General features: G+C 31.8%; 43 protein-coding genes, 1 other RNA gene and 1 pseudogene (2 of these 45 running past the window's edge). 4 read left to right on the forward strand and 41 right to left on the reverse strand.

Annotation, left to right across the window (positions count from 1 at the left end):
* Positions 1 to 700, forward strand: partial view of an ABC transporter permease gene (locus RBU59_RS09735; protein WP_308147686.1) — the 3' portion only. Its footprint begins 35 nt before the window's first position; the window shows 700 of its 735 coding nt (coding positions 36–735); its start codon lies beyond the left edge, outside the window; its stop codon occupies positions 698 to 700.
* A gap of 306 nt (positions 701 to 1,006) precedes the next feature.
* On the opposite strand, the gene RBU59_RS09740 is transcribed toward RBU59_RS09735, so the two are convergent.
* The 24 genes and pseudogenes from RBU59_RS09740 to RBU59_RS09855 form a co-directional block, all read right to left on the reverse strand.
* Positions 1,007 to 1,798: a glycosyltransferase family 2 protein gene (locus tag RBU59_RS09740; protein WP_308147687.1), complete on the reverse strand. Its 792-nt coding sequence runs from the start codon at positions 1,796 to 1,798 to the stop codon at positions 1,007 to 1,009.
* Positions 1,799 to 2,587, reverse strand: a complete 789-nt coding sequence (locus RBU59_RS09745) for a sugar phosphate isomerase/epimerase family protein (RefSeq protein WP_308147688.1) — start codon at positions 2,585 to 2,587, stop codon at positions 1,799 to 1,801.
* Positions 2,584 to 3,507, reverse strand: coding sequence for an NAD(P)-dependent oxidoreductase (locus RBU59_RS09750; protein ID WP_308147689.1), 924 nt, complete (start codon positions 3,505 to 3,507; stop codon positions 2,584 to 2,586). The genes RBU59_RS09745 and RBU59_RS09750 overlap by 4 nt, the downstream gene beginning before the upstream one ends.
* 27 nt (positions 3,508 to 3,534) lie before the next feature.
* Positions 3,535 to 3,861 (reverse strand): EamA family transporter, encoded by a 327-nt coding sequence (locus RBU59_RS09755; protein WP_308147690.1) that lies wholly within the window; start codon positions 3,859 to 3,861, stop codon positions 3,535 to 3,537.
* A complete protein-coding gene (locus tag RBU59_RS09760; RefSeq protein ID WP_308147691.1) occupies positions 3,862 to 4,200 on the reverse strand; it encodes an EamA family transporter in 339 nt (112 codons plus the stop codon).
* Between the two features lie 6 nt (positions 4,201 to 4,206).
* Positions 4,207 to 5,148 carry a glycosyltransferase gene (locus RBU59_RS09765; RefSeq protein ID WP_308147692.1) on the reverse strand — a complete coding sequence of 314 codons (942 nt, stop codon included), beginning with the start codon at positions 5,146 to 5,148 and terminating at the stop codon, positions 4,207 to 4,209.
* Complete coding sequence (locus tag RBU59_RS09770; protein WP_308147693.1) at positions 5,138 to 6,265, reverse strand: FAD-dependent oxidoreductase; 1,128 nt, start codon at positions 6,263 to 6,265, stop codon at positions 5,138 to 5,140. The genes RBU59_RS09765 and RBU59_RS09770 overlap by 11 nt, the downstream gene beginning before the upstream one ends.
* An 85-nt stretch (positions 6,266 to 6,350) precedes the next feature.
* A complete protein-coding gene (locus tag RBU59_RS09775; RefSeq protein ID WP_308147694.1) occupies positions 6,351 to 8,432 on the reverse strand; it encodes a hypothetical protein in 2,082 nt (693 codons plus the stop codon).
* 220 nt (positions 8,433 to 8,652) lie between these two features.
* Positions 8,653 to 11,367: a polysaccharide pyruvyl transferase family protein gene (locus RBU59_RS09780; protein WP_308147695.1), complete on the reverse strand. Its 2,715-nt coding sequence runs from the start codon at positions 11,365 to 11,367 to the stop codon at positions 8,653 to 8,655.
* Between the two features lie 114 nt (positions 11,368 to 11,481).
* The gene (locus tag RBU59_RS09785; protein ID WP_308148564.1) at positions 11,482 to 12,738 is read right to left on the reverse strand and encodes a glycosyltransferase; all 1,257 of its coding nucleotides are present in this window, start codon (positions 12,736 to 12,738) and stop codon (positions 11,482 to 11,484) included.
* Entirely contained in the window at positions 12,738 to 13,904 is a 1,167-nt protein-coding gene (gene glf, locus RBU59_RS09790) for a UDP-galactopyranose mutase (RefSeq protein WP_308147696.1), read from the reverse strand. The genes RBU59_RS09785 and glf overlap by 1 nt, the downstream gene beginning before the upstream one ends.
* A complete protein-coding gene (locus RBU59_RS09795) occupies positions 13,897 to 14,820 on the reverse strand; it encodes an NAD-dependent epimerase/dehydratase family protein (RefSeq protein WP_308147697.1) in 924 nt (307 codons plus the stop codon). Before RBU59_RS09795 ends, glf begins: the two co-directional genes overlap by 8 nt.
* Positions 14,821 to 14,890: 70 nt before the next feature.
* Positions 14,891 to 15,943: a CDP-glucose 4,6-dehydratase gene (rfbG, locus tag RBU59_RS09800; RefSeq protein WP_308148565.1), complete on the reverse strand. Its 1,053-nt coding sequence runs from the start codon at positions 15,941 to 15,943 to the stop codon at positions 14,891 to 14,893.
* Complete coding sequence (gene rfbF / locus RBU59_RS09805) at positions 15,943 to 16,722, reverse strand: glucose-1-phosphate cytidylyltransferase (protein ID WP_308147698.1); 780 nt, start codon at positions 16,720 to 16,722, stop codon at positions 15,943 to 15,945. The genes rfbG and rfbF overlap by 1 nt, the downstream gene beginning before the upstream one ends.
* 18 nt (positions 16,723 to 16,740) lie before the next feature.
* Complete coding sequence (locus RBU59_RS09810) at positions 16,741 to 17,772, reverse strand: glycosyltransferase family 2 protein (RefSeq protein ID WP_308147699.1); 1,032 nt, start codon at positions 17,770 to 17,772, stop codon at positions 16,741 to 16,743.
* Positions 17,773 to 17,790: 18 nt separating this feature from the next.
* Positions 17,791 to 19,665 carry a DUF4422 domain-containing protein gene (locus RBU59_RS09815; RefSeq protein WP_308147700.1) on the reverse strand — a complete coding sequence of 625 codons (1,875 nt, stop codon included), beginning with the start codon at positions 19,663 to 19,665 and terminating at the stop codon, positions 17,791 to 17,793.
* A 24-nt stretch (positions 19,666 to 19,689) separates the two neighbouring features.
* Positions 19,690 to 20,724 carry a glycosyltransferase family 2 protein gene (locus tag RBU59_RS09820; protein ID WP_308147701.1) on the reverse strand — a complete coding sequence of 345 codons (1,035 nt, stop codon included), beginning with the start codon at positions 20,722 to 20,724 and terminating at the stop codon, positions 19,690 to 19,692.
* Positions 20,725 to 20,752: 28 nt separating this feature from the next.
* Positions 20,753 to 21,934, reverse strand: a complete 1,182-nt coding sequence (locus RBU59_RS28645; protein ID WP_308148566.1) for an acyltransferase family protein — start codon at positions 21,932 to 21,934, stop codon at positions 20,753 to 20,755.
* A pseudogene (locus RBU59_RS28650) lies at positions 21,923 to 22,642 on the reverse strand (ABC transporter ATP-binding protein); the annotation flags it as partial. The gene RBU59_RS28645 and the pseudogene RBU59_RS28650, both read right to left, overlap by 12 nt.
* Positions 22,643 to 22,659: 17 nt before the next feature.
* Complete coding sequence (locus RBU59_RS09835; protein WP_308147702.1) at positions 22,660 to 23,448, reverse strand: ABC transporter permease; 789 nt, start codon at positions 23,446 to 23,448, stop codon at positions 22,660 to 22,662.
* Between the two features lie 200 nt (positions 23,449 to 23,648).
* Positions 23,649 to 24,593, reverse strand: coding sequence for a glycosyltransferase (locus RBU59_RS09840; RefSeq protein ID WP_308147703.1), 945 nt, complete (start codon positions 24,591 to 24,593; stop codon positions 23,649 to 23,651).
* A gap of 15 nt (positions 24,594 to 24,608) precedes the next feature.
* Entirely contained in the window at positions 24,609 to 25,358 is a 750-nt protein-coding gene (locus RBU59_RS09845) for a glycosyltransferase family 2 protein (protein WP_308147704.1), read from the reverse strand.
* A gap of 130 nt (positions 25,359 to 25,488) precedes the next feature.
* A complete protein-coding gene (locus RBU59_RS09850) occupies positions 25,489 to 26,280 on the reverse strand; it encodes an NAD-dependent epimerase/dehydratase family protein (RefSeq protein ID WP_308147705.1) in 792 nt (263 codons plus the stop codon).
* Positions 26,281 to 26,442: 162 nt separating this feature from the next.
* Positions 26,443 to 27,042: a sugar transferase gene (locus tag RBU59_RS09855; protein WP_308147706.1), complete on the reverse strand. Its 600-nt coding sequence runs from the start codon at positions 27,040 to 27,042 to the stop codon at positions 26,443 to 26,445.
* Positions 27,043 to 27,309: 267 nt separating this feature from the next.
* On the opposite strand from RBU59_RS09855, the gene RBU59_RS09860 reads away from it, so the two are divergent.
* Complete coding sequence (locus RBU59_RS09860; protein ID WP_308147707.1) at positions 27,310 to 29,130, forward strand: O-antigen ligase family protein; 1,821 nt, start codon at positions 27,310 to 27,312, stop codon at positions 29,128 to 29,130.
* A 52-nt stretch (positions 29,131 to 29,182) separates the two neighbouring features.
* Entirely contained in the window at positions 29,183 to 29,509 is a 327-nt protein-coding gene (locus RBU59_RS09865) for a cupin domain-containing protein (RefSeq protein WP_308147708.1), read from the forward strand.
* A gap of 199 nt (positions 29,510 to 29,708) precedes the next feature.
* Here the strand turns inward: RBU59_RS09865 and RBU59_RS09870 are convergent, their stop codons facing one another.
* The 7 genes from RBU59_RS09870 to RBU59_RS09900 all read right to left on the reverse strand — a co-directional run bounded on the left by RBU59_RS09870 (position 29,709) and on the right by RBU59_RS09900 (position 43,100).
* A complete protein-coding gene (locus RBU59_RS09870) occupies positions 29,709 to 30,446 on the reverse strand; it encodes an ABC transporter ATP-binding protein (RefSeq protein WP_308147709.1) in 738 nt (245 codons plus the stop codon).
* Between the two features lie 83 nt (positions 30,447 to 30,529).
* Positions 30,530 to 31,306: an ABC transporter permease gene (locus RBU59_RS09875; RefSeq protein ID WP_308147710.1), complete on the reverse strand. Its 777-nt coding sequence runs from the start codon at positions 31,304 to 31,306 to the stop codon at positions 30,530 to 30,532.
* A 146-nt stretch (positions 31,307 to 31,452) separates the two neighbouring features.
* Positions 31,453 to 33,681: a polysaccharide pyruvyl transferase family protein gene (locus RBU59_RS09880; RefSeq protein ID WP_308147711.1), complete on the reverse strand. Its 2,229-nt coding sequence runs from the start codon at positions 33,679 to 33,681 to the stop codon at positions 31,453 to 31,455.
* Position 33,682: 1 nt separating this feature from the next.
* Positions 33,683 to 36,622 (reverse strand): bifunctional glycosyltransferase/CDP-glycerol:glycerophosphate glycerophosphotransferase, encoded by a 2,940-nt coding sequence (locus tag RBU59_RS09885; RefSeq protein ID WP_308147712.1) that lies wholly within the window; start codon positions 36,620 to 36,622, stop codon positions 33,683 to 33,685.
* A gap of 170 nt (positions 36,623 to 36,792) precedes the next feature.
* Entirely contained in the window at positions 36,793 to 39,444 is a 2,652-nt protein-coding gene (locus tag RBU59_RS09890) for an Ig-like domain-containing protein (protein ID WP_308147713.1), read from the reverse strand.
* An 879-nt stretch (positions 39,445 to 40,323) separates the two neighbouring features.
* On the reverse strand, positions 40,324 to 41,808 hold the full coding sequence (gene thrC, locus RBU59_RS09895) for a threonine synthase (RefSeq protein WP_308147714.1): 1,485 nt from the start codon (positions 41,806 to 41,808) through the stop codon (positions 40,324 to 40,326).
* Positions 41,809 to 41,984: 176 nt separating this feature from the next.
* Positions 41,985 to 43,100, reverse strand: coding sequence for a cell wall hydrolase (locus RBU59_RS09900; protein WP_308147715.1), 1,116 nt, complete (start codon positions 43,098 to 43,100; stop codon positions 41,985 to 41,987).
* Positions 43,101 to 43,733: 633 nt separating this feature from the next.
* On the opposite strand from RBU59_RS09900, the gene RBU59_RS09905 reads away from it, so the two are divergent.
* Entirely contained in the window at positions 43,734 to 44,525 is a 792-nt protein-coding gene (locus RBU59_RS09905) for a hypothetical protein (RefSeq protein WP_308147716.1), read from the forward strand.
* Positions 44,526 to 44,686: 161 nt separating this feature from the next.
* Here the strand turns inward: RBU59_RS09905 and RBU59_RS09910 are convergent, their stop codons facing one another.
* The 10 genes from RBU59_RS09910 to dnaG all read right to left on the reverse strand — a co-directional run.
* Positions 44,687 to 45,601, reverse strand: a complete 915-nt coding sequence (locus tag RBU59_RS09910) for an ABC transporter permease (RefSeq protein WP_308147717.1) — start codon at positions 45,599 to 45,601, stop codon at positions 44,687 to 44,689.
* A gap of 119 nt (positions 45,602 to 45,720) precedes the next feature.
* Positions 45,721 to 46,644 carry an ABC transporter ATP-binding protein gene (locus RBU59_RS09915; protein WP_308147718.1) on the reverse strand — a complete coding sequence of 308 codons (924 nt, stop codon included), beginning with the start codon at positions 46,642 to 46,644 and terminating at the stop codon, positions 45,721 to 45,723.
* The gene (locus RBU59_RS09920; protein WP_308147719.1) at positions 46,631 to 49,339 is read right to left on the reverse strand and encodes a hypothetical protein; all 2,709 of its coding nucleotides are present in this window, start codon (positions 49,337 to 49,339) and stop codon (positions 46,631 to 46,633) included. Before RBU59_RS09920 ends, RBU59_RS09915 begins: the two co-directional genes overlap by 14 nt.
* Positions 49,336 to 50,556 carry a sensor histidine kinase gene (locus RBU59_RS09925; RefSeq protein WP_308147720.1) on the reverse strand — a complete coding sequence of 407 codons (1,221 nt, stop codon included), beginning with the start codon at positions 50,554 to 50,556 and terminating at the stop codon, positions 49,336 to 49,338. Before RBU59_RS09925 ends, RBU59_RS09920 begins: the two co-directional genes overlap by 4 nt.
* Positions 50,546 to 51,247: a response regulator transcription factor gene (locus RBU59_RS09930; protein WP_308147721.1), complete on the reverse strand. Its 702-nt coding sequence runs from the start codon at positions 51,245 to 51,247 to the stop codon at positions 50,546 to 50,548. Before RBU59_RS09930 ends, RBU59_RS09925 begins: the two co-directional genes overlap by 11 nt.
* Positions 51,248 to 51,847: 600 nt before the next feature.
* An RNA gene (gene rnpB / locus RBU59_RS09935) (RNase P RNA component class A) lies at positions 51,848 to 52,214 on the reverse strand.
* A gap of 98 nt (positions 52,215 to 52,312) precedes the next feature.
* Positions 52,313 to 53,965 (reverse strand): nucleoside kinase, encoded by a 1,653-nt coding sequence (locus RBU59_RS09940; RefSeq protein ID WP_308148567.1) that lies wholly within the window; start codon positions 53,963 to 53,965, stop codon positions 52,313 to 52,315.
* Between the two features lie 22 nt (positions 53,966 to 53,987).
* Positions 53,988 to 54,686: a tRNA (adenine(22)-N(1))-methyltransferase gene (locus RBU59_RS09945; RefSeq protein WP_308147722.1), complete on the reverse strand. Its 699-nt coding sequence runs from the start codon at positions 54,684 to 54,686 to the stop codon at positions 53,988 to 53,990.
* 34 nt (positions 54,687 to 54,720) lie between these two features.
* A complete protein-coding gene (gene rpoD / locus RBU59_RS09950) occupies positions 54,721 to 55,812 on the reverse strand; it encodes an RNA polymerase sigma factor RpoD (RefSeq protein WP_308147723.1) in 1,092 nt (363 codons plus the stop codon).
* Between the two features lie 144 nt (positions 55,813 to 55,956).
* Positions 55,957 to 57,671: the 3' portion of a DNA primase gene (gene dnaG / locus RBU59_RS09955; RefSeq protein ID WP_308147724.1), read on the reverse strand. Its footprint extends 73 nt past the window's final position; the window shows 1,715 of its 1,788 coding nt (coding positions 74–1,788); its start codon lies off the right edge, out of view; the stop codon is at positions 55,957 to 55,959.

Genomic DNA, 57,671 nt, shown 5'->3' on the forward strand with positions numbered 1-57,671 from the left:
ACTTCATCATAGTCCGGTCTGGCTTGCCTTTTTTATACTTCCCATTCTGCCTGCCGTAATGGGAACTTTTAATTATCAGCAGAATGTGGATATCCTTAAGGATCAGTGGTACAGCCTGTGGACCCAGCACACTCTTTTCACCTGTTATTTTTTCCTGCCTGCCATAATTGGCGTCTATTGTTCTTATCTATGCCGCCTGGAACATATGAACCATAACTGGAATACGGTTATGACGGCTCCTGTGTCTGTCCACTATCTCTATATTGCTAAGCTTACTGTTGCTTCCGTTATGGTACTTCTAACACAGGTTTGGATTGGTCTGCTGTTTGTAATTTCCGGAAAACTCTGTCGGTTAACTTCGCCTATTCCAAAGGAACTTGCGATTTGGCTCCTATGTGGTACCGTCAGCGGTATTGTAATCTGCGCCGTCCAGCTCTGTGTCTCACTTGTAATCCGCAGCTTCGCCGTTCCGGTCGGCATCGCGATGATCGGCGGGGTAGCCGGACTGGCAGCTTTTGCAAAGGGATATGGTGTCTGGTTTCCATATTCCCTGCTAAGCCTCGGGATGCGCGCTAATCAGCCCGGCGGCCCAATGCAGTGTAGTACAGGACAATTTGTCATAAACAGTCTGCTCTATCTGGCTGTCTGTATCTGTTTTAGCGTGGTTTGGTTGAAGAAACGCGATGTGGTGGCGGGTTGATTTGGTAAATCAACCCGTTCATATGATAAGGCGTTTGACCGTAGATTTTGGTTTTAAATATACAATAGCATTATGCTCTACCGAATTTACTTGATCTGTTAATTTTATTTTTTATAAAAATAATAAATTCACCACTATTCTCCTCACACTCTATAAAAATTATCAACATATAGGTAATAAATAGTTATACCCTCATATATAGAATTTATCATTTCTATTTTTTACTATGGCCTATTACTATACATTCCTAATTTTGATTAACTAATCCAATTGATTAATTTTATTTTCCTTTCCAATCTATATATATTATGGACTATATTTATGAAAGGCATTATTGAATAATATTTTTATCAACAACATGTTTCCTTTTATTGGGCTAATCTTTGTCGGAGTTTTTTCTTTTTTGGGATAGAACCGGCTTACTGGTACTTCACATGCTTTCATCTTTAATTGAGATGCTCTAACAGATAGATATGCCAATAATTCATATGTTACAAAAATATCACGAAATGGCTGCACATTAGGATGTTCAAGATATCGTTTTGAATGAGCCCTATATGCATTAGTTGTATCAGTAAAAACTTTTCCTGCAGTTAGAGATATAATAGGGGCATGTATTAACCGAACAGAAATCAATCTTAACAAAGGTGTATTTATCGCTTTCCCACCTTTAATAAACCGTGATCCTTGTACAAAATCATAACCTGAATCCAACTTTTCAATGAATTTAGTAACATCCTCAATACTATCTTTATTATTTCCGTCAATAGTAACAACTCCTTCATAACCCCTATGTAAGGCCCACCATATGCCCATTCTTAACTGAGCGCCTTGTTTTCCATCATCCTTTTTTACTAATAAAGTATTTACCCCTAATGCTATTAATTGATCTTTATTTGTACTACCATCTGTAGAATCACCATCGCATATAATGATATCAATACTTTTATCTATACCATACTTTTTTGCTCTCAGAAGTTCTTTTTTTATTCTTTCTCCCTCATTAATGATAGGAATGCATAAACAGTATTTCGTCTTTTTAGGTTCAAATTCTATGCATTTAAATCTTGGCACACCTTCTAATCCCTCATAAATCATTTACCTGATCACCTCTTTTACATAATTTATTGTATCCATTACAATATTTATATCCTTAGGATTCTTCATTTCTATAGAAACATAATGGCTATAGTTATATTTTTTTAATAGATTATTTAGTTGTAAATGCATTTCACGCTTTTCAATTCTTTCTAGATAAGGTTCACTAATATGTATATGATTTATAAAATTAATATCTAGCAAAATATCTTCTAACGACTCATTATTCCATATAACAGTTCCTAAGTCCAAGTTTAACAAAAGACCTTTGGAATTTATTTTTTTAATAAAATCAAATGTTTCTTTTGTACTATTCATAAAATTAGTATTGTAAATTTCCGGATTTGGTTCTAATGCAATTACTACTCCTGAATCATATGCTATCTTCCCTAAGTTATAAAAAAACTCTAAAGCAATACTCATTTGATCATTACTATTAATTGTACGATTTTTTGGTGAGCCAAACACTAAATTGGTGCATCCAATTGCTGCAGCATAATCCACTGCTTTTTTTGTATAATCAATTAATATATTTCTCTCTTCCTTTGTTCCAAAGATTCTTTCGTTTCTGCCATACCAAATTGATTGCATAGATGAGACATTTAGATTATATTTCTCTTTTATATGTTTAATTTTTTCAAGAGCAATCTTCGTATTATCATACGGATTTTCAGCAACTAATCTTGATGGCGCTATTTCTATTGCTTGATAGTTAGATTTATTCAAATATTCGTATATAGTTTCATCTTGCGTATTATCCCAAGCTATATTAGAAATAGATAGCATCATATATTTTCCTCCACAAAGAGTTTAATATCTTCTAGTACTTTTTCTTTTGAAAATATATATCCGGTTTTTCCCCTAAAAAGAGCTTCGTATTTAGTCTTAAAATCATAATTGGGAATTATACTGCTGATTTGATTTACGAAATTATTTCCGGTAATATATTTATATATCTCATTGATTGATACTGGCTCAGTTGCTAAATTAAGACTTTTAATATTTTCTTTCAATGCTATAGAAATATGCTCCCATAAAAAATTCAAATTATAAAATTGAAATTTACCTCTGCTGTCAGTAAAATTAAGAGCGGAAAACCCTATCTTTTCAAAATAATCTTTTAAGATTATACATTCTTCATTAGATAGATCTTTACATTTAAAAAAACCATTATTTTGATTAATATAATAATTATCAATCACTGAATTAATACTACGAAGTTCATTATACTTCTCTTCTTTTAACAAATTAGGAATTTTATGAATCATATCGTAAATAAAATTCTTTTTTATGTTATCTCCAAATAACCCTGGAAGCCTAATTATCAATGAGTTTTCATATTCATTCTCAATCCATTTTTCTAAATAAAAACGATTTAACCCATAAGGTTGTAAATTTTTTATATCTATCACTGTATCTTCATCCACATTAACTGGCATTTTATATACATCAATTGTTGAAATTAAAACTACCTTTTTTGCTCTTATTTTTTTTATGTTTTCAAATGCTTCCTCAACCAACTTATAATCTTGATCCGGATATTGATTAGCTAAATATTTTTCAGCTCTTACACCAGAATAAATAAGTAAATCAGGCTGAGTGTCATAAGCAGATTCTATATTTTTTGAATTATATAAATATGTAAAATTATTTTTTTGAGCGATATTTGATCCAACAAATCCTGTATACCCCACTAAACTTGTTATCATTTAATTCCTCCATATTTAATTTTCTAATCACATTACAATACACAACGCTCCAATGATAATTAAAAATATACCTGTTATCTTCTTTTTACTAATTCTCTCACCTAACTTTTTAAATGATATAAACATTGTCCAAATATATGTTATTGATGTTAATGGAAGTACAATTGAATAATCCATAAATCTTAATATGTATATATTGATCAAGGCTGACAATAAATAAAGTATTGCTCCAAAATAAAAATATCTGCAACTTAGAAGCATTATTAAACTTTCCGATGATGATGCTCTTTTTAAGCAATATCCAGCTAATGCACCTATAAAAGTCATAATAATTAATAATATAAAATTTACCATCTATTCATCGCCTCCAACAATAAAGAAAACCCCACAAATAATAACTATAATCCCTAATAGTTTAGCAGGATGAATTGATTCATTTAATATAACTACTCCAAAAAAAATACTAATTACATAATTAAGGCTAAGAATAGGTTGTAAGACAGAAAGGCTTCCATATCTATAGGCTATTATCATAATTATTGCCCCGATACCATATAATACAAATCCAATTAACAAAAAAAGCATACCATATTTTGATGATAGTTTCCATAATAACTGTCCTAAGCAGACACATATGGAAGAAATTATCATCAATAAAATTCCATATTTATTCTTTTTTATTGATTCAATCATTTTTCGCTACCTATTAATTTTTTCAATGGATTCTATCGTATATTTTTGTTTTTTAAATATTAAGTCAAGAATTATAGACAGATACTTTATAATAATTGCAGAGATTGCAAATATACCAAAAAAAGCAAATGATAAAAACAACATGGTCGTTGTCCAACCTTCAACTGGCTTTACATTTCCTAAAAAAACTAATGACGTATAAAGTGCTGTCCCAACAGTTACAAGCATCATAATAATTGTCAGTATAATAGCAAATTTATAAGCAGCATCAGTAAACAAGATAATTGAATTGATTGCTGTTTCTTTTCTGCTTTCTTTAAGTAACTCATTATACTTAATATTATCTATGTTTTGATTTGAATATAAAATTGTATCTGTTTTTAATCCACAGTTTGCATAAAAAGCTTTTCTATATGGTATCGTTCTACTCATAGAATGAACTCTGTTAATAGCTCTTCTTGACAATATCCTGAATGTTTCGGTTCTAATTTTATAATTAGTTTTAGAAAATTTGTTATACACTGAATAGAATATTTTTGAAGTATTACTTTTTATGACTTTCGGTGCAACACTGACAATATCATATCCCTCTAGTGATCGTCTATATATATGCATTATGGTATCAATCGGATAATCTATAATATTGCTATCAAATTCAAATATGAAATCACCGATTGCTAAATCTATTCCTGCGTTCATAGCCATTTCTAGACCTTGATAAAAACTCAAATTAATAATACTAAGCGCACCATTAATATTACAGGCAATACTTTTAACTCCTTGTAAACTATTGTCAGTAGAATGATCATTAACACAGATAATTTCATATTTTTCAAAATTATCATCTAGTATTTTAGAGATACTTTGTATGAATTTTCCTATATGCTTTTCATTATTATGTAAATATATTACAGCCGAAATAAAATTTTTCTCTTTATTAGTTAGCATTATTTATCACCTCGTCTAAGTCATATACTGTATTTATTTTTCCTGAAAGTACGCTGATAAAAGTCGGATAGGATGAAAATTGCTTTATTACCGTTGGCCTAGAATCATCTATTTCTGACGCCTTTAATATAGGCTTCATTGAAAATAGAGAATGAGAATATTCAAATCTATATTCTTCTTTAATATATTTCTTTGCCATATTTGACATATATGTCCATGCTGATTGTGGTTTCGCTGGGCAAATATTACAATTTCCTAATTGATGAGTAGAACAATGCCCTCCACTTATTTTTTGACATTCAAAGGTTGGAACCAAATCGTAACTTGTATCATGAGGTGTAAAGGTTACAGATGTTAATGAATGATAACCAGTTTTACCAAATGGCATAATAGAGAAAAAAGGTCCATCCATTACTGTTATACCTACATCTTTAAGTTTATCATTTACTTTACACAATATAATCTCACATAATTCATACTTTATTTTAAATGGATCAAATCCTAACATTTTAGTTATTTGATTTGTAGATGCATATGTAGCATTTAAAAGAAAGTCTGTGGTATAAGTCTCACCATTGCACAATTCTATTTCATAATTTGATCCTGTTTGTAATATTTTTTTTATTCTTGCACCATAAACAATTTTAACATTAGAGTAGGAACTAATTTTATCAAGCAAATAATTTTTTAAAATTTGTGCATCATATGTATACTCTCTTGTTAAAAAAGCACCATCACACATTCCAGGATTAAAATAATTATTGGGGCTGACTTCATCGCAACGGATATTTGCAGCTTTACAAAAGCTTAAAAATTGTTCAGCATTTGTCCATGAAAAATTAGAGGATGTTGCATATACTTGCTCAAAATCCTTTAAAACACAAAAGTCATAATCTTTTAAAAAACGTTCAAAATAATGTGCAGATTTGATAGCTGTAGAAAAAGATCGTGGATAGTGATATCCCATATGTACTCTTGCCTGATTAATATATGTTGCTCTTGAAAAAGGCTTATTATCATATTCTAAAACCAGAACATTATCACCCTTCTTTCCACATAATTCTGCAGAATATAGGCCATAAAGTCCTGCTCCAATAATAATTTTATCGCAAACCATTTTATCCTCCTAGTAATTTAAATATTTATCATTGATGTAATTCTTTAACAAATAAAAAATTCCATTAAAATAATACTTTTATCATTTATTTATCTACTACATTAAAACTTAATAGTTTATTATCCACTTGTATAATCGATTCGTCTAAAATTAAATATGTCCATTGTTCAGAAATAAATTGAACATCAGTAATTCTTGTACTTATTCCATTAGTTGTTGTAATTAATTTACCTTTTAGCCCTAAAAATGTATTGTCATTACCTGCAATCAGAATCACTTTTCCGTCATTACTTATCCCCCTTGTCCAATTTGAATCACTTAAATCATACGGAGTAAATGTATATCCTTTTGGTAGTAAAATTTTAGAAAGATCTATATCATCTTCCCATAGATTTTTATATGTGTTATTTTTAAATTCAAATTGTCCTGTAATAATCTTACTAATAAGATAATTTGGTAATTCTATTTTGACGATAGATTTTCCATTTATTTTATATGGTTCATCTACTTTATTAGCATTGAAATCAAAATCGTAATTTGCAAAACCATTTTTTTTCGATACTTCATCCAGATTCGATAAATCCTCCGGTATTATGTGCACAAAGAATGTCTGTGTAATTTTTTTATTTGTAATAAAATATATATTAGAATTGTAATATAAAATCTCTATATTGTTATTATTATATAATATCACTCCATCATTCATAGCATCAAGCATATTTAAGTTTTTATAAGCTGATATATCTTTACTCATATAATCTGAAGTCAGACATATACATATACCTAGTATAAAAACGAATATATTCTTCTTGTTTAAGCATTTATTTACTATTAATTTGTTTAGAATATATCTTAATAAACATACCATTATAGAAACATCTAATGCTATAAGTAAAATATTAAATGGTAAATACCATAAGATTACACATAACCATTCATGAACAAATGTATGCGGTTTGGCAAGTATATACCATGAAAAAGGTGCTAATATGGAAATAATAGTACATAAGGTAAAAGCAATATGCTTATTATTATAAACTTTTTTATTTTTATAAAAAATAAAATATGTTATCATTATAAGAATTGCTGAAATTATTATTAATTGGCCTTCAGTGACTTTAAATATGCCTTTTAATGATATTGCCTCAAAAGATAACATATCATTAATTAGTTGAGTAACTGGATATTCTGTTGATTTATTTATCAAACTACTAGTTGATTGACTATCACCTAAAATTCTATAAATTATAGGTGAAAAAAATAAATTAATAGCATCTTTCAAACTATAATTTTTATTTAACATTATTATTTTAATTACGCAAGTAAATGCAAATGAACTTATTGCCCCTGCTACCGGAAATAGAAATAACTTAAAGCATTTCTTTAAATTATATTTATTTTTAATAGCAAAATAAAAATAGGGAATCATCATACTAATCATTATAGTAGTAATAAATTCAAAATAAAGTAGTTGTTTTAAAAAACAACTTATAAATGCAACTAAAAAAGTTATGTTAAAATATTTTTTTGATAAAGTAAAATTTTTGCTATTTAATATAATTATTGATGACACCATTGGTAAGAACATACTTCCTGCCATCCAATAAAGATTTGTACCAAAAGCAATAAGATTTGAACAGCAAAAGCTTAAAATAAACAGCGTACTTATAGATACAGTTAAAGACACTTCTTTCCTAATCCATAATAATATTATTGTAAGCATAATGGATAAATATATTGCATTAATTAACTTTATTAATTTTATTACAATAATTTTATTACTATTAAAAAGATCATCGATGAAGTTATATATAAACCTATGTGCTGTTATATTTGAAAAATAAGTTACATATTGGTCTTGTTTGTATGTTTCGTTATTAATATATTTATTATAAATTTCTTCTTTTGATCCAGTTGATCCATCATCAAATTTCAACTCTGGATGTATAGCTTTAAGAAACAAACTTTCATTTATAAAATGATTATTATACATTATATCTGAAATCATAATACCTTCCGAAAAAGAGTCTATTTCCTTAATCCCAGAATATGTACTATACAATGTAAAATTAATATATAATGCCGGCACTAATATCAGCATTGATAATAAAATAAATATAAATTGCGTATTCAATTTAATAAAAAAACTTTTAATCTTTTCTCTCATTAGTTTAAATCCCCTTTAGTTCTAAATTTAAAATACTCCGCTTGTATAATAAACAGGATATCTTAAAATCAAATTCACTGAAAATTATTTCATAACCAGCTAACAGTTGGCTTTTTATCATCATTTCATAATTTATTTTTTTGATATCTCTTCCATTTTATAGTTTACTTAATTGAAAATGATTTAATAATTGTACTTCCTGTAAACCCCAGTTAGTCAATTAATGCTTTATGCGATATACGATTTTTTTTATCCTATTTCTAATTCCTAACTCATCTACTTTCTTTTTTAAAATTTTAACCTCCTCATATAACTTTTCAAATTCTGCTGCACTTTTTAAAATTTCTGTACTAAATTCACTAATTTTTTGGTCATGATTATTTAATATATTATCATGGCAACTTATCACGTCTTCATGCCTAAATACTGCCTCTCCCTGCCAATATACGGCATCCTCATGCCTTTTAATTGATTCTTCATGCCGATTAACAGCTTCTTCATGTCTAAATACTGCTTCGCCCTGCCAATACACTGCATCCTCATGTCTTTTTATTGATTCTTCATGTCGATTCACGGCTTCTTCATGTCTTTTTATTGATTCTTCATGTCGATTTACGGCTTCTTCATGTCTAAATATAGCTTCTTTTTGCCAGTATACTTCTCCATCGTGCCTTTTAATTGATTCTTCATGTCGATTAATTGTATCTTGAATGTTTTTAATATTAAAAGAATTTTTAAATAAATGCTCATTCATTTTATCTAACATAATGTCAGATGACTTTATGTTAGATTTCTTTTTTGATAGTAAAGCACTTTTTAACCAATTAAATGATCTATCTTTTTCTTTATTTAAAATTTTATCAATTTCATTATAATTTATTTCAATTTCTAGTAAATCTCTGATATTATCCACATCAGAAACCAATCTATCTTGAAGATTTAACGTGGTTAGTAAATCTACAAATCGTGCTACACCTCTATTTTCATTTTTAATAACTATAAACTGTTTTCTAAAAATAATAGCAAAACACATACCATGAAAAGAATCAGTTATTACAAATTTACAATTTATTATATTCTTAATCCAATCCTCCACATATGCATTTTTATAGATATTAATATCCCATTCTTTATAGATATCATCTGTAAATGCATCCGATATAACATTTAGCTCCATGTCTAATGTTTTCTGTGCATAGTTCAATATCTCTTGTTTTGTTCTTGAATTATCTAATATATATACCCCAATAAATGAATCTGGAACAATCATATCTGATTTTAGTGCCAGCTCTTCAAAATATTCACGATCACATAAGAATACCGGATCTAAAACCCATTCCGCAGAGATATTAAATTTATTTTTACAAATTTCAACACCACTTAATTCTCTTACTGAAGTATAATCAAATTCTTTTAAATAATATGATGCTTCGTATCTGTCATATTCATTGCCTGTCCAATCATCTTTTCCAAAAGATGTTGCATAAGATATTTTCTTCTTATCACTCCTAACGAAATCTAAATAGCATATTTTTCCAAAGCATTCATATAAATCTCTATGCCATAGTTGATCAGATCCAATTACCACTGTATCAAACCGATTGTTTATTTCAAACATTTCCTCTTTAGAATTATATAAGAAACATAAAGAATATTCAGGATATGGTTTTGTTTTAAATAATATAGGCAATTCATTTGGCTTCCATACTACATCACGCGGCCTTTCTACCATTTGAACTTCCAAACCCATATTAGATATAACCTTATAAAGGGCATAATAAGTTAACTCAGAGCCATAATTTCTTTCACTCCAAATACCTATAATCCCAACATCAAATTTATTATCTATAGCATAATCAACTGCTTTATTAAAAGTATATTTCTTTATAAGATCATAAAATCTATTTCTACCATAATGAGCATTAACTTTAACCGGTCTATTATAATCTAATAAATCCAGCGGAACTTGTTCACAAACTTTTAATTTGTTCATTATGTTTTGAAATACATTATTGCCTTTTACATTATTCAAAAGAACAAGACTTGTACCATTTTTGTCATCCAAATTAGCATTATAATTACCGATATACCAAAAGTCACCAATTGTGACATCCCCCTGTCTTGGAAATCCTGAAAATTTGCATTCTTCACAGGTCTTTCTCATATATAATCGAGGGTGATATCCTCTTTGATAAGCATCATTATTAGGTCTTTTTATATATATATTATCATCATTTTTTAATTCAATTTGATGAATATCACTAACCCATCCATACTTTTTTATTCTAAAATCTATTTTCTCAATATTGTCTATACCAAAATTTTCATCCAGATATTTATCAAAAATAAAACGTGGTGGTGCATAATTACATATAAAGTCTACTAGTATTAAATTACTGTATTCCTTGCCTAAAAATGCTTTTAAACCTGCTACTTGACATGGTGTTCCTACAAACATAACATTTTTGTTATCATCTACAAGATTTAGAATATCAGTAAAAATCTCTCCGATTTCACTTTGAACGTATTTACTTCTTTGCAACTTATGTAAATCCTCATGCTTAGATATTAATATATGTTTTACTTGAAAATTTTCACCATAAGCAGCACCACATACATATCCATTATTATCAAGTATAAAATTAGCTAATAGAGTAAATATACCACCTGAGCTGCTTTTTTTACGTATTACATCATCTGCGCAGACAGCATAACATAAAGGTTTTTCACTATTCAGGTTAGATATGTCATTTAAAACTGGACATACCTCTTCACATAATCCACAATTAATACAATTTGTCTTTTCTATTTCTGCCTGTAATGAAAAATCATATTGTATATCATATATCATTTTAATTGCATTATTGGGACATTTACTAAAGCAGGCTCCACATCCTGTACAATATTTATTTTCTTTTTGTAGTTTGTTTTTCATATAAACACCCTATCTTCTAATTTAAATGTTTTATTAACGATTTATTATAGATACTATATATCTTCTTTAAGGTTATTGCAATAAATTAAATAAAAATAGATAGAATACACTTTATTATTTAATTACTTTTCCATAAATTTTAATAATATTATCTTTATAATTCTCATTTGTGAATTCATTTAATTTTAATATAACATTATTATCTATATTAGGTAATAGGTTTTCATTGGTTATATTTTTAAGCACTTCCATAATACTATTATCATTATGCGGATTAAAGCTATATCCTATTTTAAAATAGTCTATTAATTCTTTCATTCCGCCAATATCTGATACAATTGGAACAATGCCTAAACTAATTGCTTCAACTATTGAAACAGGACTATTTTCATACCAAACAGATGGTAAAATAAAATATTTTGCATGTATTATTTCATTGTACAATTTATCACTGTTTAAAAAATCATTTATAAAAATCAAGTTATTATTTTTACTATTTTCAATAATTTCCTTTAATTCATTAGATTGATCCCCTGTTCCTATAATTAGTAATTTCATAGAAGTCTCTAAAGTTGAAAACAAATCAGCTATTTTTAGTATGTTTTTTTCTTTACTTATACGTCCGAAATATACTAACTTATTATCCTTATCGTTATCGGTAATTTGGGGGATTTCTTTTATGCACGGATTAAATATTACTTCAATTCTATAACTTTTATTTACTTTTAACAACATATCACGCATAAAATAGCTTGGAGCAATATGAATATCAATTAGACCATTCATATACCTCATCATTCTGTTTTTCTGCAAATATTTCATTATTGAACCTATGTAATTATTATAGCAATTATCTTTTATAATAGTTTTATCAAACTTTCCAACGCATTTTTCACATAATTGACACGAAGAATAATTATATAAAGAATCATTAGTGCATATGAATGAATAAGTATGATGCGTCATAATAATTTTACAAGATGATTGTTTTTTATATTCATATACAGCCTTTAACATGCTTGGTGAAAATGGTATATAATCATGTATATGTATTATATCAGGTTTGAATTCAGACAAACAATTTTTAGTAACTAGATAATTATGTTTTAAATAAATACTTTCTATCGCTTTTAAGATTATATTTTTTGATTTTCTAAAATCTTTTGCAATAAAAGTATCAATATTATATACTTTAGAAGAATCCTTATCACAGGTTAATAACGCTAATTTTATTTCTGAATCCTGTAAAAAACATTCAATGTTATTTCTTGCAACATGTTCCGCTCCACCACCAGATAATTTTGAGGCAATTATGAGTAATTTTTTTATATTATCACCTGCTTTACCATATTTTAGTACAGCTTGATATATTAATTATTTAACAACCATAGATCTAAATCTTCGCAAATATCCAATGCACGATTTATTACTTGATCCATGTTATAATATTTATAATCAGCTAGACGGCCACATACAAAAACATTATCTATTTTATTTAATTCATTTTTATAATCATTATATTTATTAAGGTTGTCCTCAGAAATAATTGGGTAATAGGGTTCTGAAGTACCACCAGAATCATATTGCAGCGGATACTCAAAAGCAATAGTTGATTTGTTGCTATCTTGTTTTGGTAATTTATTATATTCTGTAATTCTTGTAAAGCCTTCTGCTTGCGGATAAGCAACGACTGGTGCATTTTGAAAACTTTTTGTATCTTCAGTTTTATATTCAAATTTTAAAGAGCGGTATGGTAACAAACCAAATTTATAGTTTAACAATTCGTCAAGCGCTCCCGTAAAAATAACAGGAATATTAATTACTTTACCATTCTTTTTAATTTGACCATTCTCAATATCAATTTCTAAATAATTTTTCACATTAGTATTCAACATAATTTCTATATTGGAGTGATTTAAAATATCTTCAAAGATCTTAGTGAATCCACCAACAGGCATACATTGATAAGTATCATCGAAATACCCTGTTTTATAAGAAAAAAGGACAGGCACTCTTTTTAAGACACTAATATCGATTTCACTTGGTGATATTCCCCACTGCTTAGCTGTATACAGGCTATAATCATTATCGAAAAGAAAATTTGCATAATCTCTGATAACTTCATCTTGACAAGTAAGCATTTCAACAATAGTAGTTTTATCAAGTCCATAATAATTATGCCTAATTCTTTCTTTTAGTAGTTCCGCTTTATCTTTTTCATAATAATCATCTATTGTTTGAAAATTAAATGGAGATGGCGTATATTTGCCATTCATGAAAACCATACACTCTAAATTAAAGTTCTCCCATGTACCAAATTTCTTAATGTATTTATAAACACGTTCATTATTAGTATGAAATATATGTGGTCCATACTGTTGAACGATAATTCCATTTTCATCTACTTTATCATACATATTTCCGGCTATGTGATTTCGCTTATCTAATACCAGTACTTTTAGATTCTTTTCTGCTGCTAAATGACGTGCAATAACAGCACCAGAGAATCCACATCCAACAACTATTGCATCATACATCCTTATTATCCTCAATTCTCTTTTTCTTAAAATACTCTATTGTATTTGTAATACCTTCAGTAAAAGTGTATCGTGGTTTGTAACCAGTATCTTCTTGCAATAAAGTAATATCAACGATTGAATTATCTATTTTACTCGTCTTATATGGTAATTCACCTATACCCATAGAAAGTGACGGATTAATTATATCTCTTATTATTTCGATATATTTCGATAAAGGATGAGCAACTCCAGAGCCTGAAACATAAGACTTTCCAGGCTTACCTTTAATTCCTACAAGGTATAAAGCTGAGATTAAATCATCAATATATAAATAATCCCACATCTGCTCTAATTTAGTAAAAGACGGTTTATTATTACTTAAAAAAGCGTTAATAGCATAAGTAATTATATTATTGTCTTCCCTACCGGGCCCATAAATACTTGGTATAAGTACCCATAAAAAATTTAAGTTTCTTTGTCTTGCATATAGATCACAAATAAAATGTACTGAAGTTTTACAGGCACTATACATATCTGCAGGACAGGGTAAATTTTGCCCATTAACTGGTTTTTCTGAATAAGCATATTCTGAGACCGAACCCGGATAAATCACCTTAGCACACATTAATTTTTCAGCCAATTTTAATACCTGCAATGAGTATGCTATATTTTTAGCTTGTATTGTAAAGTCATTCTTGTAAGTAGTACTTACACCTACCCAAGCTAAATTATAAAACACATCTGCATTTATTGGAAGTTTATTTTCTAGTTCATCCAAATTATCAAGTTCAAATTCAATTATATTGCAACCCTCTAATTCATATTTTGAACCTTTTTGTATAAGGCAATATACATTCCATTCCTCTCTCAGAAATTTTTCCGAAAGGTGTGAACCTATAAAACCATTGGCACCCATAATAATTACATTCTTCATTTCCAGTTTCTCCCATTACTTTTCAGTTATAATTATGACACTTAAGATAACTTAAGTGTCATAATTATAACTATTTATTTAAATATTCAGATATCTGCTCTTCCATAACTTTGTTGACGTCTTTACCAGAATAATAAACTTTACTCCACTCAACTGTTTTTTCAATAGCATCTTTAATTCCCCATCTGGGCTTCCAATTCAATAACATTTTAATTTTAGAACAATCCAATTTCAAAAAATTTGCTTCATGAGGAGCTCCGGCTTCAGATATATCTTTCCAACTGGCTTTATCACCCCAGATTTTACAAAATAAATCTACTAAATTACCTGTGGTTGCACAATCCTTATCATCAGGTCCAACATTATAATTCCCTTGTAAATTTTTATTAAGATATTGAGCTTGTGCTAAAAATAAATAAGTGCATACCGGTTCTAGCACATGTTGATATGGCCTTGTTGAATTTGGATTCCTCACAATAATCTCTTCATTATTTTCCATCGCCCTAATACAATCTGGTATAATTCTATCCTTTGCAAAATCGCCGCCTCCAATAACATTTCCAGCCCGGCAGGTAGATATTGCAATATCTCTATTGCAAAAAAAAGAGTTCTTATAAGTACTTGTAACTAATTCAGAACATGACTTTGAATTTGAATAAGGATCATACCCATCAAGGATATCATTCTCTCTATAACCCCACTCCCATTCATTGTTTTTATAAACTTTATCAGTCGTTACATTAACAAATGATTTAACGCTGCCATTTAAACGGATTGCTTCTAGGATATTAACTGTTCCCATAACATTCGTTTCATAAGTATAGACAGGATTAGTATAGGATTCTCTAACGATTGGTTGAGCCGCCATGTGGATAACAATATCAGGGTTATATTTATTCATACAACTTTTTATTGATTCCAAATCTCTAATATCGCCAATTACCGAAGTTATATGTCCATTCATGTTAGTAATTTCAAATAGACTTGGATTAGTGGGTGGATTTAGTGAATACCCAATTACATTAGCACCATTCATAACAAGAACTTTACACATCCAAGTGCCCTTAAATCCGGTGTGCCCTGTTATTAATACAGTTTTCCCTTTATAAAATGAAAGTTCCATTATTTTTCCCACACTTTCCACGGTGCTTTGCCACCTTCCAATAACTCTTCCAAATAGTTTTTATCTCTTAATGTATCCATGCATTGCCAAAATCCATGATGTATATAAGCATTTAATTGTCCTTCTGAAGCTAATTTTTCTAATGGGTATTTTTCAAAAGAAATCGAATCATTCTCTATATAGTCTATAACAGATGGTTCTAATACCATAAAACCACCGTTTATCCAACCACCGTCTTCTTTCGTCTTTTCAGCAAATCGCATTATACTATTATCTGTTGATATATCCAATGTTCCAAACCTGCCTCCTGGTTGTATAGCAGTAATCGTTGCTTTCTTTCCATGTTCTTTATGATACTGTACAAGTTCTTTTATATTAACATCACTTACACCATCTCCATATGTTAATAAGAAAGGACTGTCTCCAATATAATCTTTTACTCTTTTAATACGACCTCCAGTCATTGTATTTAGACCAGTATCAATTAATGTTACTTTCCATGGTTCAGCAACATTATTATGTATCTCCATTTTATTGTTATCAGTAAAATCAAAAGTAACATCTGAATTATGTAAATAATAATCAGCAAAGTATTCTTTAATCACATACCCTTTATAACCACAGCAAATAATAAACTCATTAAATCCATAATAAGAATATAATTTCATCACATGCCATAATATAGGCATACCTCCTATTTCTATCATTGGCTTTGGTTTTAAATGAGATTCTTCACTAATTCTTGTTCCGTAACCTCCTGCTAATAATACCACTTTCATATGCAATTCTCCTTTCATCTAATATGTTTTCGTTATATTGTAGAGTCTATAAATCAATAAGTATATCCACTTGTACATTTTTGTATCATACTTTATTTTCAACATATTCTTTTTTAAATCATCTGTTTCTAATTTATAGTTAATCTTTGCATTATACCATGTTACTATTTGAATCCACCACTCTCCAAGTAACGATTTTCTTCTCTTTAATATGGCCTTTCTAAAGTAGTATCCCTTCTCTATAAATCCAATTCTATATTTCTTTAATAATGAATCATTTATCCCAATTCCTCTTGATGTTAGTACAGATGAAACTATATATAAATTATATTTTAACATATAATTGACATGGAAAACCCAATCACTGATTGGAAAAAAATCCTCGTTAAAACCGCCTATTTTTATAACATTTTCTCTTTTATATAAACAGCCAATAGGGGCATAATATCCAGACTCAAAATAATAATCTTTTAAAGTTAATTTAGTTATATTGCCTCTAAATCTAGATTTAATAAGCTTTTTTACTTTTGTTTTCCACGTTATATCATTATTAATAATTTTATTTTTATTTTCAAACTCAAAAGTATCAGATACAGTACCAAGAGCTTGTATATCAGGATTGTTTTTAATTATGCTAACTACTTCCTCGAAATAATTACTTTTCAGCATATCATCATCATGGAGTAATATTACCCATTCAGACTGTGCAATTTCAATTCCTCTATTCCAATTTGCTATTTGCCCAATATTATCTTTATTCTGATAATACAAAATCCTTTCATAATTAAGATTTTTAATCATATTTTCAGTATCAGAATCTCTTTTGTATTGATTATCTACAACAATAATTATAAAATCGTCATAATTTACTTGATTTATAACTGATTCAATAGTATTTTTTAATGATGAACAACGTTTATATGTAGGAATTACTACTGTTATAAATGTTTTCTTTATTTTCTCATTACCATATATCAATTCACTTTCTATTTGAGAATAATTAGAATAATTATTTCTTAACTCAAAAAAATCAGTCAACTCATTTACCACAGTAACACCTCCGGTACCTTAGTTCCACCCCCGTAATTTATAATATATCTTACCAATTACTTTTCTTCGCTTAGTGTTTTGAGGCAGTAATCTATTTTCAAATTTTCTCACTACTCTTTTTATTAAACTTTGTGGTTTGTTTCCCTTTCCATTAGTTATTGCCTGGTTAGCGATCCACCAACCATTTTCTACTATTCTCCTGTGTGTTACTATTTCATAAAATGGAGTTTCTTTTAACGTACCCCAAAATTCATCAGCATATTCGTATAAAGGATCAAACCAAGGCTTTTCTGCACCTGCAAAATGAAAGATTTTCGGTTCTTTTCCTGCTTCTCTATATGCATTATATAAATCTTTAGGAGCAAATGAAGCAACATAACCTCTGTAACCATTTACTTCATCAGCGAAAAAATTCCATGATGGATCTAACCACTTAATTTTACCCTCACATAAAATATTTAATGCATCTTGATCCTGAAAAGTAAATTGCCCCTTTTGCGCAAATTCTAACATATATTTTGAAGTATATGCCTCTTTAAGTTCAGCAATGTTTATCACCAAAACACCTGCATTAAATTGCATAAATCTGTTTTTTAATCTCAATTTTTGAATGCAGTATTCTTTAGCATTATCATCAAAACCATTGACCAATCCAGCTCCAACAATATCTACAACTCCACCCAGATAATAGTCTTTTAAATCAGTATTATATAATTCAGCAATATCTGTTTTAACAATTAAATCTCCATCCAAATAAATGGTTTTATCAAATTTAGTCATGAGTTCAGGAATTATAAGCCTAAAATATGTTTCAACACTAATATGTCTTATTTCTAAAAGGTTATACGAGCTAAACCATCTTGATACATTTACGAATCTTATTGAAAAATTATTATGTGCTTGTATTATTTTCTTTATTAAATTTTTTGTTTTATCCTGAACACCTTTTTCCAAAATAATAATATCATAATTATTTTCGTTAGTAGAATGTTCAACTATAGACTTAATTGTTGCTCCGCAATATGGCATAAAATATTCACTGGAAGACATAACAATAGGTATATTATTATTTTTAAAAACCGGCTCTAATTCTTCACTAATTGATACATCCGCAAAAGTTGCAACTTGTAATTCACCGGTTTTATATTTATTTTGTTTTTTTAAATATGTATAATATATGCCGAATAGCCTTTCTCCTAAATGACCTGGCGTTCTTAATCCTTCTATACTATAATAGGACATATCTACTTTCTGTTCAAACTCTTTTAAAATATCAAATAACCACTTACAATAATCCTTAAATAAATCTTTACGCATTATAAACATATTGCATAAATAGCATGTAGTTCCATTCATGTATTCTTTTGCCGCATCTGAAAATTCTGGATATTTATGACCTATAATTTCAAGCAAACAATCCAAATCTTTTATATATAACTTAGGGCCAGTTTTATATTGTTCATAAACTGATTTAATTCCTACTTTTTTTAAATCAACATGTTCATAAGCTAATACATCATAATTTGTTACTTTATTATAAATTGATTCTTCATCAAGGCATAACTTATCTATAGCTTTTTGATCTAAAAAATCCATACACACTGTTGACCAGTCATCTGCATCTAGTCTATTATCATTAAAGGAAAAGTATCTTCTATAATGGCAGAAACCATAATAATCTGCTTCAACGTTTTTCCAAGCCCAATATTGAGTAGTTAATTCACAATAACTATTACGCTTCTCTGATATATTGTCACCGGTATTATCTCCCTGTATATCAGACTTATTCTTATCGTAAATTGCCCCACATCTTATAGGGGTAATGATATTATTTTCTATAATAACACTTTTTTTATCTATCCTTTGAGTTGAAAAAATCTTGATTGTTTTCATTTTCTTTTGTCCCCCAATGATTTACTATAAAGTAAATAGTCTTTCATATATTTTATGTAATGATCGTTTAATTTTATTTTTTAATCCAAAATTTATATAAAACGGCATTAGATTATTATTTTTTAGTTTGTTTACATAATGTACAATTACCTCATTTGATTGACAGTTTATAAAAGCATATACATCATCATCAAGCATTTCTCGCATTCCATAAAAAAACTTTTTAAAAGTTGAATAATTACGTGCATTACCTTGATGCCATATAGCTCCTGTAAAATGATAAAGCCAAAAGTCTGCAAAATAGACATTATATACATTATTATCTATTAAGAACTGTTTTATTTTTCGATTGTTATCCAAATAATCAAATTTATATTTGTCATTTTTAATCTCTTTATCCGTAATTGCAACACCTGTATTTTTTCTATACATATATAATGGTTCATTTACGACTGCTAACTTTTCTGCAAGTATAGTAGTTTGGTATGAAAATAATGCATCTTCATAAATTACGTGCTCTGGATTTCTAAGATTATTTCTTTTTAAAAAATCCAATTTATAAATTCTATCCCACGCTGCTATACTTCGTACAATTTTTGTATGCTGTTCTGCTTTAAAACCATTCTTTTTTTCTAATTCATGGTATAATTCCACATCGCGATAAATTTTTCTTTCACCTGTATTATCGAAATATAAATCTAAATTACTCAATATAACATCTGCACCGGTAGACTTTCCCTTATTATATAATTTTTCAAACATTGTTTTATCTACAAAATCGTCACTATCAACAAAACCAATATATTCACCATGTGCTGCATCAATTCCAGTATTTCTTGCTGCTCCTAAACCATCATTTTTTTTCGAAATTATTTTAATTCTTGGATCTATTTTCATGTACTTTTCCAAAATACTAAGTGAATTATCTGTAGAACCGTCATTAACACAAATAATTTCCAACTCTTTTAATGTTTGATTAATAACACTTTTCAAACATTGTTCTAAATACTTTTCTACATTGTATACTGGAATAACAATTGATACTCTAATTTTATCCATGACTTTCTCCATTCAAAGATTTATATTCTTATGTATTAGTATATTTGCTTAATTTCTTAGCTAATTTATTTGAAGGAAGTTCAACACATTTATATTGAAATACACTTATTATGACAACTATACCTAATGTTATTAGTAAAGATATGTCATAACCAAGGTTTTTATATAATAATGGTATTAGCAATTGTGATAATGTTAAATGATTAAGATAGAGTGAATAACTTATTTTATCTACGGTTTTAGTTGTTTTGTTCAATCTGATTTTGTCATTTATTAATATTCCAATTATAAATAAGAAAAACGCATACATAAACGAAACAGCCATATAATTTGGACCAACATAGTGCTCTGGTGAAAAGAAAGCTATTTTTTTAATAAATATATAGTAATTAATTAATAATAAAATCGCCGCAGTTCTTAATGTAATACGTTTGCTCCAATAATAGTAAAGTATTTGGCCAAAAATTAAAATTACCATATATGAGACTGATGATGCTACTCCATACCATAATCTTCCATAGGACGATGCAGTAATTATTGATAGCATGCAGATTGCCATCATTAGTAAAATTTCAATTAAGGGTTTTGTTTTAAGAAAATAATATGTAAGTCCACATAATATATAAAACATAACTCCAATAATTAAAGTCCATGTAACTCCATTAATGACATTAGGCACTCCTATAAAATAATTACCTAACGTACCCCCATATATCCATTCTTTTACTCCAAAACTTCCCCAGTACGTTATTTCACCCGTTACTAATGTGCAAATCCGCTGTATTATCCATAATGATATAACTGAAAATATTAGTCCTGGATAAATTCTAAATATTCTTTTAATTATAAATTCTTTTAATGACTCTCTTTGTGCAGTATAGGTTATAATAAAACCACTGCATAAAAAGAATATCATTACACCAAGCGAATTAAAATCCTGCATTATTGCCAGGGGGTTTGTAATAAAGTATCTCACAAATTGCAAAGGATACCAATCATATCCTAATGAATTTAAAATAAATGGCACCATATTACCCCACATTATAGATACAATAGCTAATACTCTCAAAACTGAAATAAAATTGATATTTTCTTTTTTATTATTACAATTTTGATCTTCAATTACTAGTTTATCATCATTTGTTTTGTCAATATCTACACTATTTTCATCATTTTTATCTTCTTCTGCATTGTTCAGATATTTTTTCATAACATCGATTGCATTACCAATGGCTACTATTTTGCCTTTCTTTAACCAAATTGCTTTTTCACATATATCAGTAACCTGCTCAGCTGAATGAGATACAAACAATATAGTGGCTCCATTATCGGTCATTTCTTTCATACGTTTCCGACATTTTTGTTGAAATTCAAAATCTCCCACTGAAAGTATCTCATCTACAATTAAAATGTCTGGTGTTTTACAGGTTGCAATGGCAAACCCTAGCCTAGCAATCATACCGGACGAAAAATTTTTAATAGCAACATTCTCAAAATCTTGTAATTCAGCAAATTCTATTATGCTATTATATTTTTCGTCTATTTCTTTATCTGAATAACCTAGAATCGCACCATTCAGATAAACATTTTCTCTGGCAGATAAGTCAGCATCAAATCCTGCACCTAACTCAATTAATGGTGCTATAGTTCCTTCTATGGCAACTTTACCCATCGTTGGTTTCATAACACCCGAAATAATTTTTAACAAAGTGCTTTTTCCTGAACCATTTAAACCTACTATACCAATTCTTTCGCCTTTTTTCACTTCAAAATTAATATTTTTTAAAGCCCAAAACTCTTCGTACATCAACTTTCCTTGTAATAGTTTAATAATATATTCTTTAATACTATCCACTTTCTCAACGCTCAGGTTAAACTGCATAGATACATTATCTACTTTTATTGCACTTTCGTTCATAATAATCCCTTCTAATACTATATATAAAGTATAAATCTATTTTGTAATTTTTTAAAAATTAAAGTACCAATTATAAGTGTACATATCCCAATAAGAGCACATGTTATATTTTGTTCAATATTTGGCATTTTTCCATACATAATTAACATTCTAAAATATGTAACAAAATGATACATTGGATTCCAAAGTATAATTTTTCTAATATTAGCAGGTATTATATTTATTGAATAAAATAAAGGTGTTAAATACATCCATGCAGTAATCAGTACACTATACAAATGACCGATATCCCTAAAATAGACATTTACTGATGCTAGAATTAAACTCAATCCAATCGTAAACATAAGTAGATAAATTAACGGAATAATTATTGCAATTAGAGTTAAATAAAATTCCGCTTTAGTGAAAATCATAACTAAAATCAGTGCAATTAAGGAAAATCCTAAGTTAACCATACATGAAAGAACTTTAGACAATGGAAATAAATATTTAGGGATATAAACTTTCTTAATTAAGGATGCATTACCCAACATTGATGCTAGTGCTTGGGTTGTAGCTTCCGAATTAAAATTAAAGACTATATTTCCAATCATAACATATACCGGAAAATTTTTAATATCATTTTCAAATAATTGAGAAAATACTAGATTTAATATAAGCATCATTAATAATGGATTAAGTACTGTCCATGTTAGTCCGAGAAATGACTTTCTATATCTAACTTTAATATCTCTAATAACTAATTTTTTTAATAAATTTCTGTACTTATTAAAAGTCACTAATTGAATTTTTATATTTGCTATCATAATTTTGCCTTTTCTTTCATTTTTACGTATTTTAATACACAATTTTTATTATACTATATAAAAACAAATAAAACAATGCTTGTACATATTCTAAATTTACATTTTATACACAATAAAGTGCATGTAACAAAAGAAATATTAAATAATCCATAATACTAAATTACTTAATGAAATATTATATTCGATTTCTTCCACTTAACTTATAGTCTATTAACAGTTTTATTAATTAAAGATGCAAAAGAAAAATTTATACTAATTAAAAATGCAAATAGTTTACTAGTTATTTTATAATTACTAAGTAAATATTTAAGAATATGTTTTCTAACAGTAGAAACCAAATTTCGAATTATTTCTTCATCATAAAAATTTTCGTCAGAAATAGTCTTCAAAAAAGATACACAATACCTAACTAGTCGATTATAAGCCGTAATAGTAATAGAAGGATATTCTATTTTAACAAATTCGATTAATTCGATTGATGCATCCAATAAATCCATATTTCTTAAATTAAAAGATCTATTCATTATGCTCTCAGAATTCATTCTATAATAGTATTTAGGTTTTGAATTATAAATTATTTTTGATGCCTTATGAAATAATTTATAAGTTGTTGCTAAATCTTCATATATTTTTCCTTCAGGATATCGAATTTCAGTAAACAATTCCCTTTTGTATAATTTATCCCAGGCACTAGTATTAAATTTTTTCTCTGCTAACATCGTTTTAATAGCTTCCTTTGGAGTATAACAATATTCCTTATAAGTGGAGCTAAGATGTAAGTCTTTATTATATGTACCGCATATCGATATATCAGCATTATTACTAATAGCTAATTGTAATAAAAATTCAAACATATCCTCTTCAATATAATCATCACTATCAACAAAACCTATGTAATCTCCGGTAGCTATATCTATACCTGCATTGCGTGCTTTTGATAATCCACCATTAGACTGATGAATTACTTTAATACGTGAATCTTTTATAGCATATTCATCACATATTTCGCCACATCGATCTTTTGAGCCGTCATCTATTAGAATGATTTCAAGATTCGTATATGTTTGATTAATTACGCTATTAATACATTCATCAATATAATTTTCAACCATATATACAGGAATTATAACGCTTATACAATACATTTTATTATCCTCATTCTAACTAATGTTATATTTTTTTAGGCCATGGACTAAATGGGAGCACAATAATAGAAAAGATTTTATAAAACTGATTTGCATTACTCGATATACACCATAAGTCATTTTAGCTGATTTTAAACGATTCCTTGATTTTCCGTTTTTACTTAGTCTATATACAATAAGAGCTTCTTGAATTCCATATGCTTGTCCATATTTTTTTAATATTTTTAACCAGTTAATATAATCTTCATGAAATTCATCATTACACATTGGAAACTCTTTCGCTATTGCTATTGGCAAAACAACAGATGAGCATGAGATACAGTTATGATGAAGTAACTCCTCATAATTAACTACTTCCTTAAAATGAATTATTTTACCAACATAGGTACCATCTTCTTTTACCAAATCTCTTCCAGTATAACAGAGTGCATACTTCTTAGTTTCTAAAACTTTAATTTGCTTAATTAATTTACCTTGTTTCCACCAATCATCTGCATCTAAATATGCTATATAATGTCCCTTTGCGATCTCTACCCCACGATTTCTTGTTGCAGCTACACCTATATTATTCTCATTAATTAAAAATGTAAAATACTCCAATTCCATATACTTATTTATTACATGTATTAAATTATCTGTAGAACAATCATCAATCACTATTACTTCCAATGGTATTTCCTGACTTAATACAGAATCAATTGCTTTTTCAATATATTGGCTGCAATTATATGCAGGAATAATTACCGAAACTATTGGTTTATCCATTGCGCACATCTCCTGCTTTATCAAAAACTTAAAAATAAATCCTATCTTTCTTTATTATGAAATTTTTATAATATCTTAGTTCTTAATATGTTATTTCAATAGATAAAATTGTATATATTTTATTTACTGTTTATAAAAGATTACTTTCATAGTATAAATCATCAAACAATTTGTTTAATGATTCAATATATATTATACCTAGCTTTATTAGTATTCCAAAGCCTTTTAACAGTATTGTGTTTCTTCCCATTTTTTTTCTCATTTTTACAATTTCTGCACAAGTATCCATATATACACCATCTTGTGGATAAAAAAGACCCTCGTCTTCTTTTAAAACGAATTCATATAGACTTTCACATAAACAACTAATATTTACCACACTTCTCTTATTATGAAACTCCGGAAATATCGGAGTATATTTCGCCAACTTAACTAATCTCGGATAATTTCCCTTGCATCCCTCCCCATATACCATTGGAGGCCGGACTATAGCTACTTTAAATTCATCATCCTGTAACTTAATAATATCCTGTTCTGCTGCCAGCTTGGATTTGCCATAAAAGGTTGTAGGCTTAGGTATTGTGTCTTTCGTAATACACCCTGTATAAGAACCATAGACAGCCGCCGTGCTCATAAATATAAATTGCCTAACATTACTCTTTTTCGCTTGTACCGCAATTTCTACCGCCAGCTTATGATTTACTTCATTATAGAGAGCTTCCATATTCTTTTTTTCTTTTCTATGTACAATTCCTGAAAGGTGTAAGACCGAATCATACCCTGAGAAATCAACTTTTCTCCAGGCACCGTCGGAAGCACTGACCATATCAACGCTTAAATCATTTACATCATTGGCTAAAACATATTCTTTGAATTTCAGCCCGATATAACTGTGGGCACCTATTACAAGAACTTTCTTCATAATATCCAACAACCTTTCAATAATAAATAATTAAGTAAACGGAACCACCTTTTCTTGTTCTTTGCATCGTAGCTTTTTCAAATCAGTTAATAACCCATGTGAGAAGAAATTGATATAAGCTGAGCTTATACATATTTTATTTTACCTCTCCCATTCCTAAAATCATTCTCTGGCTTCTTCAGCCCCTTCTTTTACTCCGTCATGTTTTACAACGCAATAAGCTGTTCGCAAGATACATTTAATATCAAATAAAAAATTTACTTTTTTTATGTATTCACCATCCAATTGCGCTTTTATCTTGATAGGAAGTTCATCTCTTCCATTGATCTGCGCCCATCCAGTTAACCCTGGTCTTATATCATTAGCCCCATATTTATCCCGTTCTTCGATTAGATCATATTGATTCCATAACGCCGGTCTAGGTCCGACAATGGACATATCACCTTTTAGAATATTAAAAATCTGGGGTAATTCATCCAAACTTGTCTTTCTTAAGAACTTCCCAACCGGGGTTATATATTGCTCCGGATTACTGAGAAGATGAGTCGGTGTATCCTTTGGAGCATCCATCCGCATAGTGCGGAATTTAAAAATGTTAAATTCTCTGCCTTTCTCACCAATTCTCCTTTGCATAAAGAAAACAGGCCCTTTTGATGTTAATTTAATAAGAATTATGAGAATTGCAAATAGCCAGGATAATAAGATAACTGCCATAAGAGAGAGCATCAGATCCCAACCCCGCTTAAAGTATTTAATGTACATAGGCCATTACCACCATTTCTTCACTTTATTAACATTATAATTAATCTGACTGACTAATACAAGTTTTTTATAAATCTTTCATAATATTGTCAGAAACTATAGTTACTTTCACCATTTAGTACGCAATTTGTCTATTGCTAGTAAAAAAATTGTAGTTCGCAGGTAATAGTGACATGTTTTTTTATTTATTGCTTGTAAATATATAAGAGAACTATTAAAATGTATAGATAAGACAATCTTATAAAATATTTATTAAGGAGATTCGCTATGAAAGATTTACAATATAAGAAAGGGCAATCCCATGCTTCATCAAGATCAAACAATATTCATAATCAGAACAATAAGTATTATTTATTACCTTTAATATTCATCGCTGCTATTTTACCTTTTATTATGCGGTTTCATGAATATGACCCTGGGTTATCAGGCTATAATTGGTTTACAGATGAGAAATCCTGGTTTGATGCTTTTTTATACTTTAAACAGGTATTCTTACTTATCGTATGTTCTGTTATGATACTGATAATACTTTATAAAATATACCAAGACCGGAGGTTCTTAAATTTTTCCAAAAGTTTAATTCCTATCTTTGTTTACGGTTTACTTGCGTTATTGTCCACTTTGTTTTCTAAATATTTATCCTTTGGTTTAAGCGGTATATATGAGCAATTTGAATCTGTCTTTGCTATCCTTGGCTATTGCCTGATTGTATATTATGCTTTCTTATTTATTAATACGGAAGAGGATATCCGTTTTATATTTAAATATTTACTAATCGGAATCCTGGTATTTTGTATGTTAGGTTTGTCCCAGGCAATCGGACATGATTTTATAATGACTGGATTAGCTAAACTATTAATATTACCTCAAAAATATTGGAACGAATTGGGCTTAAAATTCAACTTCGGAGCAAACAGAGTTTATCTGACTTTATATAATCCCAATTATGTCGGTGTCTATGTATCATTACTGGCTCCTATACTATTAGCTCTATTATTAACGGAGAAACATAAATTAAGAAAGATTCTCTACATAATTGCTTTAATCGGATTAATGATTAGTTTAATAGGATCCGAGTCTAAAACAAGTATAATCAGTCTTAGTATAGCCTTGCTTTTTACTTTATTTTTCTTCCGAACCTATATTTTTCGAAAATCAAAGATTACAATCGCTATAATCGGAGTATGTGGAATAGCTGTAATCTTAATAGGAGCTTTAAAATTCTCCGCAATCTCTAATACCATAAATACTATGATTAATGTACCCAAATCCTCACCTGCATTAACAGATATACGTACAGAAGAAATGCTTTCTATAACCTATAAAGATAATATTCTGAATGTTAATGCCGATACCAGTGATAATAATATCACAGTAATTTTAACTGATTCCGAGTTTAATGCCGTACCTTATTCTGTAAATGATGCTAACAGCTTTACTATAAGTGATCCCCGTTTTGCAGGTATTCAGATAACTCCCAAATTATATAATGATGTAATTTGTCTCGCAATAAATATAGATGGTAAAGATTGGATTTTTTCCAATCAATTAGGCGATAATACCTTTTATTATTTAAATGCAAAGGGTAAATTTGATAAAATTAAAACCGCAGATCATGTACTTTTTAACGATTATGAAAATTTTGCTTCCGGAAGAGGTTACATATGGTCCAGAACAATCCCATTATTAAAGAAATATGTATTGCTGGGAAGCGGAGCTGATTCTTTTACTTTAGTTTTTCCACAGCAGGATTATGTCAACCTATATAATGCAGGTTTTGACGGGCAATTGATTACAAGACCTCATAATATGTATCTGCAGATAGGAGTACAATCTGGTGTTATTTCACTTATTGCTTTCCTTGCATTTTATATCCTCTATTTTATATCCTGTATAAAATTATATTGGAGGGGAACTTTTGATAATTTCTTCTCACAGGCGGGTGTTGCTATCTTTATAGGTACAATCGCTTATATGATTGCAGGTATATCAAATGATTCCACAATAACAGTCGCACCTGTATTCTGGGTATTAATTGGTATTGGAGTAACTATTAATTTCAAGTTAAAGAAACGATCAGAGAATTAATTACTTCATATACAATTCTAATAATTTAAGTAAAGGATAAGGGAGGTTTCATATGTTTACATTGAATCAGCAGATTCAAGCCAAAGATTTAGGGAATGGAGTTACCCGTAAGATATTATCCTATAGTCCGAATCTTATGGTATGTGAGTTAACCTTTGATAAAGACGCTGTTGGTGTTTTGCATTCGCACCCACATGAACAGATTGGTTATATAATTTCCGGTTCTTTTGAAGTAGAAGAAGAAAACCGGGAGAAACGAATATTATCAGCCGGTGATACCTATTATATCTCTCCTAATATTCAGCATGGCGTCCGGGCTTTGGAAAATTCACTTCTTCTTGATGTCTTTACTCCAATGCGTGAAGACTTTATAGAATGACGTAATTTATTATGTTGTAACCCCAAGATAGTTAATAATTCCCCAGAGATAACAATGAAAAATCAATGTTATCTCTGGGTTTTTTATGAGTTCAAAAAAATCATAATGCATAAAAAGATTGCTGCCCAGTACTTGGACAGCAATTAAAATTTTGATATTATATTATATAAGTAAAATAAACAAAGTTCTAAATATAAATCTACTTTGTTTTCTCCTCATAGATAGCACTGACTTCCTCTATACCACCATCAGCAATAATCTTACCGTGTTCCAGTAATATTGCTTTATTACAGATCTTTTGTACCTGTGGTAAGGAGTGGGAGACAAATAAAACGGTAACTCCTTTATCAAACATGGACTGAATTTTGGCTTCGCATTTTTTCTTAAACTTGGCATCCCCAACAGCCAGTACTTCATCCAGAATCAATACATCCGGTTCCACGACAGTCGCAATAGCAAAACCAAGTCTGGATTTCATACCGGAGGAATAATTCTTAAGGGGTACATCAATAAATTTACCAAGTTCTGAAAATTCAATAATTTCATTATATTTCTCTGCAATAAATTCTCTGGGATATCCCAAAACCGCCCCATATAAGTAGATGTTTTCAGCACCGGTATATTCCGGCTCAAAACCGGCACCAAGTTCCAGCAGAGGCGCAATCTTCCCTTTAACGGTTATGGAACCTTCCGTGGGTTTTAAAACACCCGCTATGATTTTCAGTAAAGTACTTTTGCCGGCACCGTTTAAACCTAATATGCCTAAACGGTCTCCTTTATTTACCTTTAGATTTACATTTTTTAGTGCCCAAAACTCATTATATTTCAATTCTTTTCTAACTAATTTAATAAAATATTCCTTTAGATTATCTACTTTCTGAGAAGATAGGTTAAATCGCATACTTACTTGTTTTACTTCTACAACAGGTTTTTCCATGGTAAAACTCCTTTTTATGTTTATAACCTGAACATGATAATTTATTGCGCCAGAAGAAACCATATATTACATAGCGGCATAAACTATACATGAAGGATAAATTCATCTTGTTTCTTAAGAAACATAATTGTACCGATGATTAAAAAGCCAAAACTATATAATATGGATAATGATAAAGCCCTTTGATCAAAATCCAATCCAAATATAGCATTTCTGAAATTAACAACAATTGAATACAGTGGGTTAATTTCTAATAACCATCCATAACCGGCATCAATAATTCGAGTTGGTTTATAAAAAATGGCTGATGTATACATAACCATCATTAAAGCAACGGACCAGATATATTCCAAGTCACGGAAAAATACCGAAAGGGTAGCCAAAATTAAACCGATCCCATAGGCCATGATAGGCATTAAAACCAGTGGTACAATTGCCTGAAATAAGTGCCAGGTCGGTTGTACTCTTAAAACAATACCGACTAACACTAATACTATTAAAGATATTAAAAATATAATATAATCCGTAAGTATACTAGATAACGGGTACATATATTTAGGAACATATACTTTCTTAATCATACCGCTATGCGTCCGGATGGATTTCATAGCAATTTTTGTGCTATTTGAAAAAAAGGAATACATTAGTCTTCCTGATAAGATGTAAACAGGAAATGTTCTGTCTTCATTTTCAAGCAAGGTACCGAATACAATGGTCAACACAATCATGGTTAATAAAGGTTCCACTAAAGTCCACAATATTCCTAAATAAGATCTTCTATATTTTAAAGTGATGCCTTTTTTAACCAGCTCACCTAATAAAAATCTATATTTTGTAAAATTACTGATATATTTTTTCAATTTTACTCCTACCTGTATTCTTATTTTATGAATTACCTGGGCCTATTCAATTATGAACAGGCCCGGTAATAAAGATGAATAATCATCTTCTAAACATGAAACATGAAAAAACATTAATAATAAACATTACTCCTATTAACTTTTTGTTACTTGCTTCTTAAATCATTGTATTCATATAACAAATTATCGATAGGGTCTTTATCTAACCGGTCGAAGATATCCATGCGCTCCAGTTTATAAGGACTTGGCTTATTATGATTTTTCTTAAAAGCAGTAGTCATATCACTTTGTTTGTATATAAAGTTATCTTTAATATTGTCCCATATCAAACTGCCCTTTTCATCATTAATCGTGATTAGACTTACCCCTTTATCATCAAACATGGATGGATCTATATCCTTAATGCCCCAGAAATCACCGATTGTTATATCACCAACTCTGTTTTTGTAAGTGTATTCACAGGAACTGCAGCTGGGCCTAGAGATAAAATCATTCAAAAATGCCCTGAAATAATTATTCTTCCTGGAATTAACTGTTAGATTCTTTCCGTTTTCAAACTCGATAATCATACTGCATTTATGAATTAACCATCCTGTGTTTTTATTACGGAATGTAAGGTTTACTACCCTGGACTTGTGCTTATTCTTTAAATAATCCAGATACTGGGCAAAGATCTTTGGAGATGGAGCCGCATGGCACAAAATCTCACATATAATTAAATTCTCATAATCCTTTTTTAAATAGGAACGAAGGGCAGCACACTCACAGGGCAGTCCGGAATATAATACTGTCTGATTATCATTTAATAACTGCTTAATCTTTGGATAGATGCCTTCGAAATCACTTTTAACATATTTAGAACCATAAAAGGCTTTTACCTCTTCCATATTATCGGCAATGGAGGATACAACTTTCATATCCTTATCATATTTTACGCCGACAACATAACCTTTTTTCTGTTCAATAACATATCTTGCAAGCTCAGGAAAAATTGCACCGGAAGAGCTTTTCATACGAACCTCTTCCTGTTTATTCATAACAGAATATACTTTCGGATAATTTTCTTTATAGTCAATTATCTTATTTGTCTTTCGAATACAAGCCTTATTACATGCACCACAATCAATACATTTTGCTTCATCCACTACCGGATAACGGAAACCTTCTTTATCTTCTTCCATTACAATCGCGTTAACCGGGCATATTTCCTTACAGGCATAACAGCCATAACACTCATGTTTTTTGATTTGTGTCGGACAGGAGACTAGTTTTTGGCGGTCGTTATTCCTCAAAGCATCTAATAAGAACAGTAAGGAACTTTGTCTTAAATCCAGTATTCTTTTTCTTAATTTTTCAGGATTATCGATACGGAATTGGGAGAAGTCCGTAAAATCCGAAGCCGAATATAATAAATGTGACTCTAAATTTAATGACTTTAATAAGTCAACGGTTCTGCTGCCTGTATTGGAATGCAGCATTGATACAAACGGTGTTTCATATATAATAGAAAATACAGTACCATGAAACGAGTTTGTAATCACATACTCTGCATTTTCAATCAGACCTAAGAAATCTCCAGGTGCAGAAGTATAACAGGAAGCGATTTCGTTTTTAAATAGTTTATTCGGTCTTCTCTGTACAATTGGCAAACCGGTTGCAGTTGATACTTTATTGGCAAATGCAATTACATCCGGATTATTTTCCATCATGTAAACAAATATATACTTTTCTCTTATTTTTAGATTAGTCTTTATTTCCTCATATTCTTCTCTCGTCAAAAGCAAGGTGGGATCCAAAACTACGTCAACTTCCTTTTTCGCAAGTGCTTTTACAGGTTTTTTCGCACTTTTTTCTCTCACTGAGATAGATGTAAAGCTTTTAAGGCTGTTTTTTATCTGATCATGATATACAGGCAATATATAATCCCTGCCTATACTTGCAGCGTATGAAATCTTTAAAGGTCCCGGTTTTACAAAATCAAGAAAATAAGCAGGATCAAACCCACCGATATGCTCACTGTTCCAAACCTGATCACTGCCTACTATATAAGCATCCAGCCCTAAATCCGCTGCTTTTAGTTCTTCATAAGTTGTAAAATCACCTAATAAATTTAAATTCTTCTTTATAAAGCTGGTGTAATTATGATATCTTTGTAAACTTCTTGGATTTTTGTAGCGAAGCTTTAGTTTTGCAATCTTTCTGTCCAAACCATATTTTCCTTTTAGAGGATTATATAAATCATCAATAATACTCGGATGGTAATTAATCACTGAGGTTTCTATCTTGTAATTTTTAAGTACTTTCTGAAGCGCCCAGGTCTGTAAAGTCGCACCGAAATTATGAGCACTATGAAATGTAATAACGCCAGCTTTCACGCTATTTCACCTCCTTTAATATTCTCTCGATTGTTATTGCTTCCTCATTATCTAGAATAAGGGTTTTATTTTTTATTGGACTTATCTCACTTAATTTCTTCATAGATGATGGAACTATAATAAGATCATAACTTAGTAAATTTCTTAATGCATATTGAACATTTTTTCGATATTTCTTTGAACTATTATACTTCTTTAGATTAAAATCCTGGAAATAGTATATTTTCTTCCCTTGAAAATTATCAAATATATGAAGAAGCATAAGGTCCATACCGGAATAATTAATCACATACTCAAAGTTAGTATTACCATAGAATTTCTGTTTTTCACGCTTAGCTAAGCTTTGCAGTTTGTTCTTTGTGTATGTATTCTCTATTCCAAAACGAAAGGTTAAAGTAAATGCAATATATTCGGACATAGTATAATTTCTGCCGGGAGATAAAGGAAGATATCCAATTTCTTTATCTAACAAGGATAACATCTCTGAACTCTTTTTCATTGCACCGGCTTTAAAATGGAGATAAAAATTATTTTTGTTAATATCCATTCGGTTCATACTATCGATAAATTTATGATCTTCCTCATTATTCCGGATAGATTTTACAAATACAAGAATATTATCTTTCTTATCTTTTTTATATACTTCTGTCTTCACCTTATTCTCTTCATTCAGAAAAACGGTATCACATACATTTTTTGCGGTATCTGCCGTATCCAGGCTGCAGAACTTCTCATAAAATTTAGGATATGAATACTCCTCATTGTTAATTTCAGCAACCAGTTCATCCACTGTATCTACTTTTGGTAAATCCATTTCATCCAAGCCAATATAAATACCACGGTCTCCCAGATATTCTTCCCGGTCATAAGTAAATAAAATGATTTTCTTCTTTGAAACAGCATAATCAAACATGATACTGGAATAGTCAGTGATTAACATATCACTTGCATTTAAGAAATCATAGGTTTCGTAATCGCTTGGAAATTCCCTAACATGTAATAATTGGCTATAGTTTATACTCTTTTTAACATATGGATGTAATTTAACATACAATACTTGATTCTTCGTTAATTTGTGATCTAAGTGGGCTAAGTAACCGAATATCTTCTCTACTTGAGCTTTGGATTGTTTCTTATGCAGTAGACCTCTCCAGGTAGGCATATAAACAATAACCTGCATTCCCTCTAAATCGCATTCTTTCCTTATAATATCTCTTCTCTCTGTACGGAAGAAGGATGAATTTCTTGGGTAACCGGATAATAATACCTTACCCTCATAAATTTTATCCAGCATATAGTCCTTTAAGAAGATATCTTTGGAAAATTCATTCTGGTATAATAAATAGTCAGCTATATTAAAGTTTCTTTGAACATTACCCAGAGCGTATTCTCTATCAGGAACTATTCTACCCATGGCTTTTAACGGGGTTCCATGCCAGGTATTTAAATAAACCTGTTCTGGTTTCTTAATATAGTAAGGCGGCAAACTGGTATCCGTAACCAGGTACTTAGCAGCCGCTAAAGCACGTAAATATTCATTGGAATGTAATTCAATAAAGGTCACATGATTTATATTATAATGCTGCAGTAATTTTCTGTAGGTTTCATATAGTTCTTTTCTTAGTACCAGCAGGATACGGAAATCCCTATACTTATCTCTTCCGGTTTCCAAAATCATGTTAAAAATATTACCCGCCAAATCATCACCGTGTTTTGATTCAAAAAGAATCAATTTATCATTCACAGCTAAGGTTTCATAATATTTTGTATATTTTAAGTCCAACGGCTTCTTAAATAATTTAAAGATACGTAACTTACGTATTTTTTTATTGATAGCAGCCATCTTCTTTTTAGTCTTAACGAATTTTCTCCATTTATTAACGAACTTATCTTTATATCCGCTCAATTTTAAAAATAAATTATATACTTTGGACGGTATACGTTCCCGTAATACTACATACTTTATTGTCTTATTACGATCAACATAATAATTTAAATGTTTCTTTAATGCAGGTCCAGCCGTATAATTTAAATAATGATTTTGTGGCCAGTTCGGTATTTCTCTTTCCAAAAAATCCTGTGTCTGATTAACAATTTCTTTCTTAAGCTGCAGCATTCCTTTTTTTGTATCTGAATAAAAGGATTCATATCGGAAAAAGAAATGTCTGGTACAGATATATTCCAGTTCATCATGAAAGGTATCAAACAAATCATGTTCTTTCATGAATTCAAATAATAAGGTAAACGCTTTAACAATATCTTTCGTTGCTTCCGAGAAACTATTAAGGAAACCAACCTGTGTAGTCTTTCTATAGTTATAAAGCGGTTCCGGAACCACACCAATACTTTCTGCTGTTGCAACTGCTTCAAAAGCTAATACTAAATCTTCAAAACGTATTCCCTCCGGAAAACGTATACCGGACAATAAAGTACGTTTAAAAAGCTTGTCCCAGGGGAAAGGTGAAGCATGAACCAATTCAAACTTCCTGTCTTTCATACGGAAATTCTGATTCATAGAGAATATATTCATCGCTTTACGCTTTAAGTCTGTCTTTCCCTCTACTTCATAAACATTGTATCTGGCGCACATAACCAAATCATTCTGATCTTTAACCGCTTTGGTATAAAGTTTCTCTGCCATATCAAGTTCTATGAAATCATCGCTGTCAACAAACATGATATAATCACCTGTTGCATGGTCCATTCCATAATTACGGGCATGACTAACCCCCCGATTCTCCGTAGTAAAGACTCTAACTTTATCGGGGTATTTCTTTTCATATTTTTCTAATATTTTTATGCTATTATCAGGGCTACCATCGTTCACTACTATAATTTCAATATCTTTTAAAGTCTGGTTTACTAAGCTTTCCATACACCCCGTCAGATATTTTTCCACATTATAAACAGGAACAATAATACTCACCTTTATTTCATTCATTATAGAATTCCTCCTGGATTTTAGCTTTCCACTAAAGAGGATTTTAACATAATTAAGGGGAATATGCAAGATTTATTAAGGATTCTTAAGGAGTTGTATATTCGCAAAAAAGGTTCTGGCCTATTTAGGTCAGAACCTTTTTAATTATTTTACTAAATTTTGTTTATAAATTATTCTGTAATTTTAACTGATTTAGTAAAATCAACTTTATGCTGTACAAGTACACCAGAATCAAGTTTTTCATTGATAGTAATAGACTTAAATCTTACAGTAGAACCAGCTTTTAATTCTACGTTAGTAAGGTTTTCTACTTCCTTATATGTTTTACTACCAACAACAAATTCTGCTTTAACAACTTCTAAGTCATCGTCTGTGCTCTTACCAACACATTTAATCTTAAGTGCCTGATCAATAACTTCTGCAACATCATCAGCATCATCAAGACTTAATGATTTCTTATCAAGCGTAATAGTAGGTTTTGTCTGTGAATTTGTAACTTTTAATGATGCAGTATAAGTACCGCCAACTTTATAAGTTCCGCCATCAGGATCTCCAGTTATTCCAACTTTTACACCAGCTTCTTTATCTACTACAGCTTTAACTTTAAAGGTACCAACGGATGCCTGAGTAGCTACCTCACCAGTAGCAACACCAGCAAGCTGTAATGCAGTAAGAGTTACTACACCATTAGTAGCTACATTGCTGCTATCAACGCCTTCAATCTTAGTACCTTTATCGCCATCTTTGATGGAATCTCCATCAAAAGTAAATGTAACCTTAGCATTCTTAACTACAGTAACTTTTTCACCTGCTTTATTGTAACCATATACAGTATATTTTACATTCTTATCAGCTGAAGCTTTTTCACCTGCTTTAACATCAAGTTCAGAAGCAGATTTTTCAAGACCAACTTTTGTTACTTTAAAGTCTTTAACATCAGCAACTTTAACTGTAACTTTGATTGTTTTATCTTTAAGCTTTAATTCAAATGTATTGCTGCCATCAGAATTTTTATCTGCATCGCCAACCATTGTAAATCTTACCTGGTTGTTATCTAATGAAGAATCATCACCTGAATCTTCAACTTTTAAAACAGTTGAATCAGAATCACCTGATTTATGATTTACTTCAACCGGATCATCATAATCCATTTCATTATCGTATTGATCTTTTACTGTAACATCAACAACGAAACTTTCGTCGTCAAGGTATTTAGAATCAGATAATGAAATTGTAGATTCATTTACAGAAATCTTTGTAGATTTTGCTTTGCTTCCAACTGTAACTTTAAGTAATTTTGTTGTATTACCATATTTTGCTTTAACATAAGCTGTTCCTGCTTTAACCGGATCAACATATACAGCAGTATCTTCTTCATCTTTACCATTTTCATCATAAGAAACAGTTAAGATATCTTCATCACTTGATTCGAAGCTGTCGAAGTTGTATTCATAGATATCATCATCATTCTGATCTTTTGCTTTAATGAATAATCTGTAATTTTCTGCTTCTGCAGGAAGTGTAGTGGAAATGTCTTCTTTCTTATCCCAATCAACATCATCATTATCATTATAATCTTTTCCGTCAAGGACAGTATAATTAATACTACTTGCTAAATTAGCAATTTCTTTTACAGATTTGATTACAGCTGAACTGGTAAATTCTACTTCTGCATCTTTGTTATCATCATATACAGTATAAGTTGCTTTAACATTTACTGTCTTAGGATAATCATATACGTTGATCTGCCATACATCATCTTCATCATCCCAGTCAATGTTAGCTAAATCATCATCATAATCGAATTCTACATCATCCCAGTCATCAACTTTGGAAGATACATCTACGCCATTCTTATCGAATGCTTTAAGATCAAGATCTGTAGCTTTGTCATATTGAACTGTTTTTGCACCAAGTACGATAGAAGCAACAGCTCCTACACTTGCTGTGAAAGATTTTTCAGTTGAAGCATAAGCTGCTTTGTAAACAGTACCATCTGTAAAATCAAGATAAGCTTCTACTGTAGCAACTTTACCATCTGTTGAAAAGCTGATATCTTTAACAACTTGTTTGATACCATCTGCATCAGTTAAAGTAAGATTGTCTTTTGTTAACTTTTCACTTTGATCAGTTGCAAATGTTAATTCAAACTTATTAGTAGTAGTTTGTTTAACAGCCTGGATACCATCTTTAACTGTTACTTTAACAGAATCAGTTTTGTTGTATTTGCTGTTAGTTGCACTCTTGTATGTAGCTTTAGAGTAAACTGTGATAGTAGCTTCACCAACACCTACAGCTTTAACAACACCAGATTTAGCATCTACTGTAGCTACTTTAGTGTTATCTGAGTAGTATCTTACAGAGTCAGTTGATTTAGCTGGAGTTTTAACTGCATTTAAATCTTTAACTTCGCCCATTGCTAATTCGAAATCTTCAGCACCGACATTAATGCTTGTTGCACGAAGATTGATTGTTAACTTCTGAGTGAAAGCTTTCAGCCATTTACCCTTGGAATCTCTTGCAGTACATTTAACTGTAACTACTCCAGGTGCTTTAGCTGTAACTACACCAGCTTTGTTAACTGTAGCAATTGCTGCATTACTTGTTGTCCAGGTATATTTATTACCTTTAACAACTTTACTTAGGCCGTAATCTGTGCCTTTAGTACCAACATATAAAACTGTTGGTGCTTTTGCTCCACCTTGTTTAACAATCTTTGTAGCTACAGCTGCTTGAGCAGATGAAGGTACTGCTAAGCTTGCAACTACCATTGCTAAAGCAACAGTGGTGGCTAATTTCTTTTTAAAGAAATTTTTCCTCATATTCTTTCTTCCTCCTTAAAATATAGGTTTGGTTTGGTATTATATTTTTGTCAAATATAATCATTCCAATAACAAGTTGATTATAACAATAATCATACAAAAGGTCAAGTCCTTTTATCTATTATTTTACTTTTTTTATAACCGATAGAAGTGGCTGTATACCCCGAGTTTTGCCTTATTTTTGACACATTCCAGTCATTTTTTCAAACAACTTTATAAGTCAGAAATTTGGTTTTTACTCCCAGATACATTAGATAAATCACACCCTGTTCTTATGTTATATCTGTATTGAATTGATTATACTCCAGTCATTTAAGAGAGAACAATTATACCATTATTCTGTTCAGCACCTGCCTGACTTGCTTATATAATGCACTTTGAATGTGTCAAATTTATGTCATGGTTTTGTCATATTCAGTTTATTTTTTTGTAATATATTTGTTATTTAGAATTTTATAAAATGAAATGTGATAATAGATAAATGACCCATCCTTGTAATTCATTGTACAATTTGCTATTAAGCAGGTAAAAACGACTGACTATTTATTAATATTCCGGAACAGAGTAAACGTTAACTGATTTATATATTAAAATAACTTATAACAACTATGTACAGCTTTCTTACAGATTCACATCCTGTTTCATCAATTAATCATAGAGAAGTTTGGAACTTCTCCATGATATAATAATAAGCCCGACTCAAGCAAATCTGGAATCAGGCCTATTATCTATCGATTTATTCAAAGTATCTCCAAATGCCAACTTTGATAATTAACATTGTCATTTGTCACAGTATTTCGTGTCAGTTATAATTTAACATAATCTTAAAAAGCTAATCTTTAAAAGTTTATTTTAGGTTTTAAGTTCAGTCCATAACCACTATCTCAAAATATTTTCCACAGTCTCCTGCATTTTATCTTTATCGCAAACCATATTGTGTAAGACAAATGCTGACCGTATTTCTTCGATAGCCTGGGGAACTGCTGTATTTGATAGTTTGCTTAATTCATCAACCAATTGAAAATCAGTTTTGGAATCATATCCGCTATCAATCGCATCCATGACACTGCGCGTAAACTTATAAGGACTTGCCGTTGAGGCAATTATGCTCTTATGGTCATCACCTGTTTGCCGTGTATATTTTTTATATACGCTGGCAGCTACCGCGGTATGTGTATCAATCACATAACCGGTTGATTCGTATAACTTCTTTATCGTTACAGCCGTTTCTTCTTCCGATGCATATCCACCGACAAAATCAGTCATATTCGCTTTCATCTCATCAGTAATACCATATTGTCCTTCTGTACTTAAAGCTTTCATCATTGCAAGCGTCTTATCAGCGTCCCTGTCTGCAATTTGATAGATTAACCGTTCTAAATTGCTGGAGATTAAAATATCCATGGATGGAGATGAGGTCAAGATAAAATCCCTGTTTCTATTATAGATACCGGTCTGAAAGAAATCAAATAAAACTTTATTCTCATTAGACGCACATATTAACTTATTTACAGGCAGTCCCATTGTTTTCGCATAATATGCGGCTAAAATATTACCAAAGTTACCGGTAGGTACCACTACATTAATTTTCTCACCCGCTTTTACTTCTCCATTATCTACAAGTCTGCCATAAGCATAGAAATAATAAACAATCTGCGGTACTAACCGTCCAATGTTAATGGAGTTTGCGGAAGAGAATTGATAACCCTTTTCCTTTAAATCTGCTGCAAGCTGTTTATTGTTAAACATTGCTTTTACACCGTTCTGGGCATCATCAAAGTTCCCGCGGATACCGATTACAAAGGTATTATCCCCTTTCTGGGTAACCATTTGTTTCTCCTGTATCGGACTCACTCCGTCTTTCGGATAAAATACAATAATCTTTGTACCCTCTACATCGGCAAAACCTGCCAGGGCAGCTTTACCTGTATCACCGGAAGTAGCAGTTAAAATTACAATCTCATCTTTTACCTTATTCTTTCCTGCGGCAGTAGTTAATAAATGCGGCAGAATAGATAATGCCATATCTTTAAAAGCAATTGTTGCTCCATGAAATAATTCCAGATAAAATGCCCCATCCGCTTTTACTAAGGGAGCAATTTCTTTTGTATCGAATTTTTCATCATAAGCGCGGTTAATACAGTTTTTTAATTCCTCCTCTGTAAAATCCGTGAAAAATAATTTCATAACTTCATATGCAGTTTCCTGATAAGTTTTTTTCCCTAACTCAGTTAATGGAATTTCAAGTTTCGGTACAGCTACCGGTACATATAACCCCCCGTCATCTGCCAATCCTTTTAATATAGCCTGAGATGCTGTTATAGGTTCGCTGTTACTGCGGGTACTTTGATACATAAGATTCATATGGTTCATTCCTTTGTCATATTATAATTATTAATTATTTTGTTTAAATTTTCTGTATTATAACATGTTTCGATTTTATGTACAATAGTTTGATCAAAATAAACAGGCTTGAATTTTCACCCATTTTACCTGTTGGGTCAATAAAAATTCAAGCCTGCTTGTTTTAAATTTTAATATTACTTAAAAAACTCATGTCCACCGTACCGAAACAGATAATCCAGATGACTGTCAAACCACCTCATACTATTCTTATCTGCTCTTGATCTTGCGGAGAAATATAATGCACCTTTGGAATAATCTTCACCTTTTCTTACTCGGTCTACCGCTTTCACAGTATCTTTAGAAATCTTAACCGACCAATAACGGTTATCCTTGATTGGGGAAAATTGATAGGTTCCGCCATCTTTTTGGAATACTACACCCTTAATGCTATCCGGGAACTCGCCATCCTTTACACGGTTTAAAATTACATTGGCTACCAGCATTTTACCTTTAATGTCTTCTCCTGTAGCTTCGGCTTCTACGATTCGCTCAAGAATTTCAACATCACCATCCGATAACTTAATCACATATTTGTCTGTTTTTTCTTTATCCGATTTTTTGGTATTTTTTGTGTCTTTCACCGATGTCCCGGTTTTTAATTTTGTTTCCTTTAATTTTGTCGTCTTTAAATTTGCTTCTTTTGATTTTGTCGTCTTTAAATTTACTTTTTTTGATTTTGTATCTTTCGCTGTTGTACTCTTTGCTGTTTTTTTTGCATCCTTGGGTTCACTGTCTTTTGATTTTATTGTAGCATTATCCGTATCTAAAGTATCTTTTACTGTGTTGTTAACAGTACTAACGGCCTCTTGTTCGTTTTCTTCCTTGGTTGAACTGCTATCAACCTGTTCATTTGCAGCTGCATCTGCCTGTTCAATGTTTGATTCTAATCTTCCTTCCTGAAATAAGTGTCCGGCGTCCAGTCCATTAAATGCCATCAAAGGATCCTTTGCGGTAAAATTAAATAGTATGAATTGTTTTTCTAAATTGTTTTGGTTGATTCGTACTATTGCTTCATTAGCTGTTCCTTCTCCTAATTCTGCGGATGTATTGTGTGTAATCTCAGCTCTTGCATAAGATGTGGCACCATCATTACCTGTTCCGTAGATATAGTCTGGGCTAAGTAAAAATAAAACAGTGACCATAGCATAAGCAATTGCTACCATGCTTGTCTTATATTTGCCGAAGTTTGCAGGTATTAATTTGCTAATCGGCTTCTTAACCCTTTGAAGAAACGAGTGTATTTTTAGCATATATACTTCCTCTTTTCTTTTTTATTATACCTCCGTAATATACTTGGAGTTTTACCAGCGTCTCAAAATGTTAAATTATGGTAATCTATTTCAAGCGCTTATCATGCATTATATCATCTCGCTTTTGACTGTCAATAAGCTTGTCTCATTTTTGGAAGATACAACACAATTGTTTTACCATGTTTTACCATTAGTTATCTTTATGCATAAATACCTCAATTATTTTTCATATTTTTTATAAATGTTGCACATAATTATTTTAACTAATTATTAACTATTTATTAACTATTTTTCACACCTAATTTTTACTTTATACATTTTGTTATAACTTTTTTTATACTTTTCGCAAAATGTGTTGATTTTAGTAGTTTTTTCTGAAAATCCCGCATAATATTTGTTAATATTTATGTAATATATTTGTAATATTTAATATCATGCTAAAATCAGCTATAGGCCTAAGAAATAAAAGCTGTTTATAATATTTTAAATAATTCCAAACTTCTCTGATTTTCTATTGGTATAGAATATATATAGAGAGCTTCTGATAAGTTATCATCTGATTCTATTGACATAAAAACTACGTTATGTTGTAATTAAGAAAAGGACAAATAAAAAAGCAGGAGGAATCATAACTTGCCGTCACTACCAGGTGTATTAAAAGCAACCAAAAAAAGTGGAGAAGTTTATTACCGAGCTTCCATAACATTTAAAAATAAACATATCAGTTTAGGCAGTTACCCTTTTGAGGATTCAGCAAATGAGGCTTACCTGACTGCCGGAAATATTCTTGGGGATTTAAGATATCATATTGAACAATATGAAGAAGATCAGATCTTGAGTTTTGACAAATGGGTTGTCTTGATAAATTATCGGGATAACGGTATTTATTTCAGAAATCCCATTTATTTAAAAAAGAACTATTTTATTTACTATATTAATAAGAAGATACTCTTAAAATTTGACATTGATGACCTGTTTTATTACGCTCATCATAAGATAATGAAGCGGGGCGGACATCTCTTTGTCTCAGATTATGGTATGCAGGTTACCATATTATCTCGTTACGGAATAAAAAATTACGCTGTTTCCGGACGTGATTATCGTTTTGCAAATGGTGATAATACCGATTACAGGTATGGAAACATTGAAATTATCAATCGTTACCATGGTGTTACAAAGTCTTTCCGGAAAGGCCTGCCTGTCTATACTTCTAAAATACATATAAACGGTGATTACATTATCGGTCGGTATTCAACCGATACAGAAGCTGCAATTGCATATAATAAAGCAGCCAGGTTACTAAAAGATAAAGGAATCTTAAAAGAGTTTCCGGAAAATTATATTACTGATATAGATGAAATTGAATACGCAAGAATCTATCATGCTGTTAGAATATCAAAAAAGCTCCGTAATTTTGAATTGTAATTATACAAAAATAGCCAAATGAATATTTTTTAAATAAATTTAAAAAAACGCTACCTTTTTTTAGATAATGTGTTATAATAAACCTATATTATTCTTCTTCCATTTTCATATTTCAAAATGAAGCCACCGGATAATCCTCATATTAGGCCCGGTGGCTAATTTTATCTCCGCCTTTTCTTCTTACAGAATCTTTCCTGAAGGGGATTTAATAACTTTGCCGAACAACCCAGTAAAATAACCGAAATTACTAATTGTAAAAAGATACTGATAAAAAACCAATGCCTTTGGATACTCATGGATATCGTTCCAAAATTACTAAAAAAGTCAGTCAGCCGGGAACCGGTGCCAATCTGATCTTCTATCATAGAAAGGCAAGTAACGGCAGGGTTAATTAACAGAACCAATATCCAGTTTCCAATATCCGGGTCCGGCTTGTATATTGCTCCGGCAGCTAACTGATTCGTTTTGATTTCCACAATAATTCTTATAGCCCAAAGGATAGCAAGAGTTCCTAATCCAAGGACCATTAAAACACCATACGTAGATACTGTTGCAGATGTGGTCTTTTTAAATAGGGTAGAGAAAAAGATGCCGATACTGCCAATAAAAATTGCGGTTGATACAATTAACAGCATAAATTCGGTAAAATCTTTTAGGGTAACTCCCCCAATGGTAAAAACAATCGCTAATACAGGAAGACTTGAGAATGCCAGTAAAATAATCAAACTGATGGAGGACGCCAGTTTACCCAGAATTATCTGAAACGGCGTTAATTTTGTGGTTAGCAGAATCTCCAGCGTTTGCTTTTCTCTTTCGGAGGATATGGACGCTGCCGTCAGAGCCGGAACCGTAAATAATACAAGAGCGAATTCCGCAGCTGTGATAATTGCATAAATCCGTAAAATCGCAGAATAATCCACAGTTCCTCCATATCTGCTGTCATATTCAAACGTTACATAAAATGCAAATAATCCAAATAGAGCAAGAATGCCATTATAACCTAACAAAATAAAAGCAGTTCGAAAACTGCGGACACTTGTTTTCAATTCCTTTTGGTATACCGGATTTATTCTCATATTTATACCCATTGCATAATACATCTGTATACAGATGTATTACTGCCACTAATAAAAAGTGTGAAAGGACCATTATGTGGCATTCCTTTCAATTATTATATTTTCTTTCACACTAACTCCTATTCTTCCCCGGTAGTTATTTGCATAAAAAGAGCTTCCAGATTGCTGCCCTCTCTTGCAAAGGAGGAAAGCAGAGCACCATTGCTTATCATAGCAGCAAGAATCTTTGCTTCCTCTGCTTCATTCCCTTTAAAAAGAGCAGAAATACTGTTATCCCTTATAATAATGTTCTGGACGAGAGGATTCTGTTTCAACACTTCTAATGCTTTTTCCTGATTCTCTGTAAATTTCATAATAATGGGACTTGCCGTACCTCTGACAGATAATATTTCATCAACAGTACCGCTTAGAACCATTTTACCTTTTTCAATAATACCAATATTACTGCACAGCTGTGCTAACTCAGGTAAAATATGTGAACTGATTAATATCGTTTTACCTTTGTTGTGAAGTTCCCTTAAGATTTCTTTCATTTCAACACGGGCCCTGGGATCTAATCCCGAGGCCGGTTCGTCTAAAATCAATAATTCCGGATCATGAACCATACTTCTAGCCAGACATAAACGCTGCTTCATTCCCCTGGACATCTCATCCACATAACTATCTGCCTGATCGGATAAACGGACCGCATCCATTAATTCCAGACATAAACGCCTGGCTTTATCACCTGTGATTCCATAGATGGAAGCATAAAATTCCATATATTCCAACGCTTTTAAATTATCGTAAACTCCGAAAAAATCCGGCATGTAACCCATCTTATTTTTTAATTCTTTTAAGTTTGTCCTTGCATTAATTCCATCCACAGTAACTTCTCCGGAATCCGCTTTCAACAGTCCTGCTATAATCCGCATCGTTGTAGTTTTACCGGCACCATTCGGTCCGACAAAACCGAAGATTTCACCTTTTTTTATTTCCATGTTTAAATGATCCAGTGCAATAAATTTGCCGTAGGTTTTTGTTAGATTTTTAATTATCAACATTGGAATCTGCCTCCTTCCAATATGAAATATAAGGTAAAATCATCTGATAACCTTTTAAGGACATCTTAGTACTATAACGGACAGTGATCGTATTCTGATCCGTCAGGTAATCTTTAATATCTGTCACACTGCTGCCTGCACCGGTCATAAATACTTCATCAAAATTCCCGGTGTTAATATTAAGGAAATAAATATCTCCATCAAAAGCGCTTATATAATCACTGGTGCTGTCCTGATTCCTTTTAGATAAATATTCAAAGGAAACAACCTTGTCATTATCCGGGAGATGGTATTTTATTGTCATACTGTCATTATTTAAATATCGGGACTGATAATAGATATCATAATATCCTTCCGATGCAATAATATAAGAGTCAATAGATGGTACAAAAACCTTATCACCGGCAGTATAATCTACTTCTACCGGCAGCTTCACTGCGGTTGCACCGTAAGCATCCATCTTACCGGCAAGTTTATTTAACAGATCATGCTGGCTGTCTGCTCCTGTTGAATCATTTTTTGCAAAACCAATTATGCAACTGTCATGCTGATTATTTAAAAGGTTATTCTCCGTCAGATAATACAATATGTTGGATAAACGGTTAACCTCCGGAGTATTGTCCTTTACATCACCGTTGCCTCCCGCTATCCGGTTAACAATATCCGTATTGTAAAGTTCATCCCTGGTTGTCATGAAGATTGCATCCTTGCCCTCTAAGGATACTGTCTGCCCTTTACGAATTTCTCCTATGTTGATTACATAACCATCGCTTGTAAGCATTGCATTCGTTAAGTCAAAATTAAAACCATTGGTTACGGTACCATACACCTTTTCACCTACATAATGAATATTATAGGTCAGCTTATCTTCAGATTCATAGGAATCCTCCCACTGATAATAGACAGGAGAAAATGCAGGATTATTTCTAACTTCCAATATGGTATTACGGGTTCCGTAATTAATCGCGGTTATATAATTGTCGAAATAAACTTTATCTTTTTTGTAGTCATATAAATAGCTGTTATCATCACTCCCCCTCAATTCCGATACCTTGTAATTGCCGTCAATGGGCAGGTTATAATTATGGTTGTAAGGAGCAGTCAGTGAAAAATACAGCTCCTCATTTACTTTATTATGCTCTTCAAAGTTGAGGAGTTTCACATATCCAATATAAGGAGTATTAATTCTTGTATCAGAACCTGCAAAATATACTAATATAGTAAATACCAAGGCCATAAGAGGCACGATTGCCCAAATAAGACTTCTTTTATCCAATTTTCTTAACAGTATAAAAGTCACAGGTCCGATGATCAAAATATAAATGCCTATGATAACTATATATCTGCCGGCCTTTGGAATTTTTTTAACATCGGCAAAAGACATACTGTTTAGAACACCATAATTGGAATACGAACCATAATACTCCTCATCTAACTGAGTTAATCTGGTATAACTTATATTTTTGTATATTTCATTTAATATAGAAAGTCCTAATGTCTGTTTTTCATTATTCAACCCCAAATCAAAACTAAACAACTGTATTTTACCCAAACCTATGTTGCTGCTTTGCATTAGCTTTATCTTATCTTCTGATACCATCGTGGAACTGCCGGGCATGGTTACATTCATAATATGTTTATTGATAGTTTCCACCTGGAGTCGTTTGATATTATCCTTTGTCCATCTCTCAAAAACAGAATTATCAATTGGAATGGGGTTACTGCCATATGCCGTCAACATATCATTCCGATCTTGTATCATATCCAGAAAAACCTTTCTTTCCTCCTCATAATCCGTTATATCCTGTTTTAGATCCTGAAGAGACGCCCGGTCCACGCCAAAACTTATCTCCTTATTAATACCGCTTCCTTTACTTTCTATAGAATAAATCGGGTTTAATTTTGACAAAACCTCATTCGCATATTCACCCGTACCAACAACTAAGGTTCCACCGTTCCAGACCCATTCTCTTATGGCTTTCATCTGCACATCTCGTAACCTGCTGGTGTCATAATGATTTATTATCAATACATCAAGTAAATCAAGTCCAAGGTAATCATCCGGTAAGTTATTTTCGTTCAGATAAAAAGTCCTTGTACCAAATTGATTCATGTATTCCAGCTCATCTCTTGCATCACTTAGAATACCGACATAAGCCAGCTTTTCATAATTACCAATTTTTAAATCATATTGATTTTCTACAACTGTATCGTTATTTTTATCTATGATTTTTACCTGCAATAATCCAGTGTCATCCATCACCGGAAGTGCAATGGATAATTCTGTAGATTTTTGTGATGGAACAATAACTTCCCTGCGGTATGCAGCATTATTTTTTGCTTTAGGTACAATTACCTGCAGCCATCCCTCAAATTCCTCCTTCCCATTGTTCGTCAATGTAACCGCCACATTCATATAACGGCCATATTTTACATATTGATTATAGCCATAGTTAACTTTCATAGACAGTTTTGAATCGTTTAAAATCCCAGTCTCATTATTCACGGCAGCAGATGCAACAGGAATTTTACTAGAATCTCCCCATACGGTGGAATCAGCGGGCAGGAACATCTGCAAATTAAAAAGATATTTTAAAATAAGCAGCAATACTATCACTGCAATTAATGGTTTCGTCTTCTTACTATAAGGCTTAAGATTATGTTTTATACCGTTATTATGCAAGCCGTTTTTCATCTATCCATGCCTTCCTTCTTCTCATCCAATGCCACTTCAAAAACAGTTCCCTCAAAATCACTTCTGACGTTAATAGTCCCTCCGTGCATCCCGATAATACTCTTTGCTATAGCAAGTCCTAAACCGGTTCCTCCTGTTTCGCTGGATCTTGAACCTTCTACCCGGTAAAAACGTTCAAATATATTCTGTAAATCTTTCTCCGGAATTAATTTGCCGTAATTTGTCACCGATACAATGACTTTATTATCAACTTTATTTAATTTTAACTTAATACTTTTTCCATCCTTACCGTATTTAATTGCATTACTGATTAGGTTTGCAAAAGCCCTGGCTAGCAGATTCCCGTCTGCTACAATGATTGCAGATGGGAAACTGGTATTAAATTCATACTCCAGTTCATATTCCTGAAAGCTGGGATAAAATTCATCCAGCAGCTGGTTTATAAATTTGACCATATCTATCTCAGATAACTCCATAGTAACCTCTCCGAAACTGAAATTCGTATAAGCAAATAAATCTTCAATCAATTTTTCCAGCCTTTTTGATTTACTGTATGCAATTTCCACATATCGCTGTTTCACTTCAGGTGTTAATTTGTCTTTATCGGAGACCAGTTCCAGATATCCAATAATGGAAGTCAGCGGAGTTCTCAGATCATGAGCCACGCTGGTAATTAATTCGTTTTTTGTATATTCACTTTTCCGTTCATTGTCAATTAACTGCTTAATATCCTCTGCCATCTGATTTAATTTAGATGCAATGAAACCAAACTCATCATCATTATTTATATCGATTTGAGTATTGAAATCCCCTGATGAAATGACAGATATACCTCCGGCTATTTTTTCCATATAAGTACCAAACTTTCTGGTAAGCAGTAAAAAATAAGTCGTAAATAATACCACACCCGTAATTAAAGCTATACTTACCACAACGAAAACAATTCCTTTGCCTAGGGGTATATTTTGATTCGTAACCGTATTCTGTATGTCATTAACCGGATAACGATTTAAGGAGGCCCCGTTATCCATAATATAATTGTTTACACTGTTACCAATCTGTCCCTTCTGCAGTTTTGTTCCCCCACCGCCAAGAGCATGATATACCAGATATATGCCAAAGAATAAAACTGCTTCCGACAGGATGGTATATACCAGACCAAGAAGGCTGTATAAAACAATTTCAAAACGAAAGCTTTTAAATATACTATTTTTCAATTTTGTATCCAACTCCCCAAACAGTTTTTATAATTTGTGCATTACGGGAATCCATCTCAATCTTCTCCCGGAGTCTGCGGATATGAACCATAACCGTATTATTGGCTTCATACATCTTCTCATTCCATACTCTCTCAAATATTTCATCCGTACTGAATACACGGCCGGGATTACTAGCTAATAGATAGAGTATATCAAATTCAATGGGGGTTAATTTTACTTCCTTTTCATAAGCAGTTACACGATGGTCTTCTTTATTAATAACCAGATGATTTACGACTATTTCCTTATCCACCCTTTCTTCATGGGAATTAGGATTAAACTTGGTATAACGTCTCAACTGGGATTTTACACGAGCCGTTAATTCCAGTGGATTAAAAGGTTTTATTACATAATCATCAGCTCCGGTGCTAAGACCTATGATTTTATCAATGTCGGCTGATTTGGCACTTAACATTATGATAGGAATCGTACTGGTATTACGAATGGTTTTGCACATATTTAAACCGTCAATGCCTGGCATCATTATGTCCAGGATAATTAATTTTATATCTTCCTTTTCCAGTATCTCATAACCTTCTTTTGCATTAAAGGCCTTAAATACCTTATATCCGTCGCTAACCAAATGTATCTCAACAAGTTCAGCTATCTCCCTGTCATCATCCACTACCAATATACTGGTCTGTTCCATAAATACCTGTCCATCCCTTCTATGATTTATAATAAAAACGGTTATTACGGGTTTTTGTTTCGATAGGAAAGTTTTTAAAACTTTCCCGCGAAGTAAAAATATCTATTAAATTAATTATTTACATGATTTAACAAATTATTGTCTGTATGCTAAGCTTTTATCGTCTTTTTCATATATATTGTATCTGATTTGCTAATATCTATCAATAATAATTATTCTAAGAAGTAAATCAGAACTCTTAAAATCAGGAATTTATATCCTGAATTACTGTATTATTTCACTAATCTCATACAATATAACTTGGTATCTTAAGCCACGCAAATGTTACCTGAAATCAAGGGAATTTAAGAATTTGACCCCTCCGGCGGAATTCTTATCTTTTAATAAAAACTGCAGTAACTTTCTATTTCATACTAGCATATCTATCTATAAAAATCTTTACTTTTTTCTTACAAAACCTTGCTATTCCCTATCAGCATTCTGACAATTTTAAACAATTCGGAATAAAACCTGGAAGGCTTTTTTATTGCATAGTTAAGTTCGGAGAACTTTCCTATGCAATAAAAAAACACTACCCGAAAGAGCAGTGTTTGTATCTTTTAGATGAGCAGCACTATAAGCCGAGTTCTGTATTAAATGATCATCTATCTTTGCCATATGTTGCCATGTGGCTCATTTGCTTTACGCAAACCGCGACCTACCCTAAAGCACGACGGGCAGCCGTATCGCTTTAAATTCGGTCTTGCTTCGAGTGGGGTTTACATATGCCCTGGTTGTTACCAACCAGGCGGTGGTCTCTTACTCCACCCTTCCAACCTTACCTGAGCTAACAGGCGGTATATTTCTGTTGCACTATCCTTAGAGTCGCCTCTACCGGACGTTATCCGGCACTCTGCCCTATGAAGCTCGGACTTTCCTCACCTAAGGCCTTTCGGCAGCTAATAGGCGCGATCATCTGTGCTACTCACAGAATGACATTTTAACATGAAAAGTTATGAAAGTAAATACTTAGGCAGAAAGAAATATTTTCATATTATTACAAAACCCTTGGCTGTAACTTTATAATTAAACTTTAAAACAGCTGCCCCCGATAAATTCCTTCATGATGGAGTTTTGTGGTACAACTTCACTGTTAACTCCCAGAAAATAATCCAGGAATTTAAGCAGCCTTTTCGCTTCTACATACTCTTCGGATTCCCTGTCGATACCAAACAAAACAGGTTCCGCATATTGTTTTAAGATGGCCAGTTCATAAATTAAAGCTGAATTAAAAAATACATCTGCATCCTCCTGAAACGGAAAGATATTTTCTTCCTCACCCCTTCTTACGGAAGACCACATACTTATGGTTTTCTGGCCGGTGGCACCTCTGGTTCTGGAATCGCGAACCATTCTTCTAAGCAATCTTAGATCGGTGGTCGGTATTCGATTATGCTCATCAATATTAAGAGAGGTTAAGGCACTGATATAAATTTTGAACTTTTTATCCCTTGGCAGGCTATAGGAAAGCTTATCATTTAAACCATGGATACCTTCGATAACTAAGATGTCATTGGATCCTAAGGTTTTATAATTACCTTTATATTCCCGATGTCCGGTTTTGAAATTAAAGCTCGGCAGTTCTACTGTTTTTCCCTGCAATAGATCGGTCATGTTTTTATTAAATGTTTCCAAATCAATTGCGTCAAGGGATTCGTAATTCGGTTTTCCCTCCTCATCCAAGGGAGTGTTTTCTCTTTCCACAAAATAATTATCCACTGCTATAGGATGAGGATTTAGTCCATGGGTTTTTAGCTGTATGGATAAACGGTAAGAAAATGTAGTTTTGCCGGAAGAAGATGGACCGGCAATCATAACCAGCTTTTTCCCTGACTTTTTAATCATTTCCGCAATCTCACCGATTTTCATCTCCTGTAAAGCTTCCTGGGTCAGAATAATTTCATTCATTTTCCCCTCAACAATCGCATCATTTAATGCCCCAACCGTATCGATCCCCATAGCCCGGGACCACCGGTTTGACTCCTTTAATGATCGGAACAGTTTATCCTGGGGTTTAAAAGGCTCTAATACACTGGGATTATTTTTTTCCGGTAATAACAGCATGATTCCCTCATCATATAAGAACAGGTCAAAATACTTTAAATATCCGGTACTCGGAGGCATAAACCCATAATAGTAATCCTCAAACCCCTCTAAGTTGTAGATGTTGGCTTTCGATACCCTGCGGTACTTAAATAATCTCTCTTTATCATACATTCCATATAACTTGAATAATTCAATGGCATCTGCCGTACCGATGGACTTTTTCGTTATGGGAAGATTCTTATCAATTAAGGATTTCATTTTCTCTTTTACAGCAAGACACTGTTCTTCTGTAATTGGCTCTTTTGTATCTGTCTGACAATAAAGCCCGTTACCCACAGAATACTCTATGGATATCTTACGGATATTGGGGGATCCGATTACACTGTAAATCGCTTTTAACATAACCAAGGTCAATCCCCTGTTATATGTTTTATGTCCTGCGTCTTCTGCGGTAGTTACAAAACGGATTTTACAGTCATTTTGTACTGTTTTCTGCAGTTCCCTTAACCGGTCATTTACAAATGCCAATATGATATCATCTTTATAATCCTTTTGGTATTCCCTGCTGATTTCAAGTAAGGATATGCCTTTCGGATATTCCTTAATGTTACCGTTTATTTCTGCCCGAATTATTTGCTGCATAAAAGGCCTCCTTTCACTTAAAATAAGTTAATGCTTCTTCAATATATGCAATCTCCTGTTTAACCTGACCTAAACGTTCCATAGACTTTTCAGTTGGATTAAGTAATAACTCTGTTTTAACATCCTCACGGATTCTATACTCCCGTTCTAAATATTCCATCATAAGCGGTTCTCTCTGTTCCAATAACAGTTTACCGTATTGGTAAAATACTTCACGTTTATAATCGGTTTTAGCAGGTACAGGAAATGCTTTTAGGATAAAGTAATATTTTCCATCCTCTTTAATCATTTGTTCCTTCTTTATATCATAACCATTACGATGTAAATACTTGCGAACCAAATGTATTTCCGATTGGGGCTGTAAAATCAGCTCAGTGCTTTTTTCTACTGCTTCAAAACCCTCATCCAATATTTTAATCACAAGAGCTCCCCCCATTCCGGCTATCAGAATGGTGTCTGCTTCTCCCGGTTCCAGTTTTTGTAATCCGTCCGATAGTCTGGTCTGAATACAATGATTAAATCCATGATTATAAATATTCTCTTTCGCCCGTTGCAGGGGACCTTTATTTACATCCATTGCAATTACATTCGGAGCTATCTTATTTTTTATAAGATATATTGATATGTAGGCATGGTCGCATCCTACATCAGCAACCCTGTTTCCTATGGTAACAGTATCTGCAACTGCCTTCAAACGCTGTGATAATTGCATGATATCCTCTTTCTTCTGTTCATTTTATGCAAAGTTACTCCAAATAATCCTTTAACTTACGGCTTCGGCTCGGGTGTCTTAACTTACGCAGCGCTTTCGCCTCAATCTGACGGATTCTTTCCCTTGTTACGTTAAATTCCTTACCTACTTCTTCTAAGGTACGGGCTCGTCCGTCATCCAAACCGAAACGTAGTCTTAATACCTTCTGTTCCCTATCCGTTAAAGTTCCAAGCACATCAATTAATTGTTCTTTTAACAAGGTAAATGCAGCCGCATCTGCCGGAACCGGAACATTATCATCCTGTATAAAATCTCCCAAATGGCTGTCCTCTTCTTCACCAATGGGTGTCTCTAAGGAAACCGGCTCCTGGGAAATCTTTTGGATTTCTCTAACCCTTTCCACTGGTATATTCATTTCAGCAGCCACTTCTTCCGGATATGGTTCTCTGCCTAATTCCTGAAGGAGCTGTCTTTGTACTCGAATTAATTTATTGATGGTTTCTACCATATGCACCGGAATACGAATTGTTCTCGCCTGATCGGCGATCGCTCTGGTAATAGCCTGTCTAATCCACCAGGTAGCATAAGTACTGAACTTAAAACCTTTTGTATAATCAAATTTTTCAACAGCTTTAATAAGGCCTAAATTACCCTCCTGAATAAGATCCAGAAACATCATACCCCTGCCTACATAACGCTTGGCTATACTGACAACAAGACGGAGATTCGCTTCAGCTAACCGTTTTTTGGCATCAGCATCTCCGACTTTCATTCTTCTCGCGAGTTCAATCTCATCGTCCGCACTAAGTAACGGCACCTTTCCGATTTCTTTCAGATACATTCTTACCGGATCATCAATACTGATTCCCTCCGGTATAGAGAAATCAATTTCTTCCAGCTCTTCGTCATCCTCTAATATTATGTCATCTTCCTCATCTGTTATGCGGAGTACGTCCACATTGTTTGCCTCAAGAAATTCATATATTCTCTCGACCATAGTAGGATCCATATCAAAATCGACAAAGAAATCATTTATTTCCTGAAATTCAAGGACATTCTTTTTTTTCTTCGCAAAGACTAATAACTCTTTTAGTTTTTCCGAAAATTTAACCAAACTCTCATCCATTATTTATCCATCCTCCTTTAGAATTAACCGTTAAAGTTACTATCTATATAAAAAGGCCTGTATTCAAATAATAATTATTACTTACACTCTTTTAATCGTTATACCTATCCAGTCACTTTAGATCCGCGAATAGATACTAGTATTCTAACCATCATTAAAAGAAATATGCAATTTCTGTAAGTCTGCCTGTTCCCGGATAATAATCTGAAGTGCCTGAATATCATTGTTTTCTATGGCTTTTTTACTTTGCACATCCAAACTGGTCTTCTTAATACGAAGCACCGTTTCTTCCAATGCTTTTCTCCGCTCAGACTCGCTCATTTCCCCCCTCATCTCCATATTAAAAAGAGATGCTGCCTCACTCTGTTCTTCTTTGCTTTCAAATCGGTTAATTATTTTAGCCGGCATTACGGCATGTTCCGTTTCATATTGTTCAAACAGCATTCCGGCCACCTGTTGATACAACTGCTCCGTAAAATCCTCAGGACCAATAATCCCTTTTATCTTATCAAATATTTTCGTATCTTCTATTAACCAGGTCAGAAGTATTTTCTGAGACTGCCGGATTCCATCTTCAGGAACATTTTTTTGTCTTCCCCCATCCGTCTTTCGTTCCTTAGGCTGATCATTTTGTCCTATTACAATCTGCGCACCATATCGGTTCACTAATTTTTTCAGATTCTCAAAACCAATCATATATTTAGCAGCCACAGCTTCAATGTAGTTGTTTCTTTCTATTTCTTCCGTAAACACCAGCATTTTCTTGGCAATCTCATTAAAAAACCTGGTTTTCTGCTCCGGATCACTAAGGTCATAATCCCGTTCCAATATATCAACTTCAAATAAGAAAGCATTCTTAGCTGTTTCCGTTCGTTTCTTAAATTCTTCCCCACCGAGAGCTTTTATGAATTCATCCGGGTCCTTATAAGGTTTCATATCAACAACCTTGGCAGTCAAACCTGCTTCCTTTAATATAGGAATTGCTCTTAATGCCGCTTTAATTCCCGCATCATCACTATCATAAGTGAGTAATACTTCATTGGTATACCGCTTTAATAAATTAGCCTGCAGTCCGGTAAATGCCGTTCCCAGGGAAGCTACGGCATTCGTAAACCCAGCCTGATGCAAGGCAATTACGTCCATATACCCCTCGCAGATTATCATGTTAGGTTTTCTGGAAATCCTTGCAAAATTAAGTCCGTACAGATTCCGGCTTTTATCAAAAAGTTTAGTCTCCGGTGAGTTAAGGTATTTCGGTGTTCCCTCACCCATAACACGTCCGCCGAAACCGATTACCCGGTTATTTACATCCATAATCGGGTACATTACCCGGTTCCAGAATTTATCATATACTTTTTTCTTTTCATCAAAACTGATTAAACCGGATTCCCTTAAAATATTGTCCTCATATCCTATGTGTTTTAGGTATTGATATAAGTCATCTCCGGTTTTATTGGAATATCCTAATCCGAATTGTTTTATGGTGTTCTCGGAGATTTCCCTGTTTTTTAAATACCCGTATGCTGCTTGTCCACGTTCAGACTTCAATTGATAATAAAAATATTTAGCAGCTTCTTTATTGATCTCAAGCAGTCTGTTTTTAAGCCCTGCCTGCTTCTTCGCTTCTTCACTATACTCCGCTTCGGGTAGGTTTACCCCCACCCTGCCTGCTAAAAACTTTAAAGCTTCCACAAAAGTATAATTTTCATATTCCATAATAAAGGTAAATACATTCCCTCCCACGCCGCAGCCAAAGCAATGATACATCTGTTTTGCACCGCTGACGCTAAAAGACGGGGATTTCTCATTATGAAACGGGCAGAGCCCCATATGGCTGCCGCCTTTTTTCTGAAGTTTAA

The organism is Anaerocolumna sp. MB42-C2, from assembly GCF_030913705.1.
Taxonomy (GTDB): Bacteria; Bacillota; Clostridia; order Lachnospirales; family Lachnospiraceae; genus Anaerocolumna.

Coding starts and splice junctions, on each gene's coding strand:
- RBU59_RS09815 (WP_308147700.1), bottom strand. CDS start 19,665: ATGAAAACAATCAAGATTTTTTCAACTCAAAGGATAGATAAAAAAAGT.
- RBU59_RS09780 (WP_308147695.1), bottom strand. CDS start 11,367: ATGAAAAACAAACTACAAAAAGAAAATAAATATTGTACAGGATGTGGA.
- RBU59_RS28645 (WP_308148566.1), bottom strand. CDS start 21,934: ATGAAAAAATATCTGAACAATGCAGAAGAAGATAAAAATGATGAAAAT.
- RBU59_RS09920 (WP_308147719.1), bottom strand. CDS start 49,339: ATGAAAAACGGCTTGCATAATAACGGTATAAAACATAATCTTAAGCCT.
- RBU59_RS09765 (WP_308147692.1), bottom strand. CDS start 5,148: ATGCTAACTAATAAAGAGAAAAATTTTATTTCGGCTGTAATATATTTA.
- RBU59_RS09930 (WP_308147721.1), bottom strand. CDS start 51,247: ATGGAACAGACCAGTATATTGGTAGTGGATGATGACAGGGAGATAGCT.
- RBU59_RS09770 (WP_308147693.1), bottom strand. CDS start 6,265: ATGGTTTGCGATAAAATTATTATTGGAGCAGGACTTTATGGCCTATAT.
- RBU59_RS09890 (WP_308147713.1), bottom strand. CDS start 39,444: ATGAGGAAAAATTTCTTTAAAAAGAAATTAGCCACCACTGTTGCTTTA.
- RBU59_RS09845 (WP_308147704.1), bottom strand. CDS start 25,358: ATGGATAAACCAATAGTTTCGGTAATTATTCCTGCATATAATTGCAGC.
- RBU59_RS09755 (WP_308147690.1), bottom strand. CDS start 3,861: ATGGTAAATTTTATATTATTAATTATTATGACTTTTATAGGTGCATTA.
- rfbG (WP_308148565.1), bottom strand. CDS start 15,943: ATGGAACTTTCATTTTATAAAGGGAAAACTGTATTAATAACAGGGCAC.
- RBU59_RS09820 (WP_308147701.1), bottom strand. CDS start 20,724: ATGGATAAAATTAGAGTATCAATTGTTATTCCAGTATACAATGTAGAA.
- RBU59_RS09860 (WP_308147707.1), top strand. CDS start 27,310: ATGAAAGATTTACAATATAAGAAAGGGCAATCCCATGCTTCATCAAGA.
- RBU59_RS09740 (WP_308147687.1), bottom strand. CDS start 1,798: ATGATTTATGAGGGATTAGAAGGTGTGCCAAGATTTAAATGCATAGAA.
- RBU59_RS09910 (WP_308147717.1), bottom strand. CDS start 45,601: ATGAGAATAAATCCGGTATACCAAAAGGAATTGAAAACAAGTGTCCGC.
- RBU59_RS09760 (WP_308147691.1), bottom strand. CDS start 4,200: ATGATTGAATCAATAAAAAAGAATAAATATGGAATTTTATTGATGATA.
- rfbF (WP_308147698.1), bottom strand. CDS start 16,722: ATGAAAGTGGTATTATTAGCAGGAGGTTACGGAACAAGAATTAGTGAA.
- RBU59_RS09865 (WP_308147708.1), top strand. CDS start 29,183: ATGTTTACATTGAATCAGCAGATTCAAGCCAAAGATTTAGGGAATGGA.
- RBU59_RS09885 (WP_308147712.1), bottom strand. CDS start 36,622: ATGAATGAAATAAAGGTGAGTATTATTGTTCCTGTTTATAATGTGGAA.
- glf (WP_308147696.1), bottom strand. CDS start 13,904: ATGTATGATGCAATAGTTGTTGGATGTGGATTCTCTGGTGCTGTTATT.
- RBU59_RS09795 (WP_308147697.1), bottom strand. CDS start 14,820: ATGAAGAATGTAATTATTATGGGTGCCAATGGTTTTATAGGTTCACAC.
- RBU59_RS09750 (WP_308147689.1), bottom strand. CDS start 3,507: ATGATAACAAGTTTAGTGGGGTATACAGGATTTGTTGGATCAAATATC.
- RBU59_RS09835 (WP_308147702.1), bottom strand. CDS start 23,448: ATGATAGCAAATATAAAAATTCAATTAGTGACTTTTAATAAGTACAGA.
- rpoD (WP_308147723.1), bottom strand. CDS start 55,812: ATGGATGAGAGTTTGGTTAAATTTTCGGAAAAACTAAAAGAGTTATTA.
- RBU59_RS09840 (WP_308147703.1), bottom strand. CDS start 24,593: ATGTATTGTATAAGCGTTATAATTCCTGTATATATGGTTGAAAATTAT.
- RBU59_RS09915 (WP_308147718.1), bottom strand. CDS start 46,644: ATGTTGATAATTAAAAATCTAACAAAAACCTACGGCAAATTTATTGCA.
- RBU59_RS09855 (WP_308147706.1), bottom strand. CDS start 27,042: ATGTACATTAAATACTTTAAGCGGGGTTGGGATCTGATGCTCTCTCTT.
- RBU59_RS09850 (WP_308147705.1), bottom strand. CDS start 26,280: ATGAAGAAAGTTCTTGTAATAGGTGCCCACAGTTATATCGGGCTGAAA.
- RBU59_RS09945 (WP_308147722.1), bottom strand. CDS start 54,686: ATGCAATTATCACAGCGTTTGAAGGCAGTTGCAGATACTGTTACCATA.
- RBU59_RS09745 (WP_308147688.1), bottom strand. CDS start 2,587: ATGATGCTATCTATTTCTAATATAGCTTGGGATAATACGCAAGATGAA.
- thrC (WP_308147714.1), bottom strand. CDS start 41,808: ATGAATCTTATGTATCAAAGTACCCGCAGTAACAGCGAACCTATAACA.
- RBU59_RS09775 (WP_308147694.1), bottom strand. CDS start 8,432: ATGAGAGAAAAGATTAAAAGTTTTTTTATTAAATTGAATACGCAATTT.
- RBU59_RS09900 (WP_308147715.1), bottom strand. CDS start 43,100: ATGCTAAAAATACACTCGTTTCTTCAAAGGGTTAAGAAGCCGATTAGC.
- RBU59_RS09870 (WP_308147709.1), bottom strand. CDS start 30,446: ATGGAAAAACCTGTTGTAGAAGTAAAACAAGTAAGTATGCGATTTAAC.